This window comes from Lysobacter arenosi (genome assembly GCF_016613475.2).
GTDB lineage: Bacteria > Pseudomonadota > Gammaproteobacteria > Xanthomonadales > Xanthomonadaceae > Lysobacter_J > Lysobacter_J arenosi.
Window position 1 is genome coordinate 1 of the sequence record NZ_CP071517.1, and the last position, 53,579, is coordinate 53,579.

The following is a 53,579-nucleotide window of genomic DNA, read 5'->3' on the forward strand; positions in this document are numbered from 1 at the left end:
TAACCGCGCCCATCTTGGCGCCATGTGATTGCCGGCGCCGACCGTGAAGATCGGCGCCATGGGCCGGAGGACGGCCGCCTTGAGGGCTACCTCAGGCCGGTGCTGATGGCATCGACCATCGCATCCCGTCCGCGCAGAGGCGGGCGAAGTGTCAGCACTCGATCACGTTGACCGCAAGGCCACCGCGCGAGGTTTCCTTGTACTTGTCCTGCATGTCACGGCCGGTGTCACGCATGGTCTTGATGACCTTGTCGAGGCTGACCTTGTGCTTGCCATCGCCGCGCATCGCCATGCGGCTGGCATTGATCGCCTTCACCGCGCCCATCGCGTTGCGCTCGATGCACGGGATCTGCACCAGGCCGCCGATCGGGTCGCAGGTCAGGCCGAGGTTGTGTTCCATGCCGATCTCGGCGGCATTCTCGATCTGGCTGGAGCTTCCACCGATCGCGGCGGTAAGGCCGGCGGCGGCCATCGAGCAGGCCACGCCGACTTCACCCTGGCAGCCGACTTCGGCACCGGAGATGCTGGCGTTTTCCTTGTAGAGGATGCCGACCGCGGCGGCGGTCAGCAGGAACGTGCGCACGCCCTGGATGTTCGCGCCCGGGCAGAAGCGGTCGTAGTAATGCAGCACCGACGGAATGATGCCGGCCGCGCCATTGGTCGGCGCGGTGACGACGCGGCCACCGGCTGCGTTCTCTTCGTTGACCGCCAGCGCGTACAGATTGACCCAGTCCAGCGTGGTCAGCGGATCGCGCATCGCCGCTTCCGGGCGCGAGGTCAGTTCGGCGTGCAGCGTCGGCGCGCGACGCGACACGTGCAGGCCGCCGGGCAGCGTGCCGTGGGCACGGATGCCGCGACCGACGCAGGCCTGCATCGCCTCCCAGATCTCGTCGAGGCCGGCGTCTATCTCTTCCGGCGTGCGCCAGACCTTTTCGTTGGCATACATCATCTGGGCGATGCTCAGGCCGCTTTCACGCGACCGCGCGAGCAGTTCGTCGCCGGAGCGGAACGGGTAGGGCTGTTCGGTCTCGTCGGCGACGATGCGATCTTCGGCCGCTTCGTCCTGGTTGACGACGAAGCCGCCACCGACGGAGTAGTAGTCGCGCGTGGCGATCACGTTGCCGTCGGCATCGAAGGCGGTGAAGCGCATGCCGTTGGTGTGGAACGGCAGCTTCTGGCGCTTGTTCATGATGAGGTCGTGCTTCTCGTCGAAGCCGATCTCGTGCTGCCCGTGCAGGTTGATGCGCTTGTTGGCGCGGATGCGTTCCAGCGCGGGCGCGATGATGTCCGGGTCGATCTGGTTGGGCAGGTGGCCTTCCAGGCCCATCAATACCGCCTTGTCGGTGCCGTGGCCGCGGCCGGTCAGGGCGAGCGAACCGAACACTTCGGCGCGGATGCGGGCGGTGCGCTGCAGGTCGTTGCCGGCTTCACCGTTGCCGCCTTCGACCAGCCAGCGCTGGACGAAGCGCGCGGCGGCGCGCATCGGGCCGACGGTATGGGACGAACTCGGACCGATACCGATCTTGAACAAGTCGAAACTGCTGACGGCCACGTGGGGCTACTCCGGCGGGATGCGCGCTGACAATCCGGCTATTCTACGCGCCCCGGCAGGACGGCCCGGCCATACCCTGCCGAATGCCGATGCCCGGAACAGTGAGCGATTGCCAATGCCCCATTCCCAGCATGATTCGATCCCGGCGGCCGCTCCGGCGCTGACGCTTTTCCAGCGCGACGATTGCCATCTGTGCGATCTGGCGCTGGAAGTGCTTGCGATGGCGCGCGTCCCGGAATTCGAGACCGTGTTCATCGACGACGACGACGGCCTGGAGCAGCGCTACGGCGTGCGCGTGCCGGTCCTGCGCGACGAGGGGCGTGGCATCGAGCTGGACTGGCCGTTCGACCTCGAACGGCTGCAGGCGTTCCTGGCCGTGGAAACGCCGGCGTAGGAGCGAGCTTGCCCGCTCCCGTGGAGGATTACTTCGCCGGGGCGAAGACGACCTTGGTGCTGATCGCCACTTCGTTCGGGATCAGCGCGGTATCGGCCCAGTCGCCGGTGCCCACGCCGAAGTCCAGGCGCTTGACCGTGGCCTTGCCGTTGAGGACCGGCTGCGCGCCCGGGGTCCAAGTGAAGGTCAGCGTGACCGGCTTGCTGACGCCGCGCAGGCTCAGTGCGCCGTCGGCCGCGTACTGGTTGCCACCGAGGCTGCGGAACTTCGTCGCGGTGTAGCGTGCCTGCGGGAACTTGCCGGACGCAAAGAAGTCGCTGCCCTTCAACGCATCGTCGCGGTCGGTATTGGCCGTGGTCGCCGATGCCAGCGGGATGCTCACGTCGAGCTTGGCGGTGGCGAGCTGCGCCGGGTCGAAGCTGAAGGTGGTGACGAAACCGGGGAAGCGGCCGGTGAACACTTCGCCTTCGTACTTGCTGGCGAAGGTCAGGGATGAGCCGGCAGCCTGCTGGTAATTGGCGGCGAACGACGGTGCAGCCACCAGCAGCGCGGCGGCGGTCGCGGTGGCCAGGGTGAAGCGCCTGATTGCTAGGATCGACATCAACGGATCTCCGGAACGGGGGAGGAAGCGCGACGCCGGCCCGGGAGCATCCGGGACAAGGTGTCGTCGCGCTGGAACAGGTGGTGGTACAGCGCCGCCGCCGCGTGCACGGCAACCAGCGCGATCAGGATCCAGAACAGCCACTCGTGCCAGTCACGCACCAGCGGCTGCAGTTCCTGGCTGGGCGAGGCGATCTTGGGCATCTTGAACAGTCCGAACCAGCGCATCGGACGCAGGCCGCTGACCGAGTCGTAAAGCCAGCCCGACAGCGGCACGGCGAAGGTCAGTGCGTACAGCAGTCCGTGCGTAACGGTGGCGATGCGATGCTGCCAGTGCGGTGTTCCGCTCACCGCCTTCGGCGCACCGGCGAACAGGCGCCACACCAGGCGCAGCACCATCAACGCCAGCACGGTGATGCCGAACGACTTGTGCAGGTCGTAGACCCAGAAATAGCGCGGCGACTTGGGCAGCTCGACCATCACCAGGCCGATCACGCCAAGGCCCAGGATCAACAGCACGATCAGCCAGTGCAGAAGCTGGCTGACGGAGCCCCAGCGGTCGGCGGTGTTCTTCAGGGTCATGGGTTCGTTTCCGGAGGGGGTTCCTGGGTGGCCGGCTCCTGTGAGGCCGGCTCCTGCGATGCGGGTTCCTGCGAGCCCGGTTCCGTGCTCGTCGGCTCGGCGGACGGCGCTGCATCCTCGGCTGGAGCCGCGGCCTCGGCCGGCTCGCCCGCGCCGCGGTCGCGCAGCGCTTCGGCCTCGATGCGCAGATCGACGCGATCACCGATCACGTTCTTCCAGGCGGTGATGCCGAACTCGGCGCGGCTGAGCGTGGCCGTGGCCGAGAAGCCGGCGGTGCGGTGGAACGGCGGCAATGGATGGCGTTTGACCGCGTTGAGGGTCACGTCCATGCACAGTGGCCTGGTCACGCCACGCAGGGTCAGCTCGCCACAGACCTTGGCGTGGTCGGCATCGACCGGTTCGACGCTGGAGGAGACGAAGTGCGCCTGCGGATGATGCTCGGCGTCGATCAGGTTGGTCGCGAGCACCGCCTTGTTCCACTTGGCATCGCCCAAGTCCAGGCGTTGCAGCGGCACCTGCACGTCCAGCCGCGCCGACTTCCAGTCGTCGCGATCGAACACCAGCGTGCCGGTGCTGCCCGAGATGGTGCCCAGCGCATGCGAGAACCCGGCATGCTCGACCGCGAACATCACGCGGGTGTGCACCGGGTCGAGCGACCAGGTCTGCGGTGGCGCCGCCATTGCCAGCACCGGCGCGGCACTCAGCACGACGAGCACGCTGGCCAGGCTGAGTGGGCAGATCCTTGGCATCGGGCTGGGGCGCATGGCGGGCGGGTTCCGGAAGGCGAATCCAAGGCAGCGATTCTAGGCGCAGGCGGGTGAACGGGTCGGTGGACCGCCGCAACGGATCGTTGCAGGCGCCGGGCCGACCCCGCGGACTTGCGCTGCAACAGCGCTTCGCCCAGCCTAGCGGCGGGGACAGGAAGCCGGAAAGGGGCAATGCGGACACCAGCAATCCCGACAGTGATGCTTGCGTTGTTGCTGGCGTGCACAGCCCTCGTACCTGCCAAGGCCGCCATCCCGGAGACCCCGAGGCCGCGCCAGATCACCGTGGCCGACGGCTTGCCCTCGAACCGCATCAACGGCATCACCGAAGACCACAACGGCTACCTGTGGATCGCCACGAGCGACGGGTTGGCGCGTTACGACGGCATCGGCTTCCGCATCTGGCGCGCCGAACACGGCCTGCGCGACAACTTCGTCTGGGCCGTCCACGTCGATGCGCGCAACCGCGTCTGGATCGGCACCAGCCAGGCGGGGCTGGCGATGCTGGACGCCGACCGCAAGCAGTTCCGCTATTTCAACCGCAGCAACACGCCTCAGATGGGCAGCGACACGGTGTGGGCGGTGACCTCCACGCCGGATGGCGCGATCTGGTTCGGTACTTCTTTCGGTGGCCTGCATCGCCTCGATGCCGACGGCAAGGTCACGCGTTTCATGCCGCGGCCCGGCGACCCGCGCAGCCTGCCCGATGCCGAGGTCGGGCAACTGGTGGTCGCGCCCGATGGCAGCCTGTGGGCCGGCACCAAGGGCGGTGTCGCGCGCTGGACGGGACGCGACTTCGAGCGCCTGCCGCCGAACGCGCTGAGCTCGCCGCTGGTCAACGGCATCACCGCCGAATCCGACGGCACGCTCTGGTTCGCAACACCGCGCGGCGTCGGCGTGCGCCATGTCGACGGCAGTGTTTCGGCAACGCCGTGGGCGGACGTCGGGATGAAGGACTCGATCCTGCATGTGCTGCTGCGCGACCGCAGCGGCATGTACTGGTTCGACGTGCCGCAAGGGCTCGGGCGCGACGAGCACGGCAAGCTGAGCGTCGTGCCGCTCTACAGCGGCACCGCGCAGGGACTGGTGCGCCCGGGCTGGGTCGGTGCCTACCAGGACCGCGAAGGCGGCCTGTGGTTCGCCAGCAGCAGCAACGGCCTGTGGTATCTGGCGGCGAACTGGCGCCAGTTCGCGGTGATGTCGCGCCGCATCGACGACGCCACGTCGCTCGCCAACGCCCACGTTCGCGGCATCGCTCCTTCCGCCGACGGCGCGATGTGGCTGGTGGGCAGCGGTGGCGTGCTTGACCGTCTCGATCCCGACAGCGGCACGGTCACCCATGTCGTGCGCGATGTCGGCGACGGCTACATCCTTTCGCACGTGCTGGAGGATCGATCCGGCACGGTCTGGGTGAGTTATGTCGGCGGCATCGCGCGGATAGAAGCTGGCACGCACCGGCTGCGGCGCTGGAGCGCGGACGACGAGAACGATCCGGCACCGGCCGGCGAGAGCAAGCTGGTGGAAACCGGCGACGGCCTGATCTGGCTGATCACCGAGGACGGGGTGATGCAGGTGCGCTCGCCCGACGGCCGCATCCGCGAATCGCTGGTTCCCGGTGCCGCCATCGGCCTGGACAGCGACGTCTTCATCGAACAGGCCGGACTCGGACCCGACGGCGCGCTGTGGCTGGCCGGCAGCAATGGCATGTCGCGCTGGAATTCGGGCAAGCATCGCTTCGAGCCGATCCCGGGTGCCGGACGCGACCGTGTCCATGGCTTCGCCGCCGATGCCCGCGGCCAGGTCTGGCTGGCGCGACTGGGCGAGCTGGAGTCCTATCGCTGGGCCGGTGGCACCCTGCAGCGGCAATGGCGCATGGGCACCGACGATGGCCTGCCGCTGGTTGCGGCCGGCGGCCTGAGCGTGGATGCCGCCGGCATGGTCTGGATGTCGAGTGTGCGTGGCCTCACCCGGGTCGATCCGGAGCGGCGCGCGGTGCGCGTGTATGGCGTGCGCGACGGCCTGCCCAGCCAGGAGTTCGACATCGCACCGGTGACAAGCCCGCGCGACGGCAAGATCCTGGTCGGCAGTCCCGAGGGGCTGGTGCTGTTCGACCCGGCGACAGTGCGGCCGAACACACAGGCGCCGCACCTGGTGATCGAGAGCATCGATGCCCGCCGCAATGACCGGCGCATCTCGTACTTCCCGGCGCGGCCGTTCGAGATCCGCCACGACGACCGTGACCTGCGCATCGTCGCGCGGCTGTTGTCGTTCAATGACGCCCGCAATCACGCGTATCGCTTTCGCCTGGCCGGCTACGACAGCAACTGGGTCGATGTCGGCGCGGTCGGCGAGCGCGTCTTCTCGCAGCTCAAACCAGGCCAGTACGAACTGCAGGTGGCCGCGCGCACCGCCGACAACGTCTGGTCGCGGGCGCAGACGATTGCCTTCACCGTGGCCGCGCCGTGGTGGCAGACATGGGCCGCGATCGCCGGCTTCGTCGGACTCGCGGCGCTGCTCGGCTGGTGGGCTGCCGACGCCTACCGTCGTCGCCTCAAGCGCCGTCACGACTGGCAGCTGGCGCAGCAGGAGCGCGAACTGGCCAAGCAGGCATCACTGGCCAAGACCCAGTTCCTGGCCACGCTCGGCCACGAGGTGCGCACGCCGATGACCGGCGTGCTGGGCATGAGCGAGCTGTTGCTGGACACACCGCTCGACGGCCGCCAGCGCGGCTACGTCGACTCCATCCGTCGCGCCGGGCGTCACTTGCTGCGCCTGGTCAACGACGCACTCGACCTGGCGCGGATCGAATCGGGCAGGCTCGAGTTGGCCGATGCGCCATTTGCATTGCATGGCGTCGTCGACGAGGCCGCCTCGCTGATGGCACCGCTGGCGCAGCAGCGCGGGTTGGCGTTCAACACCGACCTCGGCGCGGACGCGCCGGCCGGTCTGCGAGGCGACGCCAACCGCGTCTGCCAGATCCTGCTCAACCTGCTCGGCAACGCGATCAAGTTCACCGAGAAGGGTTCGGTATCGCTGCGCGTGTCGGCGTTGTCGCCGCACGGCGTTCGTTTCGAAGTCGCCGACACCGGCCCGGGCATCAGCGAGGAGCAACTGGCACGCCTGTTCCGGCGCTTCGAACAGGCCGAGGGCATGCGCACCGCCGCGCGTTACGGCGGCAGCGGCCTGGGCCTGGCGATCTGCCAGGAACTGGCCGAGGCAATGGGCGGTGGCATCCGAGTCGAAAGCACGCCGGGCGAGGGCGCGCGTTTCATCGTCGACCTGCCGCTGGTCGAGGCGCCGGCACCGGCTGCGCACGATGGCGGCGATGCGTTGCTGGCTTCCCGCGGCGGCCCGCTGACGCTGCTGCTGGTCGAGGACGACCCGACCGTCGCCGAAGTGATCACCGGCCTGTTGCGCGCGCAGGGCCATCGCGTCACGCATGCGGCGCATGGTCTGTCGGCGCTGACCGAAGCGGCGACGGCGTCTTTCGACGCGGCACTGCTCGACCTCGACCTCCCGGGCATGGACGGCCTGGCCCTGGCCGAGCACTTGCGCGCACAGGGCTTCAGCCGGCCGTTGCTGGCGATCACCGCGCGCGCCGATGCCGATGCCGAACCGCAGGCGACCGCGGCGGGCTTCCATGGCTTCCTGCGCAAGCCGGTGACGGGAGCGATGCTGGCCGGTCTGCTCGAGGGCGTGCCGCGGCGGTAGCAGGATCCGGATAGCGAGGCGACAAGTCAGTCGCGAAGCTCATGGGCCCTGGCTGGAAGTGATCCAGATGAGAGTCCTGATCGTCATCGGCGCCTGTGTCGCATTGCTTCACAGTCTGCCCGTCAGGGCGGACTGCACGCTGGCCTTCGCACCGCCCGAGATCCGGCAGGCCGCCAGCGAGCATTACTACCGGTCGTTCAAGCGTGATGCCACGCCGCCCGGTCGGCTTCCATCCGCGGAGCGGCACGACGAGGTGCGGAATCCAGAGACCGGCAACACGCGATCCGACAACGTCCGCAATCTGGGTGCGCCCCCGTCGACGGACAGATTGCAGCCTTCGCCAACCGCTTCGGGCGAGTAGGCCGCGCAGGCATCTCAACGGCATACTGGGCAGGCGCCTGCGGGCCAATACTTTCCAGGGGAAACCAATTGAAGCCTTCTGCTCGTCGCTTGATGATGCTCGCCGCCCTGCTGGGCATCACCGTCCACACCGTCGGTTGCACGGTGGCCCAGCCAGACCCGGGTGACGTCGCCGTCTACCAGGACCGTCCCTACGTCTTCGGCCATGAAGGCATCCGGCCAGAGGTGCTGACGGAAGGTCGCGACGTCACCTGGCTGTCCACCAACGTCATCTACGTCACCACCGCGCCGCAGACCCTGCACGTGCCGTTCCAGGACCTGTCGTCGATGGACAACATCCTGCTCGACTTCGACACCAGCGTGCAGCTGCGCGTGATCGATGCAGCCGACACGCTCAAGCGCTTCGGGCCGCAGTGGTGGGCGAACAACGTGCTGTCGCCGTACAACTCGATCGTCCGCAGGGCGGTCAAGTCGGAGAAGATGGCGCAGATGATGTCCGACCCGGTGGCAGCCGAAAAGGTCGACCAGGAAGTGACCGACCAGCTGCGCGCGCTGGTCAAGGCATCGGGTATTCGCGTTGAAGTGATGGCCGTCAATCTCGGCAAGGCCAAGCCAAACGACAACGTGCTGGCGCAGATGAACAACACCGCCGCCGAACAGCAGCGCAACCTGACGCTGGTCGCCGCCACCATCGCCGAACAGCAGCGCAAGCTCGAGCAGGAAGCCAAGGCCGACGCCGACAACGCCTACCGCAACAAGATGGGCCTGTCGCCCGAGTTGTACCTGGCCCGACAGCTGGCCGAGATCCAGGCCGAAGCATGCAAGGCGGCAACTGCGTGCTACCTCGTCCCGCAGGGCACGAACGTCGTCGCCAAGTAGGCAGTGCAGTCTCGATCGATCGGCTGGCTGTGACCGAGTAAATCACCACCCTTGGATGCTAAGCGCCCAGCGCAAGCTCACCGCGCAGCGCCTGGACGTGGGCGCGGCCGACCGGCAGCTCCGCGCCATCGTTCAGAACCAGCCAGTAGCGGCTGCCCGAACCCGCATGCAGGGTTCGGACATGGCGCAGGTTGACCAGGTAGGAGCGGTGGCAGCGGACGAAATCGGGCGGCAACACGGCGGTCAGGCTGGCCAGTGATTTGTCGTGCAGTTCGCTGCGGCCGTTGCGCATGCGCAGCTGGCTGTAGTCGCCGTCGGCGCGGATCCACAGCACCTCCGCCAGTTCGACTAGCGCCGTGCCTTGTGCGTGCCAGATGCCCAGATAGCGGGCGCCGCCGGAGCGGTAGCGGCCGACATCCAGCAGCCGGTCGAGTGCCAGGCCGAGGCGCTCGCGCGTGAAGGGCTTGGGGACGAAATCCAGTACGCCATGCTCGAAGGCCTGCAGCGCACGCTCGCGGTGGGCCGAGACCACGACGCAGTGATAGCGTCCGGCCACAGCGCTGCGCAGCAGGTCGAAGCCGTCTTCGCCCGCCAGGTTCAGATCCAGCAGCAGGCCGTCGTAGACGCTGCGCTGGAGCCGGTCGCCGGCCGAATCCAGGTCGGCGACGGCGTCGAAGCGTGCACGTGTGCCTGCCAGCTCGGTGCACAGGCGCAACAGGCGCTGGCGAACCAGCAGCTCGTCCTCGACGATCAGGATGCGCATGTCAGCTCCATCCGGCTGCACCAGCCCGCGCCGTCGGCGCCCTGGACGAAGCGCCAGCCGCGGGGATACGCCGCGGCAAGGCTGGCTTCGATGTAGCGCGTGCCAGTTCCCTGGCCGCGGTGCGGTGCGCATCCGCGTGCGGCACGCAGATCCAGTATCCAGCGGTCGTCCTCGCGACGAACACGCAAGTGGAACGGTTGCTCTGCGCAGGCGACGGCACCGGCATGGGTCAGTGCGTTCTCGACCTTGGCGTGGAGGACACCGGGCGGCAAGCACAGTCCGGTGTGGTCGGCGTCGATCTCGAAACCGATGTTGCGATCCAGGGCCAGGCCGACGATGTCCAGATGGTTGCGGCAAAGAGCGAGTTCGTCTTCCAGGGGAACGCTCTGGCGCGTGCTGCTCTCGCGCAGATGCTCGAACTGCTCGGCCAGCGACTCGACCAAGCGGCTGGCGCGCATCGGCGCCTGCTCGATCAGTTCCTGCAGGCAGGTCAGGGTGTTCATGAGCCAGTGCGGCTGGATGCCACGCTGCAGCAACTGCAGCGAAAGGCGCGCGCGCTCTTCGCGCAACAGCGCGTTGTGCCGGTCCAGTGCGCGCAGCTGCGCCGCATGGCGCAGAAGCAGGAAGCCCATCAGCACCGCCAGGAACAGGAAGTAGGGACCGTCGAGAAACGCGCCGCCGGCGATCGGCAGCGCCAGCGCGCCAGCCAGCACCAGCGTCAGGATCGGCCACCGCTCCTCCTGTTCGTCACGAGCGCGCAGCAGGAGCCATGCGGACGCCAGCAGGCTCAGCAGCAACAGGGCCGCGCCGCGATTATCGAAGCCCGGCAGGAACGCAAGCACCGCCACGAGCGCCGCCAGGAAGGCGACGCGCGCTGCGGTGGACACCGCAACGCAGAAACGACGCGCGATGTAGGCCGGCAACAGGACTGCCGCTGCAAGGTGCAGCAGTTGCAGCGCAAGCAGGCGCGGGCCGTGCCATGGGTAGGTGTAGCCCAGCAACGGTCGCCATGCTTCGACAGCCGGCAGCGCGAGGCCGATGACGCCGAGCCCGAGCAGCAGGCGAGCGCCCGGCACGCGTGGCCGGCCGCGCCGCACGGCCAGGAAGTAAAGGCACGCCGCACCGAGGGCGCCGGTCGCGAGGGCCGCGATCAGCCAGGCTCCGAGGCCATGGCCGTAGATCGACTCGACCGGTCCCACTGCGATGAAGGCATCCGCGCTGCGCGGGCGAAACCACTGATGGTGACTGGACGCGAGCACGACCAGTTCATCCGTGCCGGTGGGAGACGAAGGCGGCAGCACGCGGACGATATCGATCCGGCCGGGTTGCTCTTCATCCGCGGTGCGTCCCACCTGGCCGTTGCCAGGCAGTGGTTGCCCGTTCCAGAAGAGCTGGCTGGCGGCGCGCAACGACAGGCGCATCGCCCGGTCGGCAGCGTCGTGCGCCACCGGTGCAGGCAGGCGCCATCGCAACCAGTAAGGATCGCGCCAGCCAGCCAGTTCGCGCTGGTCGAGGGGGCGCCAGTCCAGCCCATCCGGCGGTCGCCCCGGCAGCGTTCCGTCAACCGCCATCGAGGCCGGCGCCATCTCCAATGCCTGCGCGTACGACGTGCCCGGAGGAGGGGACGCAAGTACCAGCCAGACGGATACAGCGCCGAGCAATACGGCGAGTGCGGTCAGGGAGCGCGAGATCTGCATGCGCCATCGTATCGGCTACGCGGAGACACTGGGCCCCCGCGTGGAGATGTTCGGCGGACGGGCGCGACTCGATCACTACGCAGGAGCGGAAGCTGGCGGCGTGTTGCAGACGCCGTTCCGCTTGCGGCGATCGGTCCGCTCTTCCTTCCACCCGGAGTCCGCCATGTCCCGAGTCTCGATGCTCCTCTCCTGTCTTCGTCGTCCGCATGTGGCGGCGCTGTGCCTGGCGCTCTCATGTGCGACGCCTGCGCTGGCCGAACAAGCCCCCCTCGTTTTCTCGCCTTATGCGTTCGAGACGCGGGGGCACGGCACGATCGCCGCCGAGGCCGCCTTCCTGGACGTGCCGCGCCGGCATGCCGAGCCCGACGGCAAGCGCATGCGCTTGCGGGTGGTGCGTCTGCCGGCGACAGGTGGCGATGGCCGCACCGCGCCGGTGATCTACCTGGCCGGCGGTCCCGGCGGTTCAGGCATTGGCACTGCGCGCGGGCCGCGCTGGCCGGTGTTCGACCGGGTCCGGCGCGAGGCCGACGTATTGCTGCTCGATCAGCGTGGCGCGGGCCTCTCGGAACCGCCGCCGCCGTGCCCGCATGAGCAGCATTTCGACGACGCGCAGCCGATGCAGCGCGACGCTGCCCTGGCCGCGCTGCGCGCCACGGTCGCGCAATGCGTCGCCTACTGGCGAGAGGCGGGCATCGATCTGGGCGCATACACAACTGTTGAGAGTGCAGGCGACATCGAGGACCTCAGGCGCGCGCTCGGTGTGCCGAAAGTGAGCCTGTGGGGCATGAGCTACGGCACGCACCTGGCGCTTGCCAGCATGCGTCTGCACGGCGCGGGCCTTGATCGCGTGGTGTTGATGGGCACCGAAGGGCCGGACGACACGTTGAAGCTGCCATTGGCGGCCGATGCACTGCTGGCGGATCTGAGCGTCATTGCCGCAGGCGCCGGATTCGAGGACCTGACCGGATCGGCCAAGCGCGTGCTCGAGACGCTGCGCCAGCAGCCACGCCAGGGCCGAAGCGTCATGCACGGCGGCAAGCTGGTTACGATCGGCGAGTTCGATGCGCAACTGGTGATGACCGCCTCGCTCGGACGGCGCACGACCCAGCAATGGCTGCCGGCCGTGCTGCGCGAAGCCGAGCGCGGCGACTACGATCCGCTTGCCGATCTCGTGCTGCTGGTGCGCTCGGAGTTCGCCGGGTTCGGCGCCATGCCGCTGGCGATGGACGTGGCATCGGGCCAGAGCCCGCAGCGCCGGGCCCTGGTCGAGGCCCAGGCACGGAAGAGCCTGTTTGGGGACGCGCTGAACTTCCCGTTCCCGCAGATTGCTGACGGCCTCGGGCTCGTCGATCTGGGTGAGGCATTCCGCGGGCCGTTGCGCAGCGATGTGCCGGTGTTGTTCATCAGCGGCACGCTCGACGGACGCACGCCGCCGGCCAATGCAGAGGCGATCAAGCCTGGCATCACGAACAGCACGTCCCTGCTGGTGCGCGGTGCCAGCCACGACAACGAGATGTGGCTGGGAAATGCCGTCATTGCCGGGAACATCGCCGACTTCCTTGCCGGTCGTGACGTGCACGATGCCGTGCTGGAGCTGCCGCCGCCCGAATTCGCCAAAAGCAAGGCCGATCTGCCGGTCGCGCTCCCTCGGTAATGACCAAGGGGTCTACAATCACTCGATGGATTATCAGTTGGTCATCAAGTTCTGGCGCAGGTCACTCGAGGACGAAACATTCCTCGAGACCATCGAGAGTGAGTTGAAGCAGGCATTGGGCGACACCGTCGTACTCGATGGCTACGACGTCAGCAAGAACGAGATCAATCTCTTCATGGTGACCGCGGACCCGAAACAGTCGTTTCGGCGCGCCAGGGATGTCCTGGAGCGCATGGGTCTGGTGAAGGGTGTTTCCAGCGCGTACCGCCTCGTCGGCGGCGCGCGCTTCACCTCGGTCTGGCCGCTGCGCTCCACGCGCAAGTTCACGCTGCCCTAGCGCGCGCTGCCCTAGCGCGTGTAGCGGCAACGGGCGTACCGGGACCGGTACGCCCGCGGTGCGCTTAGCGCGCGCTCAGCTCATGCACCGCCGCCACCAGTGCGGCGACGTGGTCGGGGCTCATGTCCGGCGACATGCCATGGCCGAGGTTGAAGACGTGGCCTTCGCGCGAACCGCCATTGCCGGCGGCGTAGTCGTCGAGGGCACGGCCGACTTCGCGGCGGATCGCATCCGGTTGCGCGTACAGCGTCACCGGATCGAGGTTGCCCTGCAGCGCGACCTTGCCACCGGTGCGGCGCGCGGCATCGCCCAGCTCCACCGTCCAGTCGACGCCGACGGCTTCGGTGCCGCTCGCGGCGAGTTCCTCGAGGTAGGCGCCATTGCCCTTGCCGAACAGGATCAGCGGCGTCTTCTCGTCACCGCGCGGCAGCTCCTGCGCTATGCGCTTGAGGTAGCGCAGCGAGAACTCGCGGTACATCGACGGCGACAGCACGCCGCCCCAGGTGTCGAACACCTGCAGCGCCTGCGCGCCGGCCTGGCGCTGCGCATCGAGGTAGGCGATCACCGAGTCGGTGACCACGTCGAGCAGCTTGTGCATCGCTGCCGGGTCATTGAGCGCAAGCGACTTCACCTTCGAATAGTTGTCGCTGCCGCCGCCTTCGACCATGTAGCAGGCCAGCGTCCACGGGCTGCCGGAGAAGCCGATCAGCGGCACCGAGTTGTCGAGTTCGCGACGGATCGTGCGCACCGCGTCGGTGACGTAGCGCAGCTCGCGGTCCATGTCGGGCACGGCGAGGCGGGCGATGTCGTCGTGGCTGCGGATCGGGCGCTCGAACTTCGGACCCTCGCCCTCGACGAAGTACAGGCCCAGGCCCATCGCGTCGGGCACGGTCAGGATGTCGGAGAACAGGATCGCCGCGTCCAGCGGGAAGCGACGCAGCGGCTGCAGAGTGACCTCGCAGGCCAGCTCCGGGTTCTTGGCCATCGCCAGGAAGCTGCCGGCGGCGGCGCGGGTGGCGCGGTACTCCGGCAGGTAGCGGCCGGCCTGGCGCATCAGCCACACCGGGGTCGCGTCGACCGGCTCGCGGCGCAGGGCGCGCAGGAAACGGTCGTTCTTGGGGGGCGTGGGGGCTGCGGTCATTGCGGGTCCTTGGGTAACGCTGGGCGCGGGGGGCGCATGGTTCCGGGGGCGAGATCCGGGCGTGCCGGTCCGGCCAGGTCGATCCGGGCACGCGGGGCGGCATTATCGCCGCAGCGGGCACCTGTCTGGCGACCCCGTCGCGGGCGCCCGTGCACCGGACTGTTGCGGCAAAGGGCTACTTCGGGGCGTCGGCGCCCTGTACGAACATCAGCTGGAAGCCGCGCTTGAGCTGCTGGTCGCGGGCCTGCTCCAGTGCTTCCAGCGCGCTGGCCTGGTCGAGGAACTGCTCGCGCCGCAGCGTGCTGCGGCCGCCGATCTGGCCCGTTTCGCGCACCAGCGTCCAGCCGCCGAGCAGGTCGGGCTGCAGCATCAGTTGCACGAAGCGTGGTGCTTCTCGGCCGTCCGGCCGTTGTTGCAGTAGCAGGCGCATGGCCGGATTGTACGGGAGCGACAGCAGGCCGGACGTGCCCGGCGTCGCCGCTCAGGCGGCGCGCAGCACGTCGAGCACGAGTTCGTCCGGCACGCCCCGGACCACGCTGGCCAGGCCGGCGTGGTCCCACAGGATGAAGCGCAGTCCGCCGGCTTCGGCCTTCTTGTCCAGGCGCATGCGCGCCAGCAGGGCCTGCGGGTCGAGCCCGGCCGGGAGGGCGGTCGGCAACCCGAGACGCTGCAGCAGCACCTGAAGGCGCTGTGCGTCGGCAGCCGAGGCTCGTCCCAGCGCGGACGACAGCCGCGCCGCCAGGACCATGCCGACGGCGACCGCTTCGCCGTGGTTCAGCGCCTGGCTGCCGGCGCCGGCGTAACCCTGCTCGGCCTCGATTGCGTGGCCGAAGGTGTGGCCGAAGTTGAGCAGTGCGCGTTCGCCATGTTCATAGGGGTCGCGCGACACCACTTCAGCCTTGTACAGGCACGAGCGCGCGATCGCCTCGGTCAGCGCGAAGTCGTCGCCGGCCGCGAGCGCAGATGCGTGCGATTCCAGCCAGCCCAGGAAGTCGGCGCCGAACACCGCGCCGTACTTCACTACTTCGGCCAGGCCGGCGCACAACTCGCGCGGCGGCAGCGTGCGTAGCACGGTGGTGTCGGCGATCACCGCACGCGGGGCGTGGAAGGCGCCGACGAGGTTCTTGCCCGCCGCCAGATCGACACCGGTCTTGCCGCCTACCGATGAGTCGACCATGGCCAGCAACGTGGTCGGCATCTGGATCACGTCGATGCCGCGCATCCAGCAGGCCGCGGCGAAACCGGCCAGGTCGCCGATCACACCGCCACCGAGCGCGATCACCGTCGCATCGCGGGTGGCGCCGAGCGTGGCCAGCGCATCCAGGCACTGGCAGAAGCGCGACAGGGTCTTTTCCTGTTCGCCGGCCGGCATCACGAAGCGCGCCACCTGCATGCCCGCGCGCGCTGCGTGCAGGGTCTGCTCGACGCGGTCGGCGTAGAGCGGGGCGACGTTGCTGTCGCTGACGATCAGCGCGTGGCGACCGCGCAGCACATGGCTGATGCGCACCGGGTCGGCGAGCAGGCCCGGTCCGATGCTGATGTCGTACAAACGTTCGCCTTCGACCCTGACGGTGCGCATGGTGCTCATGACGGTTCCTTGCTGTGCGCGCGCTGCAAGCCGGAGTCGACCGGGGCAGGGACGTCGCGTTGCCACTGCGACTGCAGTTCCTGCGCCAGTCGCGAGGCGACTTCGGTGGCGTTGTGGTGGTTGGTGTCCAAGCGCAGGTCGGCGACCTGCGCGTACAGCGGTTCGCGTTCGGCGGCGAGGGCGTGCAGCACCTGCTCGCGGTCGCCGCGTGCAAGCAGCGGGCGACTGCGGTCGCGGGCCAGGCGCTCGATCTGGCACTCGACGCTGACATGCAGGTGGACGACGAAACCGCGCTCGCGCAACAGTCGGCGATTGTCGGGATCGAGCACGGCACCGCCGCCTGTGGAAAGCACCAGGCCGTCGTCGGCGAGCAGTTCGGCCAGCACGCTGCGCTCGCGTGCGCGGAAGCCGACCTCGCCCTCGCATTCGAAGATGGTGTTGATGCTGGCGCCGGCGCGCTGCTCGATCTCGCGATCGACGTCGACCAGGCGCAGGCCGAAGCGATCGGCGAGGATGCGGCCGATGCACGACTTGCCGGCGCCCATCGGGCCGACCAGGACGAGGTTGCTGGCGGGGTTCATGCCGCGATTGTAGCCAGCCACGACCTCGCTGGTGCTCGCGTGATCTTGACGGGGCGCGGCGTACGGTCGATTGCTCCCCACACCGTCGAACCCGGGAGAACCGCCATGTCGGTAGTAAAGGTCATCGAGCTCAACGCCGCGTCCAAAACCAGCATGGAGGATGCGGTCAAGGTCGGACTCAAGAAGTGCGCCGAGTCGGTCAAGAACATCAAGGGCGCCTGGGTCAACGAGATCAAGGTCGTCACCGACGATGGCGGCAACGTCACCGAATGGCGGGTCAACCTGCGGGTCAGCTTCGTCGTGCAGTGACGGGCCGGGTGCCGTCAGGCAGGACCACGGCCGATGACCGGTCGCCGCTGAGCATCCAGCGGCAGCGTCCATTCCGCGATGCCGGGCAGGCGCAGCAACGCCTGGCGGCTGACCCGTTCGAACAGCTGCACGAATCGCTGCACATCGGCCGCACTCATCGACCGCGCCGCGGGCGCCTTCGTCCGGGCCTGCAGCGACTGCTCCTGCTGCCAGCGCCATTGCGGCACCGTTTCGAAGCCGGGCGGCTGCAGGAACAGCAGTCTGTCCAGTCGTGACCACAAGCGCGGATAGTCGCGCGCCAGTGCTTCGTTGCAGTACCGGCGCCAGCTGCCATCCGGATCCTCGTCGCGTTCGACGGCGTTGATCGGCTCGCGCAGTTCCTCCGCGGCCTGGGCCGGCGTCTTCAGGAACCAGCCTTCGAACAGGGTCAGGTCGGCCGCGTGCGCCGACGGCCAACGCGACGGTGGCAGGCGTGTGTCGGCAAGCTTGTCGAAGCGTGGCAACTGCACCCGCCGGCCGTCGCGCAGCGCATCAAGCGTCGCGCAGGCCAGGTCCAGGTCGTGCGTCCCGGGCGGTCCACGCGTGGCCAGCAGGGGATGAACCTGGCGGCCGAGCCGTTGCCGCTCGCGCCGGCCGAGGTAGAAGTCATCGATCGACAGCACCGCCACGCGCAGGCCGCGAGCGCGCGCCAGCGTCGCCACCTGCGCGGCCAGAGTCGACTTGCCCGAACCCTGCAGGCCGGTGATCGCGTGGATGCGACTGCCGTGGGCGAGGGCGTCGTGGAGCACCTTTTCGACCAGGTCCGTGTCGAAGCCGGGAGACGTTTTCGCGGGCACGTTGTCGGAGGGATGCAGCCGTGGCGACATCGGCCCACAATAGCGCAATGGATACCCCCGCCCTGCTCAACGACGCCCTCGCCACCTTCTCGCAACTGTTCGCCGAGGCCGGCCAGGCCGGCGAACCCGATCCGACCGCGATGTACCTGGCCACCGCCGGCCTGGACGCGCGGCCGTCGGTGCGCACCGTGCTGCTGAAGGCGCACGACGCGCGCGGATTCGTCTTCTACACCCACCTTGACGGACGCAAGGGTCGCGAGTTGCAGGCCAACCCGCACGCCGCGCTGCTGTTCCACTGGCCGCGCGTCCGCGAGGGCGTGCAGGTGCGCATCGAAGGCCCGGTCGAAATCGTCAATGACGACGAAGCCGATTCCTACTTCGCGCTGCGCCCGCGTGGCAGCCAGCTCGGGGCGTGGGCATCGAAGCAGTCGGAGACGCTGGATTCGCGCGAGACCTTTGAGGCCCGGCTGGCCGAGGCCGAGAAGCGCTTCGATGGCCGCGACGTGCCGCGGCCGCCGCGCTGGACCGGATTGCGCGTGCGCCCGTCACTGATCGAGTTCTGGTACGGCGCCAACTTCCGCTTGCACGAGCGGCAGAGCTACGAGCTCGACCGCGCCGGCGAGTGGCACCAGCGGATGCTGTATCCGTGAGGTCCGGATCCGTAAGGGCAGCAGGACCGCAACGCATCGTCTGCCTCACCGAGGAACCGACCGAGATCCTGTACGCCCTTGGCGAGCAGGACCGCATCGTCGGCATCAGCGGCTTCACCGTGCGCCCGTCGATCGCGCGCAAGGAGAAGCCCAAGGTCAGCGCCTTCACCAGCGCCAAGATCGGCGAGATCCTCAAGCTGGAGCCGGACTTCGTCATCGGCTTTTCCGACATCCAGGCCGAGATTGCCGGTGAGCTGATCCGTCGCGGCGTCGAGGTGTGGATCAGCAACCACCGCAGCGTCGAAGGCATCGTCGATTACGTGCGCAGGCTCGGCGCGCTGGTAGGCGTGGCCGACCGTGCCAATGCCTACGCCGACGAGTTGCAGCGCGGATTGGATGCGATCGCCGCGGAAGCAGCGAAGTTGCCGCGGCGGCCGAAGGTGTACTTCGAGGAATGGGACGAGCCACCGATCACCGGCATCCGCTGGGTCGCCGAGCTGGTACGCATTGCCGGTGGTGACGACATCTTTCCCGAGCGTGCGGCCGAGTCGTTGGCCAAGCAGCGGATCCTGGAAGATGCGGGTGAGGTGGTGCGTCGCGCGCCGGACATCATCCTGGGCTCGTGGTGCGGCAAGAAGTTCCGTCCGGAGAAGGTGGCCTCGCGGCCAGGCTGGGATGCAATCCCGGCGGTGCGCGACGGCGAGCTGCACGAGATCAAGTCGCCGATCATCCTGCAGCCCGGGCCGGCGGCGTTGACCGACGGCGTGCGCGAGATTGCCGCGATCATCAAGGCGTGGTCGCTGCGAGCAGCTTGACCGCAATGTCACCGTCATCCCGGCGAACGCCGGGATCCATTTCGACTTTGCCGTTGCCCGTAGCGGCCCTCAGCGCGGATAGAAATCCCGCGTGAACTGCATCGTCGACGTCGCCCCGTTCTCGCGCACGACCGTCACGTCGAAACGCAGCGTGTCCGGCGGCGTTGCCTCGGCGGTGCCGATGTAGTCGAGCAGGTCGCCGCTGCGCAGTTCGCGCATCTCGATGGTCTGGCGGCGGCCGCGCAGGTCGGTGGCGGTGGCGGTGATGCGCGCCGGCAGCGCGACTTCCTGCGCCTCCGGACCCTGGCGCACCGCGACCAGCAGCATCACCGTATTGTCGGCGCGGCTGATGCCGTACTGGCTGGCCACCGTCGGCGACAACGCCGAGGTCTGCATGGCGTTGGCGCGGACGCTGACGTCGCCGACGCGACTGACCGCTTCACCCTGGCTGGCAGGAGCAGCAGGCGCGGCCGCAGGCGGTGTGCCGCCGCTGCAAGCGGTCAGGCCGATAGCCAGCAACACGGTGAGGGGGGCGATGCGCATGCGAGGTCTCCTCGGCAAGTATCCGGATGAAAGCCAGGGTTGGTTGCTAGTGGTTGGCTGCCGACAACTGCCGGCCGCGCTCGGTGGCGGCGGCAATGGCGCGTGCGACCAGTTCGCGGAAGCCACCGGCTTCGAAGGTTTCGATCGCGGCCTGGGTGGTGCCACCGGGCGATGTCACCCGGGCGCGCAACACATCGGCCGGCTCGTCGAGCCGCGTCAGCATCGTCGCCGCGCCCAACAGTGTCTGCTGGACCAAAGCCCGCGCTGCCTCCGGCGCCAGCCCCTGGGCAACGCCGGCGGCCTGCATCGCTTCGGCGAGCAGGAACACATAGGCCGGGCCGCTGCCGGACACGGCAGTGACCGCGTCCATGCGGCTTTCATCGTCGATCCAGACCGTCGGCCCGACCGCGTCGAGCAGGCCGGCGGCGTGGTCGCGCTGGTGGCCATCGGTGCTGTCGTTGGCGAACAGGCCGGTGATGCCGACGCCGAGCAGGGCGGGGGTGTTGGGCATGGCCCGGACCACTGCCAGGCCGCCACCGAGCCAGCCATCGAGCTGGTCGGCGGTGATACCGGCGGCGATCGAGATCACCAGTGGCCGCTGTGCCTGTGCGATTCCGGCAAGTTCGGCGCAGACGCTGGCCATCACCTGCGGCTTGACCGCCAGCACCCACACGTCCGCTCCCGTCGCGGCCGCGGTCGCGTTGTCGAAACCGCGGACGTGGAAGTCGCGCTCCAGGGCATCGCGCAGGGCCTGGGCCGGTTCGGCCACGTGCACGCCGTCGGCCGACTGGCCTCGCGAGATCAGGCCGCCGATCAGGCTGCGCGCCATGTTGCCGCCGCCAATGAAGGCAATGGCGCCGGTGGGGGACGAGGGGGATGGGGTCTGGGACATGTATAGAGAAGGGATCGACTGACGGGCAGGGCCGGTCATCGAGGATAGCAAGGCCTCAGGCTGGCCTCGGCCGCGCGCCGAACAGCGCGGTGCCGATGCGCACCATCGTCGCCCCTTCGGCAATGGCGATGGCATGGTCGTCGCTCATGCCCATCGACAGCGTGTCCACCTGCGGATGGGTCGCGCGCAGGGCGTCGAACAACTCGCGGGTGCGCCGGAACGCGCCGCGCCGCTGCTCGGGGTCGGGATGGGGCGTGGGGATCACCATCAACCCGCGCAGGCGCAGGCGCGGCTGGGCGGCGATGGCGTCGGCCAGGGCGGGGACGTCGCCCGGCTCGCACCCATGCTTGCTGGCTTCGTCGTCGATGTTGACCTGAATCAGCACGTTCAACGGCGGCCGGTCGGCTGCCCGGTGCTGGGCCAGGGCGGTCACCAGCTTGATCCGGTCCACGGTCTGCACCCAGTCGAACAGGGTGGCCGCCTCCCTGGCCTTGTTGGACTGCAAATGGCCAATCAAGTGCCATTCCAGGCCCAGGCCGGCCAGAGCGGGCTGCTTGGCCGCGGTCTCCTGCACGTAGTTCTCGCCGAAGGCGCGCTGGCCGGCGGCCGCCAATTCCGCGACGGCCGTCGCATCCTGGGTCTTGCTGACGGCAAGCAGCCGCGGCACTGGCCGTCCAGCCGCCGCCGCCGCGTTCTCAAGCTTGAGTTGCATGTCCTGCAGGGCGCTGGCGCGCACGTCTCAATTCCTGTCTAAAGTGCTGGAAAGATGGCGAGGTTAGGGGGCTATACTGCGGCGCAGGGGTAGTTTGGATCCACTTCGGGGCACTTCAAGGCCTCGTGTTCAAAGTACTGATCTTCAAGTCTGTTTTTCCAGTGGCAGTGCAGGGGAGCACGCATGGATATCGCCGAACTTCTGGCGTTTTCGGTAAAGAACAAAGCATCCGACCTGCACCTGTCTGCGGGCTTGCCTCCGATGATCCGGGTCGACGGCGACGTCCGCCGCATCAACATCCCGGCCCTGGACCACAAGCAGGTGCACGCGCTCGTCTACGACATCATGTCGGACAAGCAGCGTCGCGACTTCGAAGAGTTCCTCGAGGTCGACTTCTCCTTCGAGATTCCCGGCCTGGCGCGTTTCCGCGTCAACGCCTTCAACCAGAACCGCGGCGCCGGTGCGGTGTTCCGTACCATTCCCTCGGAAGTGCTGAGCCTGGACGACCTGGGTTGCCCACCGATCTTCCGCGAGCTCATCGACCAGCCGCAGGGCCTGATCCTGGTGACCGGCCCGACCGGTTCGGGCAAGTCGACCACGCTGGCGGCGATGATCGACCACATCAACAAGAACGAATACGGCCACATCCTCTCCGTCGAGGACCCGATCGAATTCGTCCACACCTCGCAGAAGTGCCTGATCAACCAGCGCGAGGTGCACCGCGACACGCACGGCTTCAACGAGGCGCTGCGCTCGGCCCTTCGTGAAGACCCCGACTACATCCTGGTCGGCGAGTTGCGCGACCTGGAAACCATCCGCCTGGCGCTGACCGCCGCGGAAACCGGCCACCTCGTGTTCGGCACCTTGCACACCTCCTCGGCGGCCAAGACCGTCGACCGAATCATCGACGTGTTCCCCGCCGGCGAAAAGCCGATGGTGCGCTCGATGCTGTCGGAGTCGCTGCGCGCGGTGATCTCGCAGGCGCTGCTGAAGAAGGTCGGCGGCGGTCGTACCGCGGCCTGGGAAATCATGGTCGGCATCCCGGCGATCCGTAACCTGATCCGCGAGGACAAGGTCGCGCAGATGTACTCGTCGATCCAGACCGGCCAGCAGTACGGAATGATGACGCTCGACCAGCACCTCCAGGACCTGGTCAAGCGCGGCCTGATCCTGCGTCCGCAGGCGCGCGAGTACGCCAAGGACAAGCGTCTTTTCGAATGATCCGACACCGGCCTCTCCCGGCAGCGGGAGAGGCGGTGAAAGCAGTTTCGTCAGTCACACGCCGCACCGGCTGGGGAGCCTGGCGGCACTGGAGTAACGCATGAGCAGCACTACCGGCGGCAGCATCGATTTCACCTCGTTCCTCAAGCTGATGGCGCACCAGAAGGCGTCGGACCTGTTCATCACCGCCGGCATGCCGCCGTCGATGAAGGTCCACGGCAAGATCTCGCCGATCACCCAGAACCCGCTGACGCCCCAGCAGAGCCGCGACCTCGTCCTCAACGTGATGACGCCGCAGCAGCGCGAGGAGTTCGAAAAGACCCACGAGTGCAACTTCGCCATCGGCGTGGCCGGCGTCGGTCGATTCCGCGTCAGCTGCTTCTACCAGCGCAACCAGGTCGGCATGGTGCTGCGCCGGATCGAGACCAAGATCCCGACGGTCGAAGAACTCAACCTGCCGCCGGTGATCAAGACGCTGGCGATGACCAAGCGCGGCATCATCATCTTCGTCGGTGCGACCGGTACCGGTAAGTCGACCTCGCTGGCGGCCATGATCGGCTACCGCAACCTCAACTCGACCGGCCACATCATCACCATCGAGGACCCGATCGAGTTCGTGCACAAGCACGAGGGCTGCATCATCACGCAGCGCGAGGTCGGCATCGATACCGACAGCTGGGACGCGGCGCTGAAGAACACGCTGCGCCAGGCGCCGGACGTGATCATGATCGGCGAGGTGCGTACCCGCGAGGGCATGGACCACGCGATCGCCTTCGCCGAAACCGGCCACCTGGTGCTGTGCACGCTGCACGCCAACAACGCCAACCAGGCGATGGACCGCATCATCAACTTCTTCCCGGAAGACCGCCGCCAGCAGCTGCTGATGGACCTTTCGCTGAACCTCAAGGGCGTGGTCGCGCAACAGCTGATCCCGACCCCGGACGGCAAGGGCCGGCGCGTGGCGATGGAAATCCTGCTCGGCACGCCGCTGGTGCAGGACTACATCCGCGATGGCGAGATCCACAAGATCAAGGAAGTGATGAAGGAGTCCGTGCAGCTGGGCATGAAGACCTTCGACCAGAGCCTGTTCGAGCTGTACCAGGCCGGCGAGATCAGCTACGAGGACGCGCTACGTTACGCCGACTCGCAGAACGAGGTGCGCCTGCGCATCAAGCTGGCCCAGGGCGGCGACGCCAAGACGCTGGCGGCGGGCATGGACGGCATCGAGGTCGCGGAGATCCGCTGAGCTCGGTTGTCGGTGTTGCATGAAAGAGCCGGGCATTGCCCGGCTTTTTGTTTGTGTGGTGGGTGGGTGGGTGGAGGAGGTGGGGTGTATTCCGCGAACCTCCGCTTCGCTCCGTTTACTGTTCGCGAAATACACCCCACCCCCCTCCTTCCGGAAGCAGCCGTCGTTTCATTGACTTCAACTGTTGGCGAGAGCGCAGTGCCCGCGTGATGCAGCTGCGACGGTCGGACTCGCGCTGTGCCGGCCCTGGACGGTGTCCGTGCCCTCGCTCATTCGCACGTCTGCTCGGTGATCTGGGTCCCGGACGCCCGCGAAAGGAAGTGGTCGTTCCAAACCCGCTCGCGCTGCTGAGCCCCTCTCCCATTTCGGGAGAGGGGTTGGGGAGAGGGCAGCCGAAGACCGGGCAATGAAATGCCGAAGCGTCGTCTGTCGGGTCGGGGATTGCGCAGCAGCGGGACATGGATGTCCCGCGCCCCGCATCAGACAGGATGTCTGACTAAGGGGCGGAGCAATCCCCGGCCCGACGGATGACGCCCCTCGGAAGGCTCACACTAGGTGGAGCAGTCAGAGCTTGCGCCGCCACGGCGGGTCCAGCGGCGGCTTCAGCTTGAGGATCCGCGCCTGCACCGGGCAACTGTCGCGGTGCGCGCCCGGCAGATAGCCCAGGCTCATCAGGAACTCGCCGGTGATCTCGCCGCCGGTGAAGCGGAATGTCTTCTTGAACAGCTTCACCCAGTCGGCCTTGTCGCGACGCTTGCCGTCCACCAGCATGTTCGCGTCGAGCCACTGCGCGAAGCTGCCATGCGACGCGCGCAGCCCGTGGATGACCTGGGCGTTGTGGATCGCCGCGTCGACCTTGAGGCGGTTGCGGATGATCCCGGCGTCCTCGAGCAGGCGCGCGCGATCGGCCTCGCCGTAGGCGGCGACCTTGTCGATGTCGAAGCCGTCATAGGCGCTGTGGAAGCCCTCGCGCTTGCGCAGCATCGTCTCCCAGCTCAGCCCGGCCTGGTTGATCTCCAGCACCAGCCGCTCGTACAACACCGCGTCGTCGCGTTGCGGGAAGCCGTACTCGCGGTCGTGGTATGGGCCGTGCAGCGGGTGGCCGGGCGCGTAGTCGCAGTAACCGGACATCGCTTACGGCTTGCCCGCTGCGTACTGCTCCAGACCCAGCACGCCCAGACCCTGCTCGAAGCGGATATCCACCGGGATCTTCGCGTCCTTCAATCGTCCCAGATCGGCAGCGAGCTCCGGCTTGATCATGCCCAGCGTCTCGGTCATGCGCTTGGCCTCGGCATAGTCGCCGTCGCCCTGAACCTTGAGCAGCTTGGCGCTGAGGGCGTTCATCGCCGCGCGCATCTTCTCGAAGTCGACGCGATAACGGCCGTCCGGATCGCGGCTGAAAGCGCCCTGCTCGGCGAAGAAGTTGAAGCGCACCATGTTGGCCTTGCCGTGCGCATCGCTGGCGCCGAAGCGCACCGAGCGCAGGATGCCGGCGAGGAAGGTGACGTAGCCATCCATCAGCTTGCTCTCTTCCAGCTCGCCCTTGCGGCTGAGCGCATCGATCATGTACAGGCCGAGGATGTCGGCCTTGCCTTCCTCGAAGCTGGACGAGTATTCCTTCAGCGCCTCGTCGACCGTGCCCTTGCCGTCGAGCGTCTTCTTGATGCCCAGGCCGTGCGCGACCTCATGGAACATCACGTCCTCGAAGAACGCGTCGAAGGTGATGTGCTTGAGCTGGTCGGGCGCAATCAGTTCCTTCGCGATCGGCGTGAGGATGGCGTCGAACTTCGCCTTCATCACGTTCTCAAGCTGCAAACGACGGGTGCCCTTGGCCAGCTGCACTTCCTCGTCGTTGGGCAGGTTGATGGCGATGGTCTTGGCGCCGACGTTGGCGTTGCCGCCGTAGTAGACGACCTGGTAAGCGTTGAGGTCGGCCGCCGAGCCGGGCACTTCGGCCTTGTACTTGTCATCCACCGGCAAGCCCTTCTGCAGCGCCGGCAGGAAGCTGGCGAAGCGGGCGAGCTTCTTGCTCCACTCCACGTCCTTGACCAGCACCAGCCCTTCGTACGCGGCCTTGTAACCGAACAGCTGGTCCTCGTAGGTCTCGATCGGGCCGATCACGATGTCGACCGGATTGGTCTTCATGTCCATCCAGGCCATGTCGCTGCGCCTGAAGTCGTCGTCGAGCAGCGCCTTGGCGCGCATGGTCAGGTAGTTCGCGAAGGACTTGTCCGCGCTCAGCGCGGCGGCCTCGCGCAGCAGCGCGGCGGCACGTTCCAGGTCGGGCTTGTAGGCCTCGTGGTAGGGCACGGTGACCAGCTTGCCGCCGTCGCGGCGCAGCAGGGTGTAGTTGGAGGTCTTGTCAGGCAGTGCGGCCGCTTCGAATTCGGCCTTGCTCATGTCGGCCGGATAGAACGGTCCGCCCGGCGGGCGGGCGCCGACGCCGTCGATGATCGGCGTGTCCTCGTTGAGCCGGTCCCACGGGCCGAAGTTGACCTCGACCAGTTCACGCGTGGCCGCATCGGGCGCACGCGCGAGCAGGGCGGCGCGCTCGCCGTCCCAGGACTGCTTCCAGTAGATGTCGTTCATGACCTCGCTGGCCTGAACGAGCTTGGCGATCATGCGCTTGCCGGCATCGTCGAAACCCGACAGGTCGGCCTTGAGCGGCACCACGGCGTAGTCGCCGGCATGGGCGGTGGCGTAGCTGGCCGCGGCGGTGGTTGCCTGCGCCGCCGGCTTGGCCGGCTCCTGCGGGGTTTGCGGCTTGCATGCGCTCAGGGCCAGGGCGGCCAGGCAGGCCACGGTGAGGGCGCGAAAACGGCGAGAGTGCAGGAGCGAGGCGGCGGGGATCGGAGCTGTCATGGCGGCGGCACGGCGTGGACAGGGAAAGTCGTCATCCTACGCCCGCGCCGGTGCGGCACGCATCGCAAAACGCGGGCTAGAATGTTGGCCATGTCAGTGACTCCCACGCCACTTGCCAACCAGCTGCTGATCGCGTTGCCGGCCCTGGCCGATTCCAACTTCGCCCGCAGCGTCGCCCTGATCTGCCAGCACGACGCCGATGGCGCGATGGGCCTGGTCGTCAATCGCCCGTCCGAGTACACGCTGGGCGAAGTCTTCGGCCAGATGGGCCTGGAAGGCGGCGACCCGTCGCTGCGGTCGCAGATCGTCCTCGCCGGCGGCCCGGTCCATCCCGAGCGCGGCTTCGTCCTGCACGACGGCGGCTCGCAGTGGGATTCGACGCTGGCCATCACCGAGCGGCTGTTCCTGACCACCTCGCGTGACATCCTCGAAGCGATGGCGCGGGGCGATGGCCCCGACAACGCGATCGTCGCGCTGGGGTGCGCCGGCTGGGGTTCCGGGCAGCTCGAGCAGGAACTCACCGAGAACGACTGGCTGACCGCGCCCGCCGATGCCGAGCTGCTGTTCGAACTGCCGCTGGACGCGCGCTGGCAGGCGGCCGCCGGACGCATCGGCGTCGATTTCGCGTACCTGGCCGACTACTCCGGGCACGCCTGATGGCGGGCACCGCGGACAAGGCGTCATCGATCCGGCGCGACGGCACCGTGCTCGGCTTCGACGTCGGCGCACGCCGGATAGGCGTCGCGGTCGCCAGCGCCTTCGGCCATGGCGCGCGCGCACTGGCGGTCATCGACGTCCACGGCCACGGCCCGGACTGGGCCGCGATCGACCGGCTGCGCAGCGAGTGGCGCCCCGACGGCCTGATCGTCGGCGACCCGATGAGCCTGGACGGTGGCGACCAGCCGATCCGCGTGCGCGCCCATGCATTCGCGCGCGAACTGCACACGCGTTACGGGCTGCCGGTGGTGCTGGTCGACGAGCGCATGAGTTCGATCGAGGCCGCGCAGCGCTTCGCCTCCGATCGCGCCGAGGGCCGCAAGCGCCGCCGTGACGCCGAGGCGCTGGATGCGGTGGCGGCGGCGGTGATCATCGAACGCTGGCTGGCCGCGCCGGACGACGCCCTCGACCTTTCCGAACTTCCCCATCCCACTTGAGCCGGTGGGCCTCGCGCCGATCGGACCGCCTGCACAAGCACCCATGAACTCACCGCATACGCACCTGCCGCGCCACCTGCTGACCCTGCAAGACCTCGAACGCGGCACGCTCGATGCGTTGCTGGTGCGTGCGCAGGCGTTCGCCGAAGGTCACTACGACCGCCGCGCGCTCGACGGCATCGCCGTATGCACGCTGTTCTTCGAACCGTCCACGCGTACGCGCATGAGCTTCACCCTCGCGGCGCAGCGGCTGGGCGCGGACGTGATCAACTTCGACGCCTCGACGTCGTCGACGCGCAAGGGCGAGACCGCGCTGGACACGCTGAAGAACCTTGAGGCGATGGGCGTGCGCGGTTTCGTCGTGCGCCACCATGAGGACGGTGCGGTCGCGGCGCTGTCACGCCATGCCGAGGACGGTACGGTGCTGGTCAACGCCGGCGACGGACGCAGCGCGCACCCGACCCAGGGCCTGCTCGACATGCTGACCCTGCGCCAGGCCAAGGGCGCCGACTTCTCGAAGCTGAAGGTGCTGGTCGTTGGCGACGTCAAGCATTCGCGCGTCGCACGCTCGGACCTGCAGGCGCTGCGCACTCGGCACCGGCGACATCCGCGTCTGCGGCCCGGCCTCGCTGCTGCCGGACGACGGCACGCTGCAAGGCTGCAACGTTTCGCACGACCTGGATGCCGCGCTCGAAGGTGTCGACGCGGTGATGATGCTGCGCCTGCAGCGCGAGCGCATGGAAGAAGGCCTGATCGCCTCGCTCGACGATTACCACCGCGATTTCGGCCTGACCAGCACGCGCGTCAAGCGCGCCGCGGCCGACGCCGTGGTGATGCACCCGGGCCCGATCAACCGCGGCGTCGAGATCACCGACGAAGTCGCCGACGGCCCGCAGTCGCTGATCCTGCGCCAGGGTCAGCAATGGCGTGGCGGTGCGGATGGCGGTGCTGGAAGCGCTGTTGCGCGGCTAGGCCTCCTTCGACTTCGCTGCGTCGAAGGACTCAGCGCCTCTGCGCCCACACCCACTCCCACAGCTCCGGCATCGCATACGCCGGATCCCACACGTCGTGCCCCACGCCAGGCAGTTCGCTGTAGCGCACATCCGCGCCGACGCGGCGTAGGGCCTCGTCCATGTGCCGCGACTGGTCCGGCGTGACCGCCTCGTCCTTGGCGCCATGGAACAGCCACATCGGAATGTGCTGCAGCCTTTGCGCCGCGGCCGCGAACGGGTCCGGTGCCTGCGCCACGCCCTCGACCTGCAGGCGCTCGGGCACGCCGGGCGGCTGCGTGATGCCGCCGCAGACCGGCACCAGCGCGGCGAAACGCAGCGGCTCCATCAGCGCCAGTTCGTACGCGCCGTAGCCGCCACGTGACAATCCGGTCAGGACGATGCGGTGCTTGTCGCCGTCGAACTCGCGCACGCTCGCATCGAGTGCGGCCAATGCCATGCGCGCAATGGCGCCGTCCCAGGACCGGCCTTCGGGCGACTGCGGCATCACCACGATCGCCGGGAAGTCGGCCAGGTGCTGGCGCAGGTGGGGACCCAGGCCAACCTCGGTCTGTTTGCGGTTGTCGCTGCCACGCTCGCCGGAGCCGTGCAGGAACAGGATCACCGGCGGATGGCGACCGCCGGCCTGCGCCGACGGCACGAACACCTGGTAGCGATACGTGGTGCCTTCCACCTGCAGCTCGCGCTCGACGAAACGGCCGCTGGCTTCACGCGCCGGCCGATGCACGCAGGCGGTGGTCAATGCGACGAGCAACAGGACGAGCAGCCGGGAAACGTTCGACATCGACGGGCCTCCGGAATGCGGAGCAAGGACGGGCGAACGCTATCGCAGGAGCGCTAGCGCAACAGAATCAGCGTCGCCAGGCCGAGGAAGGTGAAGAAACCCATGACGTCGGTGACGGTGGTCAGGAAGATGCCGCTGGCCAACGCCGGATCGAAACCCGCGCGCCGCAACGTCACTGGCACCAGCACGCCCGCCACTGCCGCGAACAGCAGGTTGAGGGTCAGGGCGATGCCGATCACGATGGAAAGGCCGACGCTGTGGAACCACAGCAGCACGATCAGCGCCAGCAGCGTGCCCAGCACCAGGCCGTTGAGCAGCGCCACGCGTGCTTCCTTCCACAGCAGCGTGCGCACGTTGGCCGCGCCGACCTGGCCCAGGGCCAGGCCGCGCACCATCAGCGCCAGCACCTGCGTGCCGGCGTTGCCGCCCATGCCGGCGACGATCGGCATCAGCACTGCCAGCGCCACCAGTTTGTCGATGGTGTCGGCGAATTCGCCGACCACGCTGGCGGCCAGGAACGCCGTGCCCAGGTTGATCGACAGCCAGATCAGGCGCCGGCGCATCGCGCGCCAGACCGGGCTGAAGAGGTCTTCGTCCTCGTCCAGGCCGGCCGCGCTCAGGGCCTGGTGTTCGGCCTGGTTGCGGATGATGTCGACGACGTCGTCGATGGTGATGCGGCCGAGCAGGATATTGTTCTCGTCGACCACCGGCGCGCTGAGCCAGTCATGGTCGGAGAACTTGCGCGCGACTTCGTTCGCCGATTCCTCGACGTCGATGGCGGCCTGCTCGTCGTCGATCAGCTTGTTGATCGGCGTGCCCGGGTCGTGCGTCAGCAGCGCGGCCAGCGCCAGCCGGCCCAGGTACTGGTGGCGACGGCTGACCACGTACAGGTGGTCGGTGTGCTCGGGCAGTTCGCCGCGCAGGCGCAGGTAGCGCAGCACGACGTCGACGGTGGTGTCGGTGCGCACCGTCACCACGTCGGGGTTCATCAGGCGGCCGGCGGTGTCCTCCGGGTACGACAGCACCTGCTCGAGCCGTTCCCGGTTCTCGCGGTCCATCGACTTGAGGACTTCGTCGATGACCGTGTCGGGCAGGTCCTCGACCAGGTCGGCAAGGTCGTCGATTTCCAGCTCGGAGGCCGCGGCGATGATCTCGTCCGGGTCCATCTCCGCCAGCAGGCTCTCGCGCACTTCGTCGCCGACGTGGACCAGCACCTCGCCGTCGTCCTCGGCATCGACCAGGCCCCACACGATCGTGCGCTTGGCCGGCGGCAGCGATTCGAGCAGGTTGCCGATCTCGGCGGGGGAGAGCGTGTTGACCAGCCGGCGCACCGGACCCAGACGGCCACTGTCGAGCGCATCGGAAAGCAGGCGCAGCTGTCGTGCGGTCTTGTCGTGGCGGACGGCTTCGGCCATGCGGGGCTTCCGGTGGCGCATCGCACCACGATGGCGCGACAGGGCTAGGTGTTCATGGCGCGCATTATCGCCCCTGGGACCGATAAAGCCCAGCCCGGAGAAGCTGCGTGATCCATGGTGCGCCTGTGGTCAGCTGCGATGCGCCGGCGCGTTGCCGTGGATCCACTCTTCGATCGCCATGCGGTCGCGCGCGCGCAGCAGTGCCGGTGCACTGGCCTTCAACTGTGCCAGGTTGCAATGGCGGATGGTCCGGCGCAGTTCCAGCAGCGTCGCCGGGTGCAGGCTGAACTCCGTCAGGCCCAGCGCCAGCAGCATCGGCGCGAAGTGCGGATCACCGGCCATCTCGCCGCAGACCGCAACCGGCTTGCCGCGCTTCTCGCCGAGGCGGATCACGTCGCGGACCAGGCGGATCACCGCCGGATGGAGCGGTGTGTAGAGGTTGGTCAGCGCTTCGTTGTTGCGGTCGGCGGCGAGCAGGTACTGGACCAGGTCGTTGGTGCCGATCGACAGGAAGTCGACCGAGCCGATGAAGGTCGGCAATGCGATGGCGGCGGCCGGCACTTCGATCATTGCGCCCAGCGGCACCTGCTCGGCCACCTCGTGGCCTTCCTCGCGCAGCTGCACGGTGACGCGCTTGAGCATGCTGCGCACTGCGCGCACTTCCTCGCGGCTGCTGATCATCGGCAGCAGGATGCGCAGGGGCCCATAGCCGGAGGCGCGCACCAGGGCGCGCAGCTGCGACTCGAGCAGCCCGGAACGCGCCAGCGACAGGCGCACGCCGCGCAGTCCGAGCGCCGGATTGGGTTCGTCGCGCAGCGCCAGGCCGGTGCGATCGGCCTTGTCGGCGCCCAGGTCGAGCGTGCGGATGGTGACCGTGCGGCCGGTCATGCCGAGCACGACGTCGCGGTAGACGCGGAACTGCTCATCCTCGTCGGGCAGTTCGTTGCGCTGCAGGAACAGGAACTCGGTGCGATACAGGCCGACACCGGCCGCGCCCAGCGCATGCGCCTCGGCGACGTCGTCGCGCGACTCGGCGTTGGCGAACAGTTTGACGTCGACGCCGTCGATGGTGCGGGTCGGCTCGCGGCGCAGGCGGTGCAGTTGCTTGCGCTCGCGCGCCAGTTCGCGCACGCGGCCGCGATGCCCGCGCAGGTCGTTGGCGTCAGGCTCCAGCACCACCCGGCCGGTGGCGCCGTCGACGGCGAGCACGTCGCCATCGTTGATCTTCTGCATCGCCTGCGCGGCGCCGACGACGTAGGGCAGGTGCAGGCTGCGCGCCAGGATCGCGCTGTGCGACAGGATGCTGCCGCTGGTGGTGACGATCGCCATCACCCCCTGGGCCTGCAACTGCACCAGTTCGGCGGGGGCGACGTTGTCGGTGACCAGGATCTCGCCGGCGACGCCGGAGATGCCGTTGTCGTGGCGGTGCAGGGCGGCATGGACGCGACCGATGACCTGGTCGATGTCGTCGACGCGGCTGCGGAAGTAGGCATCGTCCATGGCCTGGAAGACCGAGGCGATGCGGTCGCGCTGCAGGCGCAATGCGTAATCGGCGGAGTAGCGGCCGGTGCGGATCAGTTCGTCCAGGCCGCTGAGCAGCTCCGGGTCGTCGAGCAGCAGGCTGTGCAGGTCGAGGAATTCGCCGACTTCATGCACCAGGGCGCCATGCAGTCGCTCGCGCAGCGCGAACATCTCGTTGCGGACGGTGGCGATGGCGGCGTGCAGGCGCGCGACTTCGGCTTCGACCGCCTTGGCCGGGATATGCTCCTCCAGCACCTCGAGCACGTGCGGCAGGCGGACACGGGCGCGGCCAAGGGCGCTTCCGCGCGATGCACCGTGTCCATTGAACTCCTGCCTCATCCCTTTCCCCGCTGGTGTGGTGGTGCGTCAGCTATCTTCGTCGAAGCGGCGCTCGAACAGCGATATCACCGCCTGCGCGGCATTGGCCTCGTCTTCGCCCTCGACCCGCAGCTTGACCTGCGTGCCCTGTCCGGCGGCCAGCAACATCACGCCCATGATGCTCTTGGCATTGACCTCGCGGCCCTTGGCGGTAAGCGTGGCGCTGCTGCGGAAACCCGACAGCGCCTGCACCAGCTTGGCAGTCGCGCGCGCGTGCAGGCCGAGGCGATTGGTGACGGTCAATTCGTGTTCGATCATCGCCGATTCCTCGCTCCCGCTACGCGCCCGTTGCCGCACCGGCAGGCCAAGTCACGCTTGCATTGCCAACGCCATTCCATTTCGTCCTGTCCATTTCGTAGTGCCGGGGAAGTTCTCACGCTTCATCCACGATCACGCCATTGCGCGCCCCGGCGGCGGCCACGGCGGGCAGCTCGTCCAGGGTCAGGTCGGCGTAATTCATTACCCGCAACAGCATCGGCAGGCTCAGCGCCGACACGCGCCGTACCGGCGTGCCCAGGCGGGCGACCTTGGCCGCGAGGTTGCTCGGCGTGGCGCCATACAGATCGGTCAGCACCAGCACGCCTTCGCCGCCGTCGACCCGGCGCAGTGCGGCGCTCGCCAGCGGCAGCAGGGCATCGGGGTCGCCGTCGAACGGCACCTCCAGTGCTTCGGTGCGCAGCGGCAGCGGACGCATCAGGCGCCCGGCCACCGCGATCAACGCGTTGCCAATGCCTTCATGGGTGATCAGGAGGATGCCGACGGCCATGCCGCCAAATTAGCAGAGCCGGGTGACGAGCCGGAAGCGCCGTGACGTCGATCGCGCGATGGAGGGTGGCAATCCCGGGGCCGGCGGACGACTTCGGCAGGTTTCGACCCTGTCTGCGGGGCCCGTGCACAAAGAAGCGGCCCGCATCGCTGCGGGCCGCGGTTGGCGATCGCCGGAGCGACCGCGTGGTCGCCGCCGATGACAGGGGCATCATTTCGACGGCGGGGTGGTGTCGTCCTTCGGTGGCGTCTGATCGCCTTCGACCGGCGGCGGTGTCGGCGCGCCCGATTCCGGAGTCGTCGCCGGTGGCGTGGTGGTGTCGGCCGGCGGTGTGGTCGTGTCAGGTGGTGGCGCCTCGACCGGCGGTGGCGTCTCCACAGGGACAGGCGTCGTGGTCTCGGTCTTCTGGCAGCCGCCCAGGGCCAGCGCCGCCGAGGTAAGCACCAGGACGAGGGCACCGAGTATCGGATGGGACTGGGTTGCTCTCATGGATTGCCTCCTCACTAGTACTGGCTCGCGCCACCCTGGCTGGCGGCGTATTCGGTTTCGGAAAGCTGGCCGTCGCCGTCGCGGTCGGCCTTGGCGAACTGACTGGTCAGCCTGGCGTCGACGGCTGCTTCGTCCTTGCTGACCTTGCCGTCGGCGTTCACGTCCATGTCGCGGAAGCTCATCATCTTCGGCGTCGAGTCCATGGTCTTGTCAGGCGGCGGGGGCGTCGTCGGTGGTTCGGTGCGCTGGGCCAATGCCGGCGGTGCGGCAAGCGCGGCGAACAATACGAGCGACGTCATCGATGGAAACTTTGATGGAAGCGTGCGGATTCGCATGGGCATCTCCGTGGTGGAGTCGCGCTGCTTTGCAACGCGACCCGACCCTATCCGCATCCACGAAAGGCAGATGCAAGCAAGCCGCAAAAATTTCGTGATATCGCCGAATGCGGCGCCGCGAAGTCAGGAAGGATTCACTGCATTCGGTCGCGATGCCGCGAGGATGGGCTCGCGAACACGCGCGAGTTGTGCGTCAGTCCAGCTCGCGGTGATGCACCGCGACTTCTTCCCAACCCTTCTCGCGCGCGTGCGCGGCCAGACGTTCGGCGAGGTAGACCGAGCGATGGCGGCCACCGGTGCAGCCGAATGCAATCGTGGCGTAGCTGCGGGTGCTGTCGACGTGCAGGCGCGGCAACCAGGTGTCGAGGAACTGGCTGATCTGGTCGGCGAACAGGTTCACGTCCGGCTGCGCTTCCAGGTATTGGCGGATCGCGGCATCGCGACCCGACAGCGGGCGCAGCACCGGATCCCAGTGCGGGTTGGGCAAGGCGCGCGCATCGAACACGAAGTCGGCATCGGCCGGCACGCCGCGTCGATAAGCGAAGGACTCGAACAGCAGCGACATGCCAGTGTCGCCGCCGATGCCGAACTCGGTGATGACCTGGCGTCGCAGCTGGTGGACGTTGAGGTCGCTGGTGTCGACGACCGCATCGGCGATCGTGCGCAGGGGCTTGAGCACCTGGCGTTCCAGCGAGATCGCATCGGCCAGCGACAGGCCAAGATGGCTCAGCGGGTGGCGACGGCGGGTATCGGCATAGCGCTTGAGGACGGTGGCGTCGCTGGCATCGAAGAACACCAGCTTCGGATCCAGCCCCAGTGCGCCCACCGCCGACAACCAGTCGGGGATGTTGCTCAGGTCGCTGTGGCGGTTGCGCACGTCGATGCTGACGGCGAGCTTCGCCGGTGCGCCGTCATCGGCGCGCTGCACGCTGGCGACGAACTGCGGCAGCAGATCGGCCGGCAGGTTGTCGACGCAGAAGTAGCCCAGGTCCTCGAACGTCTTCAGCGCCACCGACTTGCCCGAACCGGACATGCCGCTGACGATCACGAGGGAGGAAGTCGGGGTTTCGCTCATGGACGGGGTCTTTGCGCTGGCGTGGAGCGGCGTCAGGAATCGCCGCGTTCAAGGAAATTGCTGTGGCGGGCGATGAACGCCGCCGCCGGGTCGAGCCCCTTCATGCGCAGGCTGTGCAGCCGCGTCGCCGCCTCGGTGAGCACGGCCAGGTTGCGGCCGGGCATGACGGGCAGGGTGATCATCGGAACGTCGAGGTCGAGCACGCGGCGCACGCCACTGTCGCCGGTGAGGCGCTCCATTCCCATCGGCTTGGGCTCGGTCATCGGCTTCGCCAGGTGCACGATCAGGCGCAGGTACTTGTTGTTCTTGACCGCGGTGTCGCCGAACATCTGGCGGATGTTGAGAACGCCCAGGCCGCGCACCTCAAGCAGGTCCTGCAGCATTTCAGGGCAGGTGCCGTCGAGCACGTCGGGTGCGATCTGGGTAAATTCCGGTGCGTCGTCGGCAACCAGGCGATGGCCGCGCGTGACCAGTTCCAGCGCCAGCTCGCTCTTGCCCGAGCCCGACTCGCCGGTGATCAGCACGCCGATGGAATAGATCTCCATGAACACACCGTGCAGCGTTACCCGCGGCGCCAGCGTGCGCGCAAGGTGGTACTGCAGGTGGTTGAGCAGTTCATGCCCGCGCCGCGGCGAGATCCACAGAGGCGTCTGGCTTTCCTGCGCGGCGATGCGCAGGTCTTCGGGGCAGGGCTGGTCCTTGCTGATCACCAGCGCCAGTGGTCGGAACTGGATGATCTTCTCGATCGTCTCCCAGCGCAGCCGCGAGTCGAGCGCGTCGAGCCAGGCCAGTTCCTCGGTGCCGAGGATCTGCACCTTGTTGGGATAGATGGCGTTGAGGTAGCCGGCCAGCGATGGCCGCCGCGCCACAGTGTTGACCGCTTCGAGCACGCGCCGGCCGCCCTGTTCGCCGGCAAGCCAGCGCAGGCTGAGGCGATCGCGTTGTTGTTCGAACAGTTCCCCCGCACTGATGCTCGTGCTCATTCGGGCCTCAGGCGCGATTGCCCGGCGGGCGACGGACGCCCGCGCGGACAGGTGTACTGGACAAGTTGCGCGACCGCGGCCGCGCTCAACGATTCATCCAGGGGCATGGAGTTCGGAGGGGGTCAGCCGAAGCTGTCGCTGCGTGCGGCGCTTTCGCCGCGGTGGTGGTCGACGACCTTGCTGCGGTGTTCCTTGAGCAGTCGGTCGAGCTTGTCGGAGAGCAGGTCGATCGCGGCGTACATGTCGATTGCAGCGGCGTCGGCGTGGAGCGTGCGGCCGGCGATGTTGACGGTGGCCTTGGCGCGGTGGTTGGGCTTGTCGAGGCTGAGCTGTGTGCGGACGTCGAAAGCCTGTTCGCAATGCCGTTCCAGTCGGGCCAGCTTGCTTTCGACGTAGTCACGCAGTGCCGGTGTGACTTCGATTTGCTGGCCGTAGGTTTCGATACGCATCGGAGACCTCCTTTACGTCGCAACGGGAAGACAGGATGGCACGACCGGTGCGATGTGCAAGTGGCCACCGTTCGCAGTTTGGCCAATGTGGCCCGGAAAGCCTTGATCCGTAGATGATTTTGGCAAGTTTCATCAACTCCTTAACGCGGACCTGACAAGTTCAGCTGATGCGGACGCGATCCTGCGAAGAGGGGATGCTCATGGCCTCGCGGTACTTGGCCACGGTGCGCCGCGCCACTGGCACGCCTGTTGCCTTGAGCGTCTCGGCCAGGCGCGCGTCGGACAGCGGCTTGCGCGGGTTCTCGGCCTCGATCAGGCGGCGGATCATCGACTGGATCGCGGTGCTGGAGGCTTCGCCGCCGGCGCCGGTGTCGATGCCAGAGGCGAAGAACGCGCGCAGCGGTATGGTGCCGCGCGGCGTGCGCGCGTACTTGCGCGCGATCGCGCGCGACACGGTGGATTCGTGCAGGCCGACCTCGGCCGCGACCTCGCGCAGCGTCAGCGGCCGCAGCGCGCTGTCGCCGAACTCGAGGAAGGCCGCCTGTTGCTTGAGCAGGCAACGGGCGACCTTGATCAGGGTCTCGCCGCGGGCCTCCAGGCTCTTGAGCAGCCAGCGCGCTTCCTGCAGGTGGCCGCGCAGGTAACTGGCGTCGGTGCCGCTGGCGTGGCGCACCATGCTCTCGTAGCCGCGATGGATCGCGATGCGCGGGCGCATGCCGTCGGCGAGGGCCACGCGCCACAGCCCATGCTGGCGCCAGATGACCAGGTCGGGGGCGATGTAGGTGTCGCTTGCGATCGCGCCGATCTGCGCACCGGGTCGCGGGTCGAGCGAGCGCAGCAGGTGGACCGCGGTCTCCACTTCGCCCAGGTCGAGCCGCATCTCGCTGGCAAGACCTGCCACGCCGATCTTGGGAAGGCGCTCGAGCGGACCATTGGCCAGCTGATGGGCCAATGCCTTGCCAGGAGTCTCGTTGGCGAACTGCGCCAGCTGCAGCCTCAGGCATTCGCCCAGGTTGCGCGCGCCGACGCCGACCGGATCGAACTGCTGCACCTGGTGCAGCACGGTGGTGATCTCTTCCTCGCCGGCCTCAACCGCCGGCGCCAGCGAGGCGGCGATCGACTCCAGCGGCTCGCGCAGGTAGCCGTCGTCGTCGATGGCTTCGATCAGGGCGACGCCGATCAGGCGGTCGCGCGGCGACAGCGGGCTCAGGTGCAGCTGCCAGAGCAGGTGGTCGTGTAGCGTGTCCGATTCGGCGACCTGCTCGGCGACCGGCGAATCGTCGTCGTTGTCGGCCGGGCCGATGCGCTCGTACCACGGCTCGCCGTCGTTGCTGCCCCATTCGGCCTCGGGCGGCAGGTGCTCGCTGGTGTCTTCATGCGACGACGAATCGCTTGCGCCGTTGCCATTGGTGACGCTGATCGCGACTTCGGTCCAGTCCAGCAGCGGATTGCTTTCCACTGCGGCCGCCAGTTCAGCTTCAAGCTCGACCGCCGACAACTGCAGCAGGCGGATCGCCTGACGCAGCTGCGGTGTCATCACCAGCTGTTGTCCTAGTGCGGCTTGGAGGCGGGGCTTCATTGTCTGAGACTAACGCGACCGGGGGAGGTCGACGGCCGTGCCGCGTTCGTCGCGATGCGCACTCCGCGCACCGCATCCTTCGTTGACTGCAAATTACAGTCGGAAGGTTTCACCCAGATAAACGCGTCGGACGTCGGGATTTGCAAGCAGCGCATCGGGTGCTCCCTGCGCGAGCACGCCACCTTCGTTGAGAATATACGCCCGATCGCAAATACCCAAGGTTTCGCGCACGTTGTGATCGGTGATCAGCACGCCGATGCCTCGATTCTTGAGGTGGCGCACGATTCTCTGGATCTCGCCGACCGAGATCGGGTCGACACCGGCGAAGGGCTCGTCGAGCAGCATCAGCCTGGGCTTGGCCGCGAGCGCGCGGGCGATCTCGACGCGGCGGCGCTCGCCGCCGGAGAGGCTGGCGCCGATCTGGTCGGAGACGTGGGTGACCTGGAGCTCGTCCATCAGGCTGCCCAGCTCGCGCTCGCGCCCGGCCTTGTCGAGGTCCTCGCGCAGCTCCAGCACCAGGCGGATGTTGTCGGCCACGCTGAGCTTGCGGAACACCGACGGCTCCTGCGGCAGGTAGCCGACGCCGTACTTGGCGCGGGCGTACATGGGCTCGGAGGTGATGTCCTTGCCGTCGAGGACGATCTGGCCGGCATCGGCCGGGACCAGGCCGACGATCATGTAGAAGCAGGTGGTCTTGCCGGCACCGTTGGGCCCGAGCAGTCCGACGACCTCACCGGCATCCAGGGTCAGGGCGAAATCCTTGACGACTTCACGGGAGCGGTAGGCCTTGCGCAACCCCTGGGCGACCAGCATCAGCCGCCTCCCTGCGAGTTCTTGGGCAGGATCCGGATCTTGACCCGTCCGGCGTCCTCGCCGCCGCCCTGCACCTGGCCGGTCTTCATGTTGTAGATGACCCGTTCCCCGGCGATCGAGCCGCTGGGCTGGCGGATGTTGACGCCGCCGGTGAAGACCACGATTTCGGACTTCAGGTCGTAATCGACCTTGCTGGCGACCGCATCCATGGCCTTGCCGTCGTCGAGCTCCTGCTTGAGCTTGACCGGCGAGCCGGTCAGCACCGCGCGCACGGGGTCGCCGCCACTGGAGTGGATGACGGCCTGGTTGGAGCGGATGTCGAGCGTGCCCTGGGTGATGATGACGCCGCCACTGAGCGTGGTCGGGCGGCTGTCGTCCATCGAGTAGTCGCTGCTGCCAGCGTCGATGTCCATCGGCTTGCTGCGGTCGCTGGTGCGGGCCAGCGCGGCGGCCGGGGCCAGCGCCATCACTGTCGCCAGGCAGAGCGTCGACAGGCTAGCGAACAGATCGGTCATAGCGGGCCTTGACGTCGGAGTTGAGGATGATGCGCTTGGCATCCAGGTCGGCTTCCAGCCCTTGGCCGTTCAGTATAAAGCCCGGCTGGGTGACCGTTACCTTCGCGGTCGAAGTGGCGCGCTTGTCGTCCGGGAAAACGTTCAGGTGGTCGGTCGTGATCTTGACCGGTTTGCCATCGGCGTTGGTGCTGTGCGCGTCGACGCCGCCGCGCAGGCGCACTTCCTCGCCCTTTTCACTGACCCAGCCGGTCTTCGAGCGCACTTCCCACGGGGTCGCCTTGCTGCCGGCCTTGGGCGGAATCACGAACAGCGGGGTGGCGATGTCGAGCGTCTTCACCTTCGGATCGCGCTCCATCTTCGGCGCGATCAGGGTAAACGCTTCCGCGCCCTGCTCGTCGAGCACGGTCAGCTCGAAGTCGTGCAGGGTGTAGTCAGGTCGATTGGCGTCGCCGCCAGCGAGCGAGTCGCGGTCGCGCTGGGACCACAGGGCCCAGGTGCTGAGCACTGCGCCGACGAGCAGCAACAGGAAGATCACGACGCCGCGTCGGGTCATGCGTTGCCCTCGATGCGGGTGCCTTCGACCTGGCTGACCTGGGCCAGCAGCGTCTCGGCGTGGCCCTGCGCGGCCAGCAGCAGGTCGCACAGTTCGCGCGCCGCGCCATGGCCGGCACGCAGGCTGGTGCGCCAGTGGACACGGCCGGCGACCCAGGGATGGGCATTGGCCGGGGCGACGGCGAGACCTGTCTGCAGCATCACCCGGAGGTCGGGCAGGTCGTCGCCCATGAACGAGACCTGGTCCATGGCGATGCCCAGGCGCGAGGCGATGTCGCGCACGCAGGCGAGTTTGTCGGCCACCGCCGTGTGCGCCTCGGTGATGCCCAGGTCGGCGGCACGACGCAGCGCAACCTCGCTGGCACGGGCAGTGACGAAGGCGACCGTGATCCCGGACTTGCGCAGCAGCACCAGGCCCTGGCCGTCGTGGACGTGGAAGGCCTTGAGCTCGCGACCCTCGCTGTCGAAGAACAGGCGACCATCGGTCAGCGTGCCGTCGACATCGAAGCAGGCCAGGCGGATGCGCGCCGCGCGTTCGCGGATGTCGGCCGGATAGTCGTTGAGGTGGCTGTAGGTCATGTGGCGGCCGTTCGTGGGGCTGGGGAGCATGGGTCCTTAGACCACCCGTGCGCGCAACAGGTCATGAATATTGAGCGCACCGACCACGCGGCGGCCTTCGTCGACCACCAGCAGGCCGCTGATCTTGTGCGCCTCCATCAACTGCGCGGCCTCGACCGCGAGCGAGTCGGAACCGATCGTCTTGGGCGAGCGCGTCATCACTTCGGCGATGCGGGTATGGCGCAGGTCGACGCCGGCATCGTCGAGGGTGCGGCGCAGGTCGCCGTCGGTGTAGAGGCCGAGCAGGCGGCCATCGTCATCGACCACGGCGGTCATGCCCAGGCGCTTGCGGCTCATCTCGATCAGCGCCTCGCTGATGCTGGCATCGGCACTGATCCGCGGCACGTCGTCGCCGGCATGCATGATGTCGGAGATGTGCAGCAACAGGCGGCGGCCAAGCGCGCCGGCGGGGTGCGAGCGGGCGAAGTCATCGGCGGTGAAGCCGCGCGCGTCCAGCAGGGCCACGGCAAGCGCATCGCCCAGCGCCAGCGAGGCGGTGGTGCTGGAGGTCGGCGCCAGCGCCAGCGGGCAGGCTTCGGCCGGGACGCTGACGTCCAGGTGCACGTCGGCCTCGCGTGCCAGCGACGAGTTCGGGCGGCCGGTCATGCTGATCAGCTTGTTGCCCTGGCGCTTGAGCACCGGCAGCAGCATCAGCACTTCGTCGCTCTCTCCCGAGTAGGACAACGCCAGCACCACGTCGACGTCGGTGATCATCCCCAAGTCGCCGTGGCCGGCTTCGCCGGGGTGGACGTAGAACGCCGGGGTGCCGGTCGAGGCCAGGGTCGCGGCGATCTTGCGGGCGATATGGCCGGACTTGCCCATGCCGGTGCAGACCACGCGACCGCTGGAGGCCAGGATCAGCTTGCAGGCGGCGCTGAAATCGCCGTCGATGCGCTCGGCCACGGCGGCCAGCGCCTGCGCCTCGATCTCGAACACGCGGCGGCCGCTGGCGGCGAGCTGCGCCGGGTCGTCGGCGTAGGGCTGGACAGGGTGGGACTGGGCTGTTGGGACGCTTGCCATTTCGGACCGGGGGCCTTTCCGCTAGGCTAATCCATCAATTCTATGCGGTTCATCCGCCAAAAGCCCGTCAAGCCCGGGCTCCCGCCCACCGCGAGACCGCGCGCAGCCCGCTGCCGCAGGCCGCATGCACTCCGAGGCCCCGCCCAGTGAATCCCGAAACCATTCGCCAGCTGATCGAACAGGGCCTGCCCGGCTCGCGCGCCGACGTGCGCGGCGACGACGGCGTCCATTTCGAGGCCACCGTGGTGGCCGAGGCATTCCGGGGCAAGCTGCCGCTGGCCCGTCATCGCCTCGTCTACGCGACCCTGGGCGAGCGCATGGGCGGCGAGATCCACGCCCTGGCGCTGAAGACGATCACGCCTGAAGAAGCCGGCTGATACCGCGCCGGCGGCTTCACCGCCCGCGCTCCCTGCCGCAATCCCGAACCTTTCGAATCCAGAATCCAGACCCATGCAGAAGATCGTAGTAGAAGGCGGCGCCGCGCTGAACGGCGAGGTGCAGATCTCCGGTGCCAAGAACGCAGTGCTGCCGATCCTGTGCGCGACGCTGCTGGCCGACGGCCCGGTCTCGATCAGCAACGTGCCGCACCTGCACGATGTGGTCACCACGGCCAAGCTGCTGGCTGAACTCGGCGCCGGCATCACCGTCGACGAAGGCACGATCAGCGTCAACGGCAAGCCCGGCCGCGGCCGCGGCATCGTCGTCGACCCGACCACGGTGCACAGCCACGTCGCCCCCTACGAGCTGGTCAAGACCATGCGCGCTTCGGTGCTGGTGCTCGGCCCGCTGCTGGCCAAGTTCGGCGCCGCTGAAGTCTCGCTGCCCGGTGGCTGCGCGATCGGCTCGCGTCCGGTCGACCAGCACATCAAGGGCCTGCAGGCGCTGGGTGCCGAGATCACGGTCGAGAACGGCTACATCAAGGCGCACCGCAACGGCCGCCTGAAGGGCGCGCGTTTCGTCTTCGACGTGGTCACCGTCACCGGCACCGAGAACGTGCTGATGGCGGCCGTGCTAGCCGAAGGCACCAGCGTGCTCGAGAACGCGGCGATGGAACCGGAGATCGTCGACCTGGCCGACTGCCTCAATGCCCTGGGCGCGAACATCGAGCATGCCGGCAGCGGTCGCATCGTCGTCCACGGCGTCGAGCGCCTGCACGGCGGCAGCCACGACGTGCTGCCCGACCGCATCGAGACCGGCACGTTCCTGGTTGCCGCGGCGATGACGGGCGGCCGCGTGACCGTGCGCCGCGCCCGTCCGGACACGCTCGATGCCGTCATCGACAAGCTCAAGCAGGCCGGCGCGAAGATCGAGATCGATGGCGACCGCATCACCCTGGACATGCAGGGCAAGCGTCCGCGCGCGGTCGACCTGACCACCGCTCCGCACCCGGCGTTCCCGACCGACATGCAGGCGCAGTTCATGGCGATGAACTGCATCGCCGATGGCGTCGGCGTGATCAACGAGACGATCTTCGAGAACCGCTTCATGCACGTCTCGGAGCTGCAGCGCCTGGGCGCCGACATCCGCGTCGAAGGCCACACCGCGATCATCCGCGGCGTCGAGCGCCTCACTGCGGCGCCGGTGATGGCCACCGACCTGCGCGCATCGGCGTCGCTGGTGCTGGCCGGCCTGGTTGCCGAGGGCGCCACCACGATCGACCGCATCTACCACCTCGACCGCGGCTACGAGAACCTCGAAGAGAAGTTCTCCGGCCTGGGCGCGAGCGTGCGCCGCATCGCCGGTTGAGGGTGCCGTGATCCTCGCGCGCGGCAAGTTCACGACCCGTCGCAAGGCCCTGCTGGGCCTGGTGCTGGTGCTGCTGGCTGTCGTGGCCTGGTTGCACTTCACCGGCGCGGCGGCCACGCGCGGGCTCGAGCGCAAGCAGATGGACTGGGACAACAACGGCCAGGTCACCATGAGCGAAATGCTGCAGTCGCTCTATGCGGTGAAGGTGGAGATCACCCACGAAGGCGCGCGCGAGTGCCGTGCCTACTCGTGGCGCGGTTCGACGGAAACCCTGCGCGTGGACTGCCGCACGACGATGCAGCCGGCGGCGCCGAAGCCCTGACGCGAGGCGCCCGCGCGGCGGGCGCCATGGGCCTGGTTCATCCCGCCCGCGACGCAGGGCCGACGATCACCGGATCGGGCTCGCGCACCACCACGCGGTCCTTGAGGTCGTAGTTGAACGCGCTGAGCACCACCCGCATCGCGTTCAATCGCGCGCGCTTCTTGTCATCGGAGCGGATCACGGTCCATGGCGCCTCGGCCGTATCGGTCGTGGCGAACATGTCCTCCTTCGCCCGTGTGTACTCGGCCCACTTGTCGAGTGATGCCAGGTCCACCGGCGAAAGCTTCCACTGTTTGAGCGGGTCCTTGCGCCGCCTTGCGAAGCGCCGGTGCTGTTCGGCACGACCGACCGAGAACCAGAACTTGAACAGTCGGATGCCGCTGCGAACCAGCATGCGTTCGAAGCCGGGGCACTGGTGCATGAACTCCAGGTACTCGTTGGTATTGCAGAACCCCATGACGCGTTCCACGCCGGCGCGGTTGTACCAGGAGCGGTCGAACAGCACGATCTCGCCCGACGCCGGCAGGTGCTCGACGTAGCGCTGGAAGTACCACTGCGTCCGCTCGGCCTCGCTTGGCTTGGTAAGCGCCACCACGCGGGCGCCGCGCGGATTGAGGTGCTCCATGAAGCGCTTGATCGCGCCGCCCTTGCCGGCGGCATCGCGTCCCTCGAACAGGATGACGACGCGCTGCCCGGTCTCCTGCACCCAGGCTTGCAGCTTGAGCAGCTCGATCTGCAGTTGCCGCTTCTCGCGCTCGTACCGCCGCCTGGACATGCGGCTGGAAGGCGCTTGGCCGATGAGTTCGGCGATGTTGGCAACGGCCGGCGCCTGCTCCGTGACCGCGGCGGGGTAGGGGAGGTCTTCGCCGGGCTCTGCCGGCAGGCGATGGTCAGGCATTGGAAGAGTTCCGCTAGCGATGGTGGCAGTGTTGCGTGCCACTCCGCGTAGGCCTTTGATCCGGATCAAGTGTGCTGGTGCGGAAACCGGGACGTTTTCCCAGGTCATGGACCCGTGCCGCATTGCACATGCATTCGCTTGGCGATGTGCTAAGAATCGCGCCGACCCGCCAGGAATCCCTTGCATGACCACCACCCGTCGTGACCTGCTCAAGTTCGGCGCACTCGCCGCTGCCTCCGCCGCGCTTCCGCAATGGGCCTGGGCAAAGCAATCAAAACCGGTTGAGCGCGCGGCCAAGCCGCTGAACATCCTGATCCTCGGTGGCACCGGTTTCACCGGTCCGTTCCAGGTGAACTACGCGCTGGCACGCGGGCACAAGGTGACCTTGTTCAATCGCGGCAAGCGTCCGTCGCCGGAGTGGCCGGGCGAAGTCGAGCAGCTCTTCGGCGACCGCAATACCGGCGACCTCAAGTCGCTGCAGGGGCGCAAGTGGGACGTGTGCATCGACAACCCCACCAGCCTGCCGTTCTGGGTGCGCGATGCCGGCAACGTGCTCAAGGGCAACGTCGGCCATTACCTCTTCATTTCCACCATCTCGGTCTACGCCGATGGCAGCAAGCCGGGCATCACCGAGGACGCGCCGCTGGCGGTGTACGAGGGCAAGGATGCGATGGCCGAGACGCAGGAGTCGCTGCGTGCCGACATCGAGCATCTGTACGGTCCGCTGAAAGCGCTGAGCGAGGCCGAGGCGCACAAGCAGTTCGGAGAGCGGGTCACCATCGTCCGCCCCGGTTACATCGTCGGTCCGCGCGATGAAACCGATCGCTTCACTTATTGGCCGCATCGCGTTGCCCAGGGTGGCGAGATGCTGGTGCCGGGGGATGGTTCCGACCCGGTGCAGATCATCGATGGTCGTGATCTTGGCGAGTGGATGATCCGCCTGGCCGAGGCGGGCACGCTGGGGACGTTCAACGCGGTTGGCCCGGCCAAGCCGCTAAGCACCACCGCCATGCTCAAGGGTTGCGAGCGTGTCACCGGCAAGAAGCCGACCTACACGCATGTGTCGCCGGAGTTCCTCGAGGAGCAGAAGGTCGAGTTGCCGATCTGGGTTCCTTCGAAGAGTGGTCCGTACGCGGGCTATGGCGCGGTCAGCAATGCACGCGCGATCGGCGCCGGTCTCACCTACCGCCCGTTCGATACCACCGTGACCGATCTGCTTGCCTGGTTCCGCAGCCAGCCGGCCGAGCGTCAGGCGACGCTGCGTGCGGGCATTACGCGCGAGCAGGAAGCGACGCTGCTGAAGGCGTGGCGCGCAAAAGCGTAGCTGGTTGGCGTCGGGTCGGCGTCGTCCGCCGGGCCGTCATCCCCGCGAGGGCGGGGGGTCAGTGCGTTGCCCGCAGTGCGGTGATTCGGTATCAGCGCACCGACTGCACGCGCAGGTCGATCGCGTCCTGGCCCTTGTCGCGCTGCAGGATCCGCGCCGGCACCGGCATGCTGTCGACGATCCAGGCGATGGTCTGCTTTTTGCCGTGGCTGGCCATGACCTTGGTCGCCTGCACCGGCTTGCCGTCGACGGTGATCTGTTCCTTGCCGGCGACGGTGTAGTTGAGCTGCTTGACGCGCCCGTCCTCGACCATGCGGTAGCTCATCGGCTTGCCCGCGGCCAGGTCGCGCACGACCGCCAGGTTGATCAGCAGGGCATCGAGGTCGCCGCTCTGCAGCTTGATCGGTCCGGCACGTTCGGGCTTGACGTCACCCGTCCAGCTCGCGACCCCGCGGCCCCAGTCGTAGGTGGCGTTCTTGGTCTTGCCCTTGCCCAGGACCTTGGTGCTGTCGGTGCCCGACAGCGGTCGCCATTGCCCGCCGTTTTCCTCGAAGACGGTGGTCTGGCGCACGTCGGCGAGCGGCGCGGTGACCGCCAGGCTGTACTTCCAGCGATTGGCGCCGTCGGCGGCGAGGGTCATGCGGCCGGTGCCGACCACGCCCATGTAGCTGGCCTGGTAGTCGGCGGTGAAGGGCTTGATCGCCAGCGCGGGTGCGCTGGCCACCATCAGCAGCGCAGCAGCGAACATGCCGTGCAACCGCGGGCCGTGCAGCCGCGGGCGGGTCAGGGTGGTGGTCAGCTTGGTGGCCATCACTGGGCTCCTCTGTAGTCGACCAGGCGCAGGTCGAAGGTGTCTTCGCCGTTCTCACGCTGCAGGATGCGCACCGGCGTGGGTACGCCGTCGACGACCCACACCACGGTTTCTTCGTTGCCCTGCACGCGCGCGACGCGCATCGCATTGAAGCTCATGCCATCGACGGAGACGCTCTCCAGATCGTTGGCGACCGCATAGCGGTGGTCGCGGGCGCGGCCGTTGTCGACGAAGCGGTAGTCGAGCGTGCGTCCGGGCTGCGCGTCGCGGATGATGGCCAGGTTGATCAGCAGGCCACTCATGTCGCCATCGCGCAGCGGCACGGGGGCCTGGCGGTTCTTCTTCACGTCGCCGGTCCAGCGCGCCGAGTGGTTGCCCCAGTCGTAGCTGCCGGTGATCTGCTTGCCGACGAACAGGGCCTTGCGCACCGTGCTCTGGCTGAGCGGGCGATAGGCATCGCCGACCGTGTCGAAGACCGTGCTCTGCTGCGCGTTGACCCCTGCCAGGCCCATCAGGCCGCGGGTGCCGCGCATGTTGAGATCGATCCGCCAACGCCCGGCGTCCGGCACGACCTGCATCGTCGCCTCTCCCAGCGCCTTGCCGGCGTTGAAAACCTGGTAGTCGGCAACGAACGATTCCAGTGCCAGCGCGGGTGCGGAAGCCGCCAGGGCACAGCAACAGCGCAAGTGCGCGAAAGCGGGAGGCACGCAGGAGTGGCTTCATCAAACCTTCGATGGGGGGACGGACCGGATTCTCAGACTGCCACGGATGCCGGGTCGTCGGAAACGTGCAAAACACCGGCGGAATCTAAGCGCAGTGCCGTAAACAGCGCATGACCGTCGAGGGTGATGGTTGTCCCGTGTTCAGCCAGCCGGCCGGCCGCGGCCAGGCGCAGCACCGCCACCAGCAGCGGGTGCTCGACCGCCAGCACGCGAGTCGCCAGGGCTTCGGCGTCATCGTCGGCGCGTACCGGGACCACCGCCTGCGCGATCACCGCGCCTGCGTCGAGTTCGGGGATGACGAAGTGGACGCTGGCGCCATGCTCGCGCTGGCCGTCGGCCAGGGCGCGCGCATGCGTGCGCAGGCCCGGGTAGCGGGGCAGCAGCGAGGGGTGGATGTTGAGCAGCCGGCCGCGGAAGCGGCTGACGAAGCCATCGCCGAGGATGCGCATGTAGCCGGCACAGACCACCCAGTCCGGCCGGCATGCCGCGACGGCATCGGCGAGGGCGGCGTCGAAGGCTTCCCGGCTCGGGAATGTCCGGGCGTCGGCGCTCCAGCGAAGTGCCGGGGCGACCCGTTGCAGCACCGCCGCGGCCGGTTTGTCGGAGAACACGCCGACGATCTCGGCCGGCAGTTCCCCGACCGAAATCGCATCGAGGATGGCCTGCAGGTTGCTGCCCCGGCCCGAGGCCAGCACCGCGATGCGCGCGGACATCAAGCGACCTCCGCCGAGGCGGCATAGGCCGTCTCGGCCCGACGCGGCCATGCAACCAGCGCGCCCAGCGTCGCCAGCAGCATGTCGGCGTGGGCATCCCACAGATCGCCCTGCTGGCCGTTGTAGGCTTCGGCGGCTTCGGGCGACATGGTCAGGGCGATGCCCCATTCCAGCCATTCATAGACCAGGCTCGCGCACATGATCAGCATCAGCGCGAACGCGAAGGCCTGGCGCGGAGACAAGCGAGGCCAGCGCTGCTGAACATGCTCGCGCAGGGCCGGCGCCAAGCACACGCCGAACAGCAAGTGGATGAGGCGGTCGGCGTGATTGCGTTGCCAACCGAACGCCTGCTGCGGCGACCAGCCGGTCAGTGCCCGCATCCATTCGTCGTACGGCAGGTTGGAATAGAGCCAGCGCGCGGCCACGCAGTGCACCGCGATGAACGCGCAAACCAGTGCGAAATCGAACGTGCGCATCGGCCAGCGCCGGTCATGGCGCCATAACCAGAACAGGCCGACCACGGTCAGGCTGCTGTGGAGCGCCTGTTCCACAGGCCAATGCGGCGCGATCCAGGTAGCAAGGAACACGGCCAAGGTCAGGCCGAGTGCGAACTGCTTGTCGCGCTGCATGTTTTTGGGGGGCCTGGTTCTGGGGACTCGGGTCTTTGATCAGCCGATGTGCACGCGCTCGCCGTCGCCGGCCTTGACCACTTCGCCGATCTGGCGATGGCTCAGGCCCAGACGGTCGAGGTCGGCGCTGACCGCGGCGACATCGCCCGGGGCGACCACCAGCACGAAGCCGACGCCGCAGTTGAAGGTGCGCCACATGTCGTCGTTGGGCACCGCACCTTCGCGCTGCAACCAGTCGAACACCGGCGGCAGGACGATGCTGGAGGCCTCGATCTGCAGGCCCAGGCCATCGGGGATCACGCGGATGATGTTCTCGGTCAGGCCGCCACCGGTGATGTGTGCCATCGCATGCAGGTCGTGCTTGCCGAGCAGTTCCAGGATCGGCTTGACGTACAGCGCGGTCGGCGCCATCAGCGCGTCGATCAGCTTGACCCCGCCCAGGTCGAGGTCGGCCGGGCGGCCGGCGCGGTCATAGATGCGGCGCACCAGCGAGTAGCCGTTGGAGTGCGGGCCGCTGGAGGCGATGCCGAGCAGCACGTCGCCCTGGCGCACCTTGGCGCCGTCGAGCAGCTTGGACTTCTCGACCGCGGCGACGCAGAAGCCGGCCAAGTCGTACTCGCCCGGCGGGTACATGTCGGGCATCTCGGCCGTTTCACCGCCGATCAGCGCGCAACCGGACATTTCGCAGCCCTTGGCGATGCCGCCGACCACGGCCACGGTGGTGTCGACGTCGAGCTTGCCGGTGGCGAAGTAATCGAGGAAGAACAGCGGCTCGGCGCCCTGCACCAGCACGTCGTTGACGCACATGCCGACCAGGTCGATGCCGATGGTGTCGTGGCGGTTCAGCTGCTGGGCCAGCTTGAGCTTGGTGCCGACGCCGTCGGTGCCGGAGACCAGCACCGGCTCCTTGTACTTGCCCGACAGGTCGAACAGGGCGCCGAAGCCACCCAGGCCACCCATCACCTCGGGACGGAAGCTGCGCTTGACCAGCGGCTTGATGCGTTCGACGACCTCGTTGCCCGCGTCGATGTCGACGCCGGCATCGCGGTAGGTGATCGTGGTGGGGCTGGGGGGAGTGCTGGACACGGGCGGCCTCGGCGGTCGCGGGATATGAAGCGGCGATTTTACCAGCCGTGACGCCTTCGAATGGACGTCAAGACGCCACTGCGGCACCATTTCCGCTCAATACGCACCACCAGGGATTGCGATGGTTCGGGTAATTGGCACGGAAACACGCTCTACAAGCGGCGCAACAGGCATGCTGGGCCGCATGACGATCCATACGAATGTCCCCTCCAGGGCCCTGGGCCTGGCAATTGCGCTGCTGCTGGCACTGCTGACCAGCTTCGGCGCCGCTGCGCAGCGCGTGGAGGGCGATCGCGCCCGCGCCGAAGGCATCTATGCCACCGAAGTTCAGGTCAACGGCCAGGGCGAGGGCGAGCGCAATTCCGCCTTTGCCCGCGGGCTGGCGTCGGTGCTGGGCAAGCTGTCGGGCGATCGCGGCGCGGCCTCGCGGCCCGGCGTGGGCCAGGAGCTGCGCCAGGCCAAGACCTACGTGGAGAGCTACGACTACCGCCAGGACGAGGGCCTGGGTCCGACCGGCGCGCCGAGCTTCCGCACCACCCTGGTGATCAAGTACGACGAGGAAGCGGTCAACGAGCTCGCCGCCACGCTCGGCATCCCGGTCTGGCCGCAGCCGCGCCCCAAGCCGGTGCTGTGGCTGGCGATCGACGACGGTAGCGGCCCGCGCCTGGTCGGCCTGCCGCAGGTGAACGCGGCCCGGCCGGCGCTGAACCGCGCCACCGAGCGCGGTTACAAGCTCGGCCTGCCGACCGGCAACGCCGCCGAACAGGCGGCCGTGGGCGCGATCTGGCGTGGCGACAGCGCCGCCGTCGCCCGCGCATCGGCCCGCTACAGCCCGCCGATGCAGCTGATCGGCAAGCTTTACCGCGACACCACCGCAGGCTGGAAGGCCGACTGGACCTTCGTCGACGGTGGCAAGGTGTTGTCGAACTGGTCGCAGACCGGCACCGACCCGCGCCAGCTGATGGCCAACGGCGCCGACGGCGCCGCCGATGCGCTGATGAAGCGCTATGCCAAGCGCGTCACCGCCGGCCAGCCGGGCAGCTACCGCGTGACCTTCACCGGCATCGACAGCAGCGACGACTTCATCCGCCTTGCCGGTTACCTGCAGAAGCTGTCGGTCGTGCGCCGCATCACGCCGACGCGGGCGACGCCGCTGGGCCTGGAATACGACCTGGAACTGGTCAGCGGCCTGCCGGGCTTCAACCGGATGCTGGTGCGCGATGACGTGGTCGAGGTGATGGAAGGCCTCGAGGGACAGCCGCCGGTCTACCGGCTGCGTTGATTGAGACAAAAGGACGCCATGCAAACGCAATCACTGGACGAGATCGCGCTGTTCCTGCGCCGGCTGCAATGGACTGCGCTCGGCCTGGGCGCGTGCTGGCTGGTGTGGTTGCTGGCGCCGATCCTGTCGCCGTTCGCCTTCGCCCTGATCCTGGCCTGGCTGGGCGATCCGCTGGTCGACCGGATCGAACGTTCGGGCCGCTCGCGCAACACCGCCGTCGCGCTGGTGTTCACGATGATGGCGCTGCTGGTGCTGGCCGGGTTGCTGATCCTGGTGCCATTGCTCGAGCGCCAGATCACCACGCTGGTTGCTTCCCTGCCGAAGTATCGCGACTGGCTGATGGTGACGGCGCTGCCGTGGGTCGAACGCCGCACGGGGTTCGAGATCACCGACTCGCTCGACTTCACCCACTTCGCGCAGCTGGTCCGCGAGAACTGGGACCAGGCCGGCGGTGTCGCGACCACGATGCTGGGTTACCTGTCGCGCTCGGGTTCGGCGGTGCTGGCGATGGTCGCCAACATCGCGCTGCTGCCGGTGATCGCGTTCTTCTTCCTGCGCGACTGGGACCTGCTGGTCGACCGGGTCGCTTCGCTGGTTCCGCGCAACCACCTGCCCACGGTCGCGCGGCTGGCGCGCGAGTCGAGCGATGTGCTCGGCGCATTCCTGCGCGGCCAGTTCCTGGTGATGCTGGTGCTGGGCGTGATGTACGGCCTGGGCCTGTGGGCCGTCGGCCTGGACCTCGGAATCCTGATCGGCCTGATCGCCGGCCTGCTGACCTTCGTGCCTTACCTGGGTCCGGCCAGCGGCATCATCCTGGGCGTGATCGCGGCGCTGGTGCAGTACGGCGACTGGCAGCATGTCGCCGGCGTGCTGGCGGTATTCGGTGTGGGCCAAGTCATCGAGAGCTACGTGCTGACGCCGAAACTCGTCGGCGACCGCATCGGGCTGCACCCGGTCGCGGTGATCTTCGCCGTGCTCGCTGGCGGCCAGTTGTTCGGTTTCCTCGGCATGCTGCTGGCGCTGCCGGTGGCCGCGGTGGTCAACGTGTTGCTGCGCTACGCGCAGGAGCGCTACCGGCACAGCAAGCTGTATGTCGGTGAAAGCGCGCCCGATCCATTGGCCGATCCGCACCTGGCGCCCACGCTGGACGACAGGCAAGAGTGAGTGAGAGTTCCGGTTGTGAAAGATCCGGTGGTGAAAGATCCGGTCGTGAGAGGCCCGCAGTGAGCGTTCCGCAGTTGCCGCTGACGTTGCGTTATCCGCCTGACCAGCGACTCGACACGTTCGTGCATGCACCCGCGGGAACCGTGGAGCAGTTGCACGCGCTGGCGACGGGCGCGGCTGCCGTGCGCACCGACAATGTCTATCTCGCCGGCCCGTCGGGCGTCGGCAAGACCCATCTCTTGCTGGCGACGTGCGCGGCGACCGAAGCAGCGGGGCGCCGTGCCGCTTACCTGCCGCTGCTTGCCGCCGCCGGCCGCTTGCGCGACGCGCTGGAAGCGCTGGAAGGCAACGACCTGATCGCGATCGACGGTCTGGAAGTCATCGCCGGCAACCGCGACGATGAAGTCGCCCTGTTCGATGCGCACAACCGTGCGCGCGCTGCCGGCGTGGCGCTGGTCTATGCCGCGCGCGACATTCCCGATGCGATCGGTCTGGGCCTGCCGGACCTGCGCTCGCGCCTGGGGCAGTGCACGCGGATCACGCTGGCACCGCTGGATGACGAAGGCCGGCGCGAAGTACTGCGCCAGCGTGCGCAGCGGCGCGGGCTGGTGCTGGAGGAGGCGGCGCTGGACTGGCTGCTCAAGCGCGTCGGTCGCGACCTGGGCGGTCTGACCGCGTTGCTTGATCGCCTCGATCGCGCATCACTGGCGGCGCAGCGGCGGATCACGGTGCCGTTC

The 53,579-nt window shown here is 68.0% G+C and carries 58 protein-coding genes and 1 pseudogene (1 of these 59 running past the window's edge); 21 read left to right on the plus strand and 38 right to left on the minus strand.

The genetic code is table 11. The features are described from left to right. Positions 1-151: 151 nt before the first annotated feature. Positions 152-1,552, minus strand: coding sequence for an L-serine ammonia-lyase (locus HIV01_RS00005; RefSeq protein WP_200604255.1), 1,401 nt, complete (start codon positions 1,550-1,552; stop codon positions 152-154). 115 nt (positions 1,553-1,667) lie between these two features. Here HIV01_RS00005 and HIV01_RS00010 point away from each other — a divergent pair, with 115 nt between their 5' ends. After that, positions 1,668-1,946 carry a glutaredoxin family protein gene (locus HIV01_RS00010; protein ID WP_200604256.1) on the plus strand — a complete coding sequence of 93 codons (279 nt, stop codon included), beginning with the start codon at positions 1,668-1,670 and terminating at the stop codon, positions 1,944-1,946. Positions 1,947-1,974: 28 nt separating this feature from the next. Here the strand turns inward: HIV01_RS00010 and HIV01_RS00015 are convergent, their stop codons facing one another. From HIV01_RS00015 to HIV01_RS00025, 3 genes are read right to left on the minus strand one after another with little or no spacing between them, the layout of a single operon-like run. Beyond that, positions 1,975-2,547: a YceI family protein gene (locus HIV01_RS00015; RefSeq protein WP_200604257.1), complete on the minus strand. Its 573-nt coding sequence runs from the start codon at positions 2,545-2,547 to the stop codon at positions 1,975-1,977. Then, complete coding sequence (locus HIV01_RS00020; RefSeq protein WP_200604258.1) at positions 2,547-3,128, minus strand: cytochrome b; 582 nt, start codon at positions 3,126-3,128, stop codon at positions 2,547-2,549. The genes HIV01_RS00015 and HIV01_RS00020 overlap by 1 nt, the downstream gene beginning before the upstream one ends. Then, positions 3,125-3,877 (minus strand): YceI family protein, encoded by a 753-nt coding sequence (locus tag HIV01_RS00025; RefSeq protein WP_200604259.1) that lies wholly within the window; start codon positions 3,875-3,877, stop codon positions 3,125-3,127. The genes HIV01_RS00020 and HIV01_RS00025 overlap by 4 nt, the downstream gene beginning before the upstream one ends. Before the next feature lie 189 nt (positions 3,878-4,066). On the opposite strand from HIV01_RS00025, the gene HIV01_RS00030 reads away from it, so the two are divergent. The 3 genes from HIV01_RS00030 to HIV01_RS00040 all read left to right on the plus strand — a co-directional run bounded on the left by HIV01_RS00030 (position 4,067) and on the right by HIV01_RS00040 (position 8,842). Beyond that, a complete protein-coding gene (locus HIV01_RS00030; RefSeq protein WP_245156869.1) occupies positions 4,067-7,603 on the plus strand; it encodes a sensor histidine kinase in 3,537 nt (1,178 codons plus the stop codon). Between the two features lie 67 nt (positions 7,604-7,670). Beyond that, a complete protein-coding gene (locus HIV01_RS00035; protein WP_200604260.1) occupies positions 7,671-7,964 on the plus strand; it encodes a hypothetical protein in 294 nt (97 codons plus the stop codon). Between the two features lie 95 nt (positions 7,965-8,059). Then, positions 8,060-8,842 carry an SPFH domain-containing protein gene (locus HIV01_RS00040; protein WP_200606242.1) on the plus strand — a complete coding sequence of 261 codons (783 nt, stop codon included), beginning with the start codon at positions 8,060-8,062 and terminating at the stop codon, positions 8,840-8,842. 58 nt (positions 8,843-8,900) lie between these two features. Here the strand turns inward: HIV01_RS00040 and HIV01_RS00045 are convergent, their stop codons facing one another. Together HIV01_RS00045 and HIV01_RS00050 are read right to left on the minus strand one after the other, a co-directional pair. After that, positions 8,901-9,605 (minus strand): LytR/AlgR family response regulator transcription factor, encoded by a 705-nt coding sequence (locus HIV01_RS00045; protein WP_200604261.1) that lies wholly within the window; start codon positions 9,603-9,605, stop codon positions 8,901-8,903. Then, positions 9,593-11,302 (minus strand): histidine kinase, encoded by a 1,710-nt coding sequence (locus tag HIV01_RS00050; protein ID WP_207527034.1) that lies wholly within the window; start codon positions 11,300-11,302, stop codon positions 9,593-9,595. The genes HIV01_RS00045 and HIV01_RS00050 overlap by 13 nt, the downstream gene beginning before the upstream one ends. Between HIV01_RS00050 and HIV01_RS00055 the strand changes: the two genes are divergently transcribed. Then, positions 11,301-12,956, plus strand: coding sequence for an alpha/beta fold hydrolase (locus HIV01_RS00055; RefSeq protein WP_245156870.1), 1,656 nt, complete (start codon positions 11,301-11,303; stop codon positions 12,954-12,956). The two genes, HIV01_RS00050 and HIV01_RS00055, sit on opposite strands and share 2 nt — an antisense overlap. A gap of 25 nt (positions 12,957-12,981) precedes the next feature. Beyond that, positions 12,982-13,293 (plus strand): hypothetical protein, encoded by a 312-nt coding sequence (locus tag HIV01_RS00060; RefSeq protein ID WP_200604263.1) that lies wholly within the window; start codon positions 12,982-12,984, stop codon positions 13,291-13,293. A 64-nt stretch (positions 13,294-13,357) separates the two neighbouring features. Here the strand turns inward: HIV01_RS00060 and hemE are convergent, their stop codons facing one another. From hemE to HIV01_RS00080, 4 genes are all read right to left on the minus strand, one after another. Next, positions 13,358-14,434 carry a uroporphyrinogen decarboxylase gene (hemE, locus tag HIV01_RS00065; protein WP_200604264.1) on the minus strand — a complete coding sequence of 359 codons (1,077 nt, stop codon included), beginning with the start codon at positions 14,432-14,434 and terminating at the stop codon, positions 13,358-13,360. Between the two features lie 175 nt (positions 14,435-14,609). Further along, positions 14,610-14,864: a WGR domain-containing protein gene (locus HIV01_RS00070; protein ID WP_200604265.1), complete on the minus strand. Its 255-nt coding sequence runs from the start codon at positions 14,862-14,864 to the stop codon at positions 14,610-14,612. A gap of 51 nt (positions 14,865-14,915) precedes the next feature. Next, the gene (gene aroB / locus HIV01_RS00075) at positions 14,916-16,022 is read right to left on the minus strand and encodes a 3-dehydroquinate synthase (RefSeq protein WP_200604266.1); all 1,107 of its coding nucleotides are present in this window, start codon (positions 16,020-16,022) and stop codon (positions 14,916-14,918) included. Beyond that, on the minus strand, positions 16,019-16,603 hold the full coding sequence (locus HIV01_RS00080; RefSeq protein WP_200604267.1) for a shikimate kinase: 585 nt from the start codon (positions 16,601-16,603) through the stop codon (positions 16,019-16,021). Before HIV01_RS00080 ends, aroB begins: the two co-directional genes overlap by 4 nt. A gap of 105 nt (positions 16,604-16,708) precedes the next feature. On the opposite strand from HIV01_RS00080, the gene HIV01_RS00085 reads away from it, so the two are divergent. Next, positions 16,709-16,912: a dodecin family protein gene (locus tag HIV01_RS00085; RefSeq protein WP_200604268.1), complete on the plus strand. Its 204-nt coding sequence runs from the start codon at positions 16,709-16,711 to the stop codon at positions 16,910-16,912. Positions 16,913-16,926: 14 nt separating this feature from the next. On the opposite strand, the gene HIV01_RS00090 is transcribed toward HIV01_RS00085, so the two are convergent. Next, the gene (locus HIV01_RS00090) at positions 16,927-17,778 is read right to left on the minus strand and encodes a kinase (RefSeq protein WP_200604269.1); all 852 of its coding nucleotides are present in this window, start codon (positions 17,776-17,778) and stop codon (positions 16,927-16,929) included. A gap of 17 nt (positions 17,779-17,795) precedes the next feature. Here HIV01_RS00090 and pdxH point away from each other — a divergent pair, with 17 nt between their 5' ends. Next, positions 17,796-18,398, plus strand: coding sequence for a pyridoxamine 5'-phosphate oxidase (gene pdxH / locus HIV01_RS00095; RefSeq protein ID WP_200604270.1), 603 nt, complete (start codon positions 17,796-17,798; stop codon positions 18,396-18,398). Continuing rightward, positions 18,395-19,213: a cobalamin-binding protein gene (locus HIV01_RS00100; protein WP_200604271.1), complete on the plus strand. Its 819-nt coding sequence runs from the start codon at positions 18,395-18,397 to the stop codon at positions 19,211-19,213. Before pdxH ends, HIV01_RS00100 begins: the two co-directional genes overlap by 4 nt. 69 nt (positions 19,214-19,282) lie before the next feature. On the opposite strand, the gene HIV01_RS00105 is transcribed toward HIV01_RS00100, so the two are convergent. From HIV01_RS00105 to HIV01_RS00115, 3 genes are read right to left on the minus strand one after another with little or no spacing between them, the layout of a single operon-like run. Further along, positions 19,283-19,756 carry a DUF4426 domain-containing protein gene (locus HIV01_RS00105; protein WP_200604272.1) on the minus strand — a complete coding sequence of 158 codons (474 nt, stop codon included), beginning with the start codon at positions 19,754-19,756 and terminating at the stop codon, positions 19,283-19,285. 46 nt (positions 19,757-19,802) lie between these two features. Continuing rightward, positions 19,803-20,648 (minus strand): pyrroline-5-carboxylate reductase, encoded by an 846-nt coding sequence (proC, locus tag HIV01_RS00110; protein ID WP_200604273.1) that lies wholly within the window; start codon positions 20,646-20,648, stop codon positions 19,803-19,805. Positions 20,649-20,703: 55 nt separating this feature from the next. Beyond that, positions 20,704-21,360 (minus strand): YggS family pyridoxal phosphate-dependent enzyme, encoded by a 657-nt coding sequence (locus HIV01_RS00115; RefSeq protein ID WP_200606245.1) that lies wholly within the window; start codon positions 21,358-21,360, stop codon positions 20,704-20,706. 183 nt (positions 21,361-21,543) lie between these two features. Between HIV01_RS00115 and HIV01_RS00120 the strand changes: the two genes are divergently transcribed. Further along, positions 21,544-22,581 carry a type IV pilus twitching motility protein PilT gene (locus HIV01_RS00120; protein ID WP_200604274.1) on the plus strand — a complete coding sequence of 346 codons (1,038 nt, stop codon included), beginning with the start codon at positions 21,544-21,546 and terminating at the stop codon, positions 22,579-22,581. 100 nt (positions 22,582-22,681) lie between these two features. Then, positions 22,682-23,827 (plus strand): PilT/PilU family type 4a pilus ATPase, encoded by a 1,146-nt coding sequence (locus HIV01_RS00125; protein WP_158734026.1) that lies wholly within the window; start codon positions 22,682-22,684, stop codon positions 23,825-23,827. A 564-nt stretch (positions 23,828-24,391) separates the two neighbouring features. Here HIV01_RS00125 and HIV01_RS00130 read toward each other — a convergent pair. Then, complete coding sequence (locus tag HIV01_RS00130) at positions 24,392-24,958, minus strand: DNA-3-methyladenine glycosylase I (protein ID WP_200604275.1); 567 nt, start codon at positions 24,956-24,958, stop codon at positions 24,392-24,394. 3 nt (positions 24,959-24,961) lie between these two features. After that, positions 24,962-26,689, minus strand: a complete 1,728-nt coding sequence (locus tag HIV01_RS00135; RefSeq protein WP_200604276.1) for a dipeptidyl-peptidase 3 family protein — start codon at positions 26,687-26,689, stop codon at positions 24,962-24,964. A gap of 90 nt (positions 26,690-26,779) precedes the next feature. Here HIV01_RS00135 and HIV01_RS00140 point away from each other — a divergent pair, with 90 nt between their 5' ends. From HIV01_RS00140 to HIV01_RS00150, 3 genes and pseudogenes are all read left to right on the plus strand, one after another. Beyond that, positions 26,780-27,346, plus strand: a complete 567-nt coding sequence (locus HIV01_RS00140; protein WP_200604277.1) for a YqgE/AlgH family protein — start codon at positions 26,780-26,782, stop codon at positions 27,344-27,346. Beyond that, positions 27,346-27,843, plus strand: coding sequence for a Holliday junction resolvase RuvX (gene ruvX / locus HIV01_RS00145; RefSeq protein ID WP_200604278.1), 498 nt, complete (start codon positions 27,346-27,348; stop codon positions 27,841-27,843). Before HIV01_RS00140 ends, ruvX begins: the two co-directional genes overlap by 1 nt. Before the next feature lie 43 nt (positions 27,844-27,886). Further along, positions 27,887-28,815: pseudogene (locus HIV01_RS00150) on the plus strand (aspartate carbamoyltransferase catalytic subunit). 30 nt (positions 28,816-28,845) lie between these two features. On the opposite strand, the gene HIV01_RS00155 reads toward HIV01_RS00150, so the two are convergent. The 16 genes from HIV01_RS00155 to HIV01_RS00230 all read right to left on the minus strand — a co-directional run bounded on the left by HIV01_RS00155 (position 28,846) and on the right by HIV01_RS00230 (position 42,145). After that, a complete protein-coding gene (locus tag HIV01_RS00155; protein ID WP_200604280.1) occupies positions 28,846-29,637 on the minus strand; it encodes a carboxylesterase family protein in 792 nt (263 codons plus the stop codon). Between the two features lie 53 nt (positions 29,638-29,690). Continuing rightward, positions 29,691-31,052: a magnesium transporter gene (gene mgtE, locus HIV01_RS00160; protein ID WP_200604281.1), complete on the minus strand. Its 1,362-nt coding sequence runs from the start codon at positions 31,050-31,052 to the stop codon at positions 29,691-29,693. A 129-nt stretch (positions 31,053-31,181) separates the two neighbouring features. Continuing rightward, positions 31,182-32,912 (minus strand): phosphoenolpyruvate--protein phosphotransferase, encoded by a 1,731-nt coding sequence (gene ptsP, locus HIV01_RS00165; RefSeq protein WP_200604282.1) that lies wholly within the window; start codon positions 32,910-32,912, stop codon positions 31,182-31,184. A 27-nt stretch (positions 32,913-32,939) separates the two neighbouring features. Then, positions 32,940-33,209, minus strand: coding sequence for an HPr family phosphocarrier protein (locus HIV01_RS00170; RefSeq protein WP_200604283.1), 270 nt, complete (start codon positions 33,207-33,209; stop codon positions 32,940-32,942). Positions 33,210-33,324: 115 nt separating this feature from the next. Beyond that, positions 33,325-33,717 carry a PTS sugar transporter subunit IIA gene (locus HIV01_RS00175; protein WP_200604284.1) on the minus strand — a complete coding sequence of 131 codons (393 nt, stop codon included), beginning with the start codon at positions 33,715-33,717 and terminating at the stop codon, positions 33,325-33,327. Positions 33,718-33,927: 210 nt separating this feature from the next. Then, entirely contained in the window at positions 33,928-34,206 is a 279-nt protein-coding gene (locus HIV01_RS00180) for a hypothetical protein (RefSeq protein ID WP_200604285.1), read from the minus strand. Positions 34,207-34,220: 14 nt separating this feature from the next. Then, positions 34,221-34,505 (minus strand): EF-hand domain-containing protein, encoded by a 285-nt coding sequence (locus HIV01_RS00185; RefSeq protein WP_200604286.1) that lies wholly within the window; start codon positions 34,503-34,505, stop codon positions 34,221-34,223. Positions 34,506-34,734: 229 nt separating this feature from the next. Beyond that, positions 34,735-35,616, minus strand: coding sequence for an RNase adapter RapZ (rapZ, locus tag HIV01_RS00190; protein ID WP_200604287.1), 882 nt, complete (start codon positions 35,614-35,616; stop codon positions 34,735-34,737). A 32-nt stretch (positions 35,617-35,648) separates the two neighbouring features. After that, complete coding sequence (gene hprK, locus HIV01_RS00195) at positions 35,649-36,599, minus strand: HPr(Ser) kinase/phosphatase (RefSeq protein ID WP_200604288.1); 951 nt, start codon at positions 36,597-36,599, stop codon at positions 35,649-35,651. 122 nt (positions 36,600-36,721) lie between these two features. Then, complete coding sequence (hpf, locus tag HIV01_RS00200) at positions 36,722-37,048, minus strand: ribosome hibernation-promoting factor, HPF/YfiA family (RefSeq protein ID WP_158734200.1); 327 nt, start codon at positions 37,046-37,048, stop codon at positions 36,722-36,724. A 160-nt stretch (positions 37,049-37,208) separates the two neighbouring features. Continuing rightward, complete coding sequence (locus HIV01_RS00205; protein WP_200604289.1) at positions 37,209-38,627, minus strand: RNA polymerase factor sigma-54; 1,419 nt, start codon at positions 38,625-38,627, stop codon at positions 37,209-37,211. A 93-nt stretch (positions 38,628-38,720) separates the two neighbouring features. Continuing rightward, positions 38,721-39,440 (minus strand): LPS export ABC transporter ATP-binding protein, encoded by a 720-nt coding sequence (lptB, locus tag HIV01_RS00210; RefSeq protein WP_200604290.1) that lies wholly within the window; start codon positions 39,438-39,440, stop codon positions 38,721-38,723. Continuing rightward, positions 39,440-39,955 carry a lipopolysaccharide transport periplasmic protein LptA gene (lptA, locus tag HIV01_RS00215; protein ID WP_245156871.1) on the minus strand — a complete coding sequence of 172 codons (516 nt, stop codon included), beginning with the start codon at positions 39,953-39,955 and terminating at the stop codon, positions 39,440-39,442. Before lptA ends, lptB begins: the two co-directional genes overlap by 1 nt. Then, positions 39,936-40,508: an LPS export ABC transporter periplasmic protein LptC gene (gene lptC, locus HIV01_RS00220; RefSeq protein WP_200604291.1), complete on the minus strand. Its 573-nt coding sequence runs from the start codon at positions 40,506-40,508 to the stop codon at positions 39,936-39,938. Before lptC ends, lptA begins: the two co-directional genes overlap by 20 nt. Continuing rightward, complete coding sequence (locus HIV01_RS00225; RefSeq protein ID WP_200604292.1) at positions 40,505-41,086, minus strand: KdsC family phosphatase; 582 nt, start codon at positions 41,084-41,086, stop codon at positions 40,505-40,507. The genes lptC and HIV01_RS00225 overlap by 4 nt, the downstream gene beginning before the upstream one ends. 36 nt (positions 41,087-41,122) lie before the next feature. Next, positions 41,123-42,145: a KpsF/GutQ family sugar-phosphate isomerase gene (locus HIV01_RS00230; protein ID WP_200604293.1), complete on the minus strand. Its 1,023-nt coding sequence runs from the start codon at positions 42,143-42,145 to the stop codon at positions 41,123-41,125. A 146-nt stretch (positions 42,146-42,291) separates the two neighbouring features. Between HIV01_RS00230 and HIV01_RS00235 the strand changes: the two genes are divergently transcribed. The 3 genes from HIV01_RS00235 to HIV01_RS00245 all read left to right on the plus strand — a co-directional run bounded on the left by HIV01_RS00235 (position 42,292) and on the right by HIV01_RS00245 (position 44,213). Beyond that, positions 42,292-42,522 (plus strand): BolA family protein, encoded by a 231-nt coding sequence (locus HIV01_RS00235; protein WP_158734206.1) that lies wholly within the window; start codon positions 42,292-42,294, stop codon positions 42,520-42,522. Between the two features lie 73 nt (positions 42,523-42,595). Further along, the gene (murA, locus tag HIV01_RS00240) at positions 42,596-43,891 is read left to right on the plus strand and encodes a UDP-N-acetylglucosamine 1-carboxyvinyltransferase (protein WP_200604294.1); all 1,296 of its coding nucleotides are present in this window, start codon (positions 42,596-42,598) and stop codon (positions 43,889-43,891) included. A gap of 7 nt (positions 43,892-43,898) precedes the next feature. Continuing rightward, a complete protein-coding gene (locus HIV01_RS00245) occupies positions 43,899-44,213 on the plus strand; it encodes an EF-hand domain-containing protein (protein WP_245156872.1) in 315 nt (104 codons plus the stop codon). A gap of 37 nt (positions 44,214-44,250) precedes the next feature. Here HIV01_RS00245 and ppk2 read toward each other — a convergent pair whose 3' ends face one another. Then, positions 44,251-45,111, minus strand: coding sequence for a polyphosphate kinase 2 (gene ppk2, locus HIV01_RS00250; protein WP_200604295.1), 861 nt, complete (start codon positions 45,109-45,111; stop codon positions 44,251-44,253). Between the two features lie 184 nt (positions 45,112-45,295). Between ppk2 and HIV01_RS00255 the strand changes: the two genes are divergently transcribed. Next, positions 45,296-46,435 carry an SDR family oxidoreductase gene (locus HIV01_RS00255; RefSeq protein ID WP_200604296.1) on the plus strand — a complete coding sequence of 380 codons (1,140 nt, stop codon included), beginning with the start codon at positions 45,296-45,298 and terminating at the stop codon, positions 46,433-46,435. Positions 46,436-46,526: 91 nt separating this feature from the next. Here the strand turns inward: HIV01_RS00255 and HIV01_RS00260 are convergent, their stop codons facing one another. From HIV01_RS00260 to purM, 5 genes are read right to left on the minus strand one after another with little or no spacing between them, the layout of a single operon-like run. Further along, entirely contained in the window at positions 46,527-47,246 is a 720-nt protein-coding gene (locus HIV01_RS00260) for a DUF3108 domain-containing protein (protein WP_425600242.1), read from the minus strand. Continuing rightward, positions 47,246-47,953 (minus strand): DUF3108 domain-containing protein, encoded by a 708-nt coding sequence (locus HIV01_RS00265; protein ID WP_245156873.1) that lies wholly within the window; start codon positions 47,951-47,953, stop codon positions 47,246-47,248. Before HIV01_RS00265 ends, HIV01_RS00260 begins: the two co-directional genes overlap by 1 nt. A gap of 47 nt (positions 47,954-48,000) precedes the next feature. Then, positions 48,001-48,681 (minus strand): phosphoribosylglycinamide formyltransferase, encoded by a 681-nt coding sequence (purN, locus tag HIV01_RS00270; protein WP_200604298.1) that lies wholly within the window; start codon positions 48,679-48,681, stop codon positions 48,001-48,003. Beyond that, a complete protein-coding gene (locus HIV01_RS00275) occupies positions 48,681-49,310 on the minus strand; it encodes a DUF2238 domain-containing protein (RefSeq protein ID WP_200604299.1) in 630 nt (209 codons plus the stop codon). Before HIV01_RS00275 ends, purN begins: the two co-directional genes overlap by 1 nt. 39 nt (positions 49,311-49,349) lie before the next feature. Beyond that, positions 49,350-50,396 carry a phosphoribosylformylglycinamidine cyclo-ligase gene (gene purM / locus HIV01_RS00280; RefSeq protein ID WP_245156874.1) on the minus strand — a complete coding sequence of 349 codons (1,047 nt, stop codon included), beginning with the start codon at positions 50,394-50,396 and terminating at the stop codon, positions 49,350-49,352. 184 nt (positions 50,397-50,580) lie between these two features. Between purM and HIV01_RS00285 the strand changes: the two genes are divergently transcribed. The 3 genes in view from HIV01_RS00285 to hda are tightly spaced (at most 59 nt apart) and all read left to right on the plus strand, a layout consistent with a single transcriptional unit that may run on beyond the window. Continuing rightward, a complete protein-coding gene (locus HIV01_RS00285; protein ID WP_200604301.1) occupies positions 50,581-51,678 on the plus strand; it encodes a DUF2066 domain-containing protein in 1,098 nt (365 codons plus the stop codon). Positions 51,679-51,696: 18 nt separating this feature from the next. Then, positions 51,697-52,842 carry an AI-2E family transporter gene (locus HIV01_RS00290; RefSeq protein WP_200604302.1) on the plus strand — a complete coding sequence of 382 codons (1,146 nt, stop codon included), beginning with the start codon at positions 51,697-51,699 and terminating at the stop codon, positions 52,840-52,842. A 59-nt stretch (positions 52,843-52,901) separates the two neighbouring features. Beyond that, on the plus strand, positions 52,902-53,579 hold the 5' portion of the coding sequence (gene hda, locus HIV01_RS00295) for a DnaA regulatory inactivator Hda (RefSeq protein ID WP_200604303.1). It continues 24 nt past the right edge of the window; only the first 678 of its 702 coding nucleotides appear in the window; it begins with the start codon at positions 52,902-52,904; its stop codon lies beyond the right edge, outside the window.

Excerpts from the sequence above, each read along its gene's own strand:
- HIV01_RS00055 (WP_245156870.1), top strand. The coding sequence starts at position 11,301 with ATGCGCCATCGTATCGGCTACGCGGAGACACTGGGCCCCCGCGTGGAG.
- HIV01_RS00015 (WP_200604257.1), bottom strand. The coding sequence starts at position 2,547 with ATGTCGATCCTAGCAATCAGGCGCTTCACCCTGGCCACCGCGACCGCC.
- HIV01_RS00260 (WP_425600242.1), bottom strand. The coding sequence starts at position 47,246 with ATGGCCACCAAGCTGACCACCACCCTGACCCGCCCGCGGCTGCACGGC.
- HIV01_RS00040 (WP_200606242.1), top strand. The coding sequence starts at position 8,060 with ATGCTCGCCGCCCTGCTGGGCATCACCGTCCACACCGTCGGTTGCACG.
- ruvX (WP_200604278.1), top strand. The coding sequence starts at position 27,346 with ATGGCGGGCACCGCGGACAAGGCGTCATCGATCCGGCGCGACGGCACC.
- HIV01_RS00155 (WP_200604280.1), bottom strand. The coding sequence starts at position 29,637 with ATGTCGAACGTTTCCCGGCTGCTCGTCCTGTTGCTCGTCGCATTGACC.
- HIV01_RS00255 (WP_200604296.1), top strand. The coding sequence starts at position 45,296 with ATGACCACCACCCGTCGTGACCTGCTCAAGTTCGGCGCACTCGCCGCT.
- HIV01_RS00225 (WP_200604292.1), bottom strand. The coding sequence starts at position 41,086 with ATGACCTACAGCCACCTCAACGACTATCCGGCCGACATCCGCGAACGC.
- murA (WP_200604294.1), top strand. The coding sequence starts at position 42,596 with ATGCAGAAGATCGTAGTAGAAGGCGGCGCCGCGCTGAACGGCGAGGTG.
- HIV01_RS00230 (WP_200604293.1), bottom strand. The coding sequence starts at position 42,145 with ATGGCAAGCGTCCCAACAGCCCAGTCCCACCCTGTCCAGCCCTACGCC.
- ptsP (WP_200604282.1), bottom strand. The coding sequence starts at position 32,912 with ATGAGGCAGGAGTTCAATGGACACGGTGCATCGCGCGGAAGCGCCCTT.
- hemE (WP_200604264.1), bottom strand. The coding sequence starts at position 14,434 with ATGACCGCAGCCCCCACGCCCCCCAAGAACGACCGTTTCCTGCGCGCC.
- mgtE (WP_200604281.1), bottom strand. The coding sequence starts at position 31,052 with ATGGCCGAAGCCGTCCGCCACGACAAGACCGCACGACAGCTGCGCCTG.
- ppk2 (WP_200604295.1), bottom strand. The coding sequence starts at position 45,111 with ATGCCTGACCATCGCCTGCCGGCAGAGCCCGGCGAAGACCTCCCCTAC.
- rapZ (WP_200604287.1), bottom strand. The coding sequence starts at position 35,616 with ATGAGCGAAACCCCGACTTCCTCCCTCGTGATCGTCAGCGGCATGTCC.
- HIV01_RS00050 (WP_207527034.1), bottom strand. The coding sequence starts at position 11,302 with ATGCAGATCTCGCGCTCCCTGACCGCACTCGCCGTATTGCTCGGCGCT.
- HIV01_RS00140 (WP_200604277.1), top strand. The coding sequence starts at position 26,780 with ATGTCAGTGACTCCCACGCCACTTGCCAACCAGCTGCTGATCGCGTTG.
- HIV01_RS00275 (WP_200604299.1), bottom strand. The coding sequence starts at position 49,310 with ATGCAGCGCGACAAGCAGTTCGCACTCGGCCTGACCTTGGCCGTGTTC.
- HIV01_RS00020 (WP_200604258.1), bottom strand. The coding sequence starts at position 3,128 with ATGACCCTGAAGAACACCGCCGACCGCTGGGGCTCCGTCAGCCAGCTT.
- HIV01_RS00185 (WP_200604286.1), bottom strand. The coding sequence starts at position 34,505 with ATGACGTCGCTCGTATTGTTCGCCGCGCTTGCCGCACCGCCGGCATTG.
- hpf (WP_158734200.1), bottom strand. The coding sequence starts at position 37,048 with ATGCGTATCGAAACCTACGGCCAGCAAATCGAAGTCACACCGGCACTG.
- HIV01_RS00290 (WP_200604302.1), top strand. The coding sequence starts at position 51,697 with ATGCAAACGCAATCACTGGACGAGATCGCGCTGTTCCTGCGCCGGCTG.
- HIV01_RS00070 (WP_200604265.1), bottom strand. The coding sequence starts at position 14,864 with ATGCGCCTGCTACTGCAACAACGGCCGGACGGCCGAGAAGCACCACGC.
- HIV01_RS00285 (WP_200604301.1), top strand. The coding sequence starts at position 50,581 with ATGACGATCCATACGAATGTCCCCTCCAGGGCCCTGGGCCTGGCAATT.
- HIV01_RS00030 (WP_245156869.1), top strand. The coding sequence starts at position 4,067 with ATGCGGACACCAGCAATCCCGACAGTGATGCTTGCGTTGTTGCTGGCG.
- HIV01_RS00175 (WP_200604284.1), bottom strand. The coding sequence starts at position 33,717 with ATGGCCGTCGGCATCCTCCTGATCACCCATGAAGGCATTGGCAACGCG.
- HIV01_RS00025 (WP_200604259.1), bottom strand. The coding sequence starts at position 3,877 with ATGCCAAGGATCTGCCCACTCAGCCTGGCCAGCGTGCTCGTCGTGCTG.
- HIV01_RS00135 (WP_200604276.1), bottom strand. The coding sequence starts at position 26,689 with ATGACAGCTCCGATCCCCGCCGCCTCGCTCCTGCACTCTCGCCGTTTT.
- HIV01_RS00080 (WP_200604267.1), bottom strand. The coding sequence starts at position 16,603 with ATGAACCCCGCCAGCAACCTCGTCCTGGTCGGCCCGATGGGCGCCGGC.
- HIV01_RS00010 (WP_200604256.1), top strand. The coding sequence starts at position 1,668 with ATGCCCCATTCCCAGCATGATTCGATCCCGGCGGCCGCTCCGGCGCTG.
- HIV01_RS00105 (WP_200604272.1), bottom strand. The coding sequence starts at position 19,756 with ATGCGCATCGCCCCCCTCACCGTGTTGCTGGCTATCGGCCTGACCGCT.
- HIV01_RS00035 (WP_200604260.1), top strand. The coding sequence starts at position 7,671 with ATGAGAGTCCTGATCGTCATCGGCGCCTGTGTCGCATTGCTTCACAGT.
- aroB (WP_200604266.1), bottom strand. The coding sequence starts at position 16,022 with ATGAGCACCATGCGCACCGTCAGGGTCGAAGGCGAACGTTTGTACGAC.
- proC (WP_200604273.1), bottom strand. The coding sequence starts at position 20,648 with ATGTCCCAGACCCCATCCCCCTCGTCCCCCACCGGCGCCATTGCCTTC.
- HIV01_RS00180 (WP_200604285.1), bottom strand. The coding sequence starts at position 34,206 with ATGAGAGCAACCCAGTCCCATCCGATACTCGGTGCCCTCGTCCTGGTG.
- HIV01_RS00130 (WP_200604275.1), bottom strand. The coding sequence starts at position 24,958 with ATGTCCGGTTACTGCGACTACGCGCCCGGCCACCCGCTGCACGGCCCA.
- lptA (WP_245156871.1), bottom strand. The coding sequence starts at position 39,955 with ATGACCGATCTGTTCGCTAGCCTGTCGACGCTCTGCCTGGCGACAGTG.
- HIV01_RS00060 (WP_200604263.1), top strand. The coding sequence starts at position 12,982 with ATGGATTATCAGTTGGTCATCAAGTTCTGGCGCAGGTCACTCGAGGAC.
- lptC (WP_200604291.1), bottom strand. The coding sequence starts at position 40,508 with ATGACCCGACGCGGCGTCGTGATCTTCCTGTTGCTGCTCGTCGGCGCA.
- lptB (WP_200604290.1), bottom strand. The coding sequence starts at position 39,440 with ATGCTGGTCGCCCAGGGGTTGCGCAAGGCCTACCGCTCCCGTGAAGTC.
- purN (WP_200604298.1), bottom strand. The coding sequence starts at position 48,681 with ATGTCCGCGCGCATCGCGGTGCTGGCCTCGGGCCGGGGCAGCAACCTG.
- HIV01_RS00170 (WP_200604283.1), bottom strand. The coding sequence starts at position 33,209 with ATGATCGAACACGAATTGACCGTCACCAATCGCCTCGGCCTGCACGCG.
- HIV01_RS00045 (WP_200604261.1), bottom strand. The coding sequence starts at position 9,605 with ATGCGCATCCTGATCGTCGAGGACGAGCTGCTGGTTCGCCAGCGCCTG.
- HIV01_RS00125 (WP_158734026.1), top strand. The coding sequence starts at position 22,682 with ATGAGCAGCACTACCGGCGGCAGCATCGATTTCACCTCGTTCCTCAAG.
- HIV01_RS00115 (WP_200606245.1), bottom strand. The coding sequence starts at position 21,360 with ATGCAACTCAAGCTTGAGAACGCGGCGGCGGCGGCTGGACGGCCAGTG.
- pdxH (WP_200604270.1), top strand. The coding sequence starts at position 17,796 with ATGGATACCCCCGCCCTGCTCAACGACGCCCTCGCCACCTTCTCGCAA.
- hprK (WP_200604288.1), bottom strand. The coding sequence starts at position 36,599 with ATGAGCACGAGCATCAGTGCGGGGGAACTGTTCGAACAACAACGCGAT.
- HIV01_RS00120 (WP_200604274.1), top strand. The coding sequence starts at position 21,544 with ATGGATATCGCCGAACTTCTGGCGTTTTCGGTAAAGAACAAAGCATCC.
- HIV01_RS00090 (WP_200604269.1), bottom strand. The coding sequence starts at position 17,778 with ATGTCGCCACGGCTGCATCCCTCCGACAACGTGCCCGCGAAAACGTCT.
- HIV01_RS00085 (WP_200604268.1), top strand. The coding sequence starts at position 16,709 with ATGTCGGTAGTAAAGGTCATCGAGCTCAACGCCGCGTCCAAAACCAGC.
- HIV01_RS00205 (WP_200604289.1), bottom strand. The coding sequence starts at position 38,627 with ATGAAGCCCCGCCTCCAAGCCGCACTAGGACAACAGCTGGTGATGACA.